We start from the raw sequence: 56942 nt of genomic DNA, 5'->3' as shown, positions 1-56942 counted from the left end.
TGGCGACCGTGACATGCGAGGGCTGTTTCGCCTCAAGCTGATTGACGGTGATCGCTCCACTCATCTTGCGTCCTCCCTGGTTGCGAATGCGCATTTGCAGCATGCGTCATTGTGCAAAGCGAAGAGCAAGCTCCGCGCCAGTTGCGGTCGGTTTGCGCAAAATGGCTGAAAACCCGGCATTTCCTGCGCCTGGTCCGGGAAAAGGGCGCAAGACGCCGTGTCCGGAATCCGAGACTCCGGACAGTCCCGTGTCTCGTAATTCAGACGGAGGAGGGTCCCGAGGCCAGGCCGAACTTGGCGAGCTTCTTGTAGAAGGTCGCGCGCGAGATACGCAGCATCTTGGCGGCTTCCGAGATCTGGCCATTGCTGGCGGCGAGCGCCTGTTCGAGTGTGTGCTTCTCGAACTCGGCCTCGGCTTCGGCATAGGGCACCACGATGCCGGCCGGCCGCGCCGGCGCGGCGTGCCTGGTCTCGATGCCGACGGGGAGAATGCGGACGAAATCGTCGCCGGTCAGTCGTGCGGAATCGCTGAGGATCAGCGCGCGCTCCAGGATGTTGCGGAGCTCGCGGACGTTGCCCGGCCAATCGTAGCGGGCGAGCGCGGCGAGTGCGCTCGGCGTGATCTTGGCGTTGACGTAGTCGCCGGAGGCGCTGATGTCCTCGAGCAGCCGCGCACAGATCTCGGGCAGATCATCGAGGCAGTCGCGCAAGGGAGGCAGGTCGATCGAGAGCACGTTCAGACGGTAGTAGAGGTCGGCCCGGAACGCGCCCTCGCTGACGCGCTTGTGCAGATCGACATTGGTCGCGGCAACCACGCGGACGTCGACCTTCGATACCTTGTCGGAGCCGAGCGGCTCGATCTCGCGCTCCTGCAGCACGCGCAGGAGCTTTGCCTGCAATTGCAGCGGCATTTCGCCGATCTCGTCGAGGAATAGCGTGCCGCCATCGGCGATGCGGAATTTTCCTTCGCGGCCTTTGCGGTCGGCGCCGGTATAGGCGCCGGGCGCGGTGCCGAAGAATTCCGACTCGATCAGCGTGTCCGGGATCGCGGCGACGTTGACGCTGACGAACGGCTTGTCGGCGCGGGACGAGGCATTGTGTATAGCCTGCGCCAGCATTTCCTTGCCCGTTCCGGTTTCGCCGGTGAGAAGCACCGTGACGCTCTGCCGCGCGGCGCGGCCTGCGAGCTCCTTGGCCCGGGCGATGCCCGGCGTCTTGCCGACGAAGTCGGCGAAAGTGAAGCGCGCCGCGCGGGCGTTCGACAATTGCCGGCGGGCCAGCCGCAGATCGCTCTCGAGCTGGCTGACGCGGGCGAGCAGCGGTTTGAGGCTTTCGAGGTGATCATAGAGCACGAAGCCGATCGCGCCGATCACCGTCCCTCTCTCGTCCTCGATCGGCATGCGCGTGACGACGAGCTGCTCGCCGCCGAGCTCCATGATGTCGAGCAGGATCGGCTCGCCGGTCTCGGCCACCTTCCGCATCAGGCTGTTCGGGATGATCTCCTCGATGGGACGGCCGATCGCCTCGGTGGTGCGCTTGAGGCCGAGGGAGGTGAGATACTTCTCGTTGACGTAGACGACCCGGCCGTTGCGATCGATCGCAATTGCGCCCTCGCAGAGCTTTTCCAGCCGTTCGAACAGCGTCTCCATCGCGCGCGCACGGAGATAGACGGGATCGCTGACGGAGGCGGGGACGGACATGGCGTACCTCGGACGAAGTCCACCTGCTTATTACCAAAAGGGTAGCAATTTCAAAGCGGGATTTGGTGGATGAGCCGCTCTCGATCTATCCCCGTCACCCTGAGGTGGCCGCTTCTCCAGCGACCCTCGAAGGGCGACGGCCCGGCTGCATCCCGGCCGTTCATCCTTCGAGGCTCGACCCACGATGCATTCGCATCGTGGGTCTCGCACCTCAGGATGACGGAATGATCAGCTCATCGCATGATCGCGTCGCGCCCCCTACCGCCGGTACCCGCTCGCGCGCGAATAGCCCTGGCGGTTTTGCTGCATCGGGCGGCTTGCGACGCTGACGCGCGCCTCGCTGGAGGCCGGCGTTGCCAGCTTCAGCTCCTCCAGGAAGATCGGCCGGGCGAAGTAATAGCCCTGCGCGTAGCGGATCTTGGTTGCGGCCTGCAGATAGGCCAGCTCCTCGTAGGACTCGAGCCCCTCGGCGACGACGGTCATTCCGAGCGCTTCGCTCAAGGATTCGATCGCGCGCAAGATGCCCTGGCTGCGCGGACGCTTATGGATGTCGGTGATGAAGGAGCGGTCGATCTTGATCTCGTCGGCGGTGATGTCGGCGAGCGCAGACAGCGAGGAATAGCCGGTGCCGAAATCGTCGATGGAGATGCCGACGCCGAGCTTGCGGAACATCGGCAGGATCTCGGCCTGGAAATGATTCTTGGCCACGAACGCGTCTTCCGTCACCTCGATCATGAAGCGCTGGGGAAAGCCGGTCTCCTCCAGCGCCTGCGCGAAGGTGCGCATGAATTCGGGATTGCCGGCCTGCTTGGCGGCAACATTGATGCTGATGGTGGCTTCGGCGCCGAACGTGTCGTTGATCAGGTCGATCGACTTCACGATCTCGGCGAGCACGAGATGGGTCAGCTCGTCGATCAGCCCCAGCTCGCTGGCGAGGTTGATGAACGAGCCGGGTGCCTGGATCACGCCCTCGTCGTCGCGTAGGCGCACCAGCGCCTCGATGCCCTTCACCGCCTGCGTCCTGATGTCGACCTTGGACTGGAAGGCACAGCAGAAGCGCTTCTCCAGGATCGCGAGCCGCAGCGACTGCTCGATCTTCATGCGCGCGAGCGCCTCGCGCTCCATGCTGGAATCGAAGAAGGCCGCCGTGCCCTTGCCGTTGTTCTTGATCCGGTACATCGCGATATCGGCATTCTGTCGCAGCATCTCGAAGCTGCGGCCGTGATCCGGGTACAGGCTGACGCCGACGGAGGTGGAGGCGAAGATCTCGGAATGATCGATGAAGAAGGGTGCGGTCAGCCGCTTCAGCGTCGACTGCATGAACTCGGCGACCTCCTGCTCGCTCTCGATCGGCGAGAGCAAGAGCAGGAATTCGTCGCCGGAGATGCGCGACAGCATGTCGGTTTCGCGCAAGTCCCTGCCGAGCCGCTTCGATAGCTCGACCAGCAGCGCGTCGCCTACGGCGTGGCCGTAATAGTCGTTGATGTGCTTGAAATTGTCGACATCGAGGAAGGCGAGCGCGAAGCGTTCGCCGGACTTCTCGCGTGCGAGAATGCTGTTTGCGCGATGCTCGATCACACGCCGTGACGGCAGCCCGGTCAGCTCGTCGAAATAGGCCGAGCGGAACAGCTGGTCCTCGAAGTTCTTCTGCTCGGTGATGTCCGCGGAGGCCGAGATCAGGAGGTCGCGGCCGGAAAGGCGGACCGGCCGGTGCGTGGTGAGCAGCACCTGGCGCGCGGCGCCGTCCTGCAGCGCTTCCTCGGTGACGATGGCCTGGCCGGCTTTCAGTGCCTGCTGGCAGGCATCCCGGCGCTGCGCGAGATCGTGTGCGGGGCGGCTGCCGTCCATGCCGAGCTGGGCGGCGGCGGCATCGTTAACCAGGAGAAGGTCGCCGCGCGCGTCCTGAACGGTCAGGCCGGCGGGCAGCATTCTAATGATTTCCTTGAGAAATCCGAGTTCGGCTTCACCCGCGCCGGAGTATTTGTTGTCGTTCATAGAATTCATGAATCTTCTTGTTCAGGCGCGCTTTTGCAATGCGCGCGATCATGCGCAGCTCCCTCTTAGGTTTGGTTAAGGGGTCCGCAGAAATACGAGGGTGTTTTGGCGGAAACTTGCGACGTTGCGACGCGCGGCGCCGATCGTCATTAACAGAGCGTCAACAGCGCTTGCGAAACCGCGAGCGAAGCGCGCGATCTGCTTTCGTTTGCGGCGAGGCTATCCCTTTTGCGGGATGCGACACTGCATGATGCAATGCAGCCCGGTCTTCAGATACGAGATCTCGGTCTTGCCGTCGAAGGCGGACAGTGCCGACTTCAGCAATTTGGTGCCGAAGCCGGGTGCGGACACCTTGTCGACCGTCGGGCCCTCGGTTTCATCCCAGGTGATGGTGAGACGATCGTCGTTGACGGTCCATGACACCTGCAGCAGTCCGCGCGGCGAGGAGAAGGCGCCGTATTTGCCCGCATTGGTGGCGAGCTCGTGGAACATCAGTGACAGCGTGACCGCGAGCTTCGCCGGCAGGAACAGCCGATCGCCGTTGAGCGTGAAGCGGACATGGCCGTAGGGACCGAGCTCCGAGATCAGGAGGTCACGGATGTCGCAGCCGGTATTGTCGATCCGCGAGATCAGATCGTCGGTTGCGGCCAGCGACCGCAACCGCGGATCGATCCTGGACCAGACCTGCGGCTGCTCGTGCAGCACCTGGTGCAGCACGGCATGCACCGTCGAGAGCTTGTTCTTCAGCCGGTGCTGGAGCTCGTCGACCAGGAGCTTGCGATAGTCCTCTTCCTCGATCAGGCGTTTGGCGATCCGGCGCTGCTCCACCAGCATCGTGCGGTAGTGCTCGACGCCCCAGATGGTGAGCGCACAGACGGCCCAATAGAGCGCCATCAGTGCAAATCGCGCGTGGTCGGCAACGGTGTCGCCGAAGTTCAGGACCACGCCGAGCACGCCGCCGACGATCGCCGTCAAAATGCCGATCCGGAAACCTCCGAACGCGGTGGCAAAGAACACGGCCGGGAAGTACGGAGTGAAGTAGACGTCAGGGCGGACATGGGCGAGGCCCCAGCGCGCCAGCGTTGCAAGCGCGATGCAGGCCGCCGCGAAGACGAGGCTCAGGCCGAGCGACGGCGGCGCCACGCCCTGCCAGCCTTTCCGGAATTCGTCGACCAGCTTCACCATGCGCGGCCCAATCGCGTCGTGGGTTCGAAATTCGAGCGGCAGGTGAGAATGTTACGCATAACGCGCACGCAAGCATAGCTTGCCTTGCCGGGAGCGGGGCGGGATAGTTGCCATTGCGGCCGCGGCATCGACCGGTGCCCGCCAATTGGCCTCAAATCACTCAAAAAGGGGAACATTCAATGGGCAGGCTGGACGGCAAGGTTGCGGTGATCACCGGTGCGACGAGCGGAATCGGACTGCGTACGGCGGAAGTCTTCGTTGCGGAAGGTGCCAAAATTGTGATCGCAGGTCGCCGTATACCGGAGGGCGAAGTTTTGGCGCGACAACTCGGCGCCGCCTGTATCTTCCGCCAGACGGATGTGACGGTGGAAGAGCAGATGCGCGCGCTGATCGCGCTTGCGGTGGAAAAGTTCGGCCGGATCGATTGCCTCTTCAACAACGCCGGCGGACCGGCACAAACCGGCGGTATCGAAGGCCTCGAGGTCGAGCGCTTCGATGCGGCGATGGCGACACTGGTGCGGAGCGTCATGCTCGGTATGAAGCACGCCGCGCCCTACATGAAGAAGCAGGGGTCTGGCAGCATCATCAACAATGGCAGCATCGCTGGCCGCCTCGCCGGTTTCTCCTCCTCGATGGTCTATGGTGCGGCCAAGGCCGCGGTGATCCACCTCACCAAATGCACGGCAATGGAACTCGGCGAGTCCAACGTGCGGGTCAATTCGATCTCGCCGGGGGCAATCGCGACCGGCATCTTCGGCAAGGCGCTGGGGCTAACGACCGAAGCCGCCGAGAAGACGCCGGCGGTGATGCGCGAGGTCTATAAGAGCGCGCAGCCGATCCCGCGCGCGGGCCTTCCTGACGACATCGCGCACGCCGCGGTGTTCCTGGCCAGCGACGAGTCGAGCTTCATCAACGGCCATGATCTCGTCATCGACGGCGCCATGACCGGTGGCCGCAACTGGAGCCAGCAGCAGCAGGGCTATGTCGCGCTGCGCAAGGCATTCGATCAGGGGGCGGGGTAGGTCTCGTGCCCCGGACGCAGAATCCGTAGGGGGGCAAAGGCGCGTTCTTCGCGCGCCGTGCCCACCAACGGTGCTTGAACCTGGAGGAGATGTGGTGGGCACGCTTCGCTTTGCCCACCCTACGATCTACTGTCCGTGTGGCGAATTCACACCGCCTTGACCACCACCCGCAGCCCGTCCCTCGGCTTCGGGATCGGCCACATCTGCCAGTCAGGCTTGTAGCCGGGCTCCAGCGACACCTCGATGTTCTGCAGGAAATGCCGCGCGAAGCATTTCGCCTGCATGTAGGCGAAGTGCAGGCCGAGGCACATATGCGCGCCGCCGCCGAACGGCACCCAGGCGAAGCGGTGACGATTGCGCTGTGCCTCCTCGGTGAAGCGCAGGGGATCGAAGCGGTCCGGCTCCGGCCAGATGTCCTCCATGTAGTGCGTAAAGAGCGGATTGACGCCGACCGAGGTGCCGGCAGGAATCGCAAAGCCCTTGAAGGTGAAATCGCGCATGGCGCGGCGCGGCATCGACGGCACCGGTGGTCTGATCCGTAGCGTCTCCCTGAACGCCATGTCCGACAGCGGCATTTTTTCCAGATCGTCAACGCCTGTGGACGCGTCGGCTGCCAGCCTGAGCGCAAAAACCTCGCTGCGCAGCCTCTGCTGCCAATCGGGGTACGCCGCGAGCGCGCCGATGAAGGACGTCAGCGACGAGGTCAGCGTATCGTGGGCGGCCATCATCAGGAAGCTCATGTGGTCGATGATGTCCTGTTCGGAGAGCAGCGCACCGTCCTCATGGGTGGCGCGACAAAGCTGCGAGAACAGGTCCTCGCCGCCGTCTTTGGCGCGGCGGAGCGGAATCTGTTCGCGAAAATAGGCGACGACGCGCTTCCGCCCGGCCACGCCGCGCGCCATCTGCGTGCCCGGCAGCGGACGGCGGATCGGGGCGACAGAGGCTGCCACCATGTCGGCAAAAGCGCGGTTGATCTCGTTGACCTCCGGTCCGATATCGGCGCCGAGGAAGGAGGTCGCGGCGAGATCGAGCGTGAGCTGCTTCATCGCCGGATAAAGCTGCATCACGCCAGGCTTCGCCTTCCACTGCGCGATCCGCGCTGCGATGCCCTTGTCGAGGTCGATGAGATAGGACTTCATCGGCCCGGACTTGAAGGCGACCGACAGTGCCTTGCGGTGCAGGCGGTGCTCTTCGAAATCGAGCAGCATCAGGCCGCGCGGGAACAACAGTTCGAGCACGCGGTTCCAGCCATGGGTCGATGAGAACAGCTTTTGCTGGTCGAACAGCACGAACTCGTTGGCCTCGGGTCCGAGCAGCACGACGTTGGTCTGGCCAAAGGTGTGGGTGCGATAGACGAGACCGTATTTCGCAGCGCACGCCTCGACATTGCCCTTCGGGTCGGCCAGCACCTCGAATGTCTTGCCGATGATCGGCCAGCCCTCGTCGCCCGGGATATGCTTCAGCTCGTTGCGCTTGGGCGACACGAAGCCGAGCGCAGGCGAGGCGACGTTCTGCATCGACATGACGAGTGCTCCGGTTGGCGGGCCGAACGGAACAGCGCGACCACGGCATTATTGCGGCCCGCGCAGCATAGCACAGGCCGGTAGATAACATGTGATCGTCATTTAGCGCGTGGCTGCGATCGGGACTTACCGCTTCGCCGCTTCCTTCTGCAAATCCGGCGCGTTCACGGCCGGAATCGCAACGCGGCCCGGGCCGGTTACCTTCAGCGCCTCGGCGGCCTTCTCGTTCTCCATGATCTTGGCCATCACGGCCTGGCCGGCGCGTTCGAAGATCGCGCGATTCTCGATCACGAATTTTTGCGACTTGCGCAGGCCATCGATGTAGCCGTTGATCTCCGGCACCACGTAGCGCGCGACCAGGTCCCAGCTCCGGCGGGTGTTCTCCGGATTGGCCCAGTCGTGCACGAAGCCGATGATGGCCCCGACGCCGCCGGACACCTGCATCACGTTCTTGATGGTTTTGACGAGATCGTCGGGCGTGCCGATGGTGGAGGCCGCGCCCTCGACGAAGGCGGTCTTGTCCACGGCCTCGTCGGGCGAGGAGAATGCCGTGAGTCCCGGCCGTTGCAGCGTGCCGACATTATATTCGTTGTGCCAGCGCATCAGGCCGGCGCCGGCTTCGCGGCGGGCCTGCTCGCGGGTCTCGGCGATGTGCCAGGTCAGGAGCACGCGCCAGTCGGCGCGATTGACCTTGGTGCCGTGCTTCTTCGCGGCATCCTCGGCGAATTGCCATTGCTGCTGGAGCGACATCAGGCCCTGCGTCGTCATCGAGCCCAGCGAGATGATGCCGATGCCGTATTTGCCGGCCAGCGTCATGCCGGACGGCGAGATTTGCGAAGCCACCACGAACGGCATCTCCTCCTGCAGCGGCAGGATCTGGAGCGCGGCGTCGTTCATGGTGAACCAGTCGCTCCTGGCGGTGACGCGCTCGCCGTTGAAGAGACGGCGGATCACACCGATCGCCTCGTCCTGGCGGTCGCGCTGGGTCATCGGATCGATGCCGAGCGTGTGTGCGTCCGAGGCCAGCGCGCCGGGACCGGAGCCGAAGATGGCGCGGCCGCCGGTCATGTGATCGAGCTGCACCATGCGCTGGGCGACGTTGAAGGGATGATGATAGGGCAGCGACACCACGCCGGTGCCGAGCTTGATGCGCTTGGTGCGCTCGCCCGCCGCGGCCAGGAACATTTCGGGAGAGGCAATCATCTCCCAGCCGGAGGAGTGATGCTCGCCGCACCAGAACTCGTCATAGCCGAGGCTATCTAATTGCTCGACGAGATCGAGATCGCGCCGGAACTGGAGCATCGGATGCTCCCCGATCGGGTGATGCGGGGCAAGAAAGGCTCCGAATTTCAGGCGCGCCATGGCGTTCTCTCCGGCTTGTTTTCTGTTTTGTTGCCCGCGCGAGGCTACGTGCTGGCGGATGCGAAGGCAATCGCGGCACATCCCGCGCGACGGAATGCGGGCATGCGGAGAGACGAGAGGAATGGCCTTCTTCTCGGCTAGCACGATCCCTCCTCTCCCTCTCCCCGTTCTTACGGGGAGAGGCGAAGGAAGCGCGGAAATCCTACCTCCGAGGTAATCGCCGGCGCCTCATCCGATCTGAAATCATCGGGCAACGACATTGAAGGTCCTGCGCCGATGCATCAGATCGTCACACAACAAGTCGATTCGACCCGGCGCTGGTGGGTGCTGGCGATCGTCGTGGCCGCGCAGTTCATGTTCGGGGTCGATGCCTTCGTGGTCAACGTCGCCATCCCCACGATTGCGATCGATCTGCAAGCGACGCCCGCGCAGATCGAATCCGTGATTGCGATCTATCTGATCGCCTATGCCACGCTCGTCGTCACCGGCGGCCGGCTCGGCGACATCCACGGTACGAAAAACGTGTTCCTGGCCGGTGTGCTCGGTTTCACCGTGACGTCGCTGTGGTGCGGCCTGGCGCAATCCGGCGCGGAGCTGATCATCGCGCGGCTGGCGCAGGGCGCGACCGCGGCGCTGATGGTGCCGCAGGTGCTGGCGACGCTGCATCTGCTCTTCACCGACGAATCGCGCAGCCGCGCCTTCGGCATCTATGGCATCGTGCTTGGACTTGCCGGCGCCGCAGGCTTCCTGCTCGGCGGTCTCCTGGTCACGATCGATCTTGCCGGAACCGGCTGGCGCTCGGTATTCTTCGTCAACGTGCCGTGCGGACTCGTCATCGCCGCCGCCGCTTGGCGCATCATGCCGTCGGTGCCGCGCCGCGCCACGACCCGGCTCGACATCAAGGGCAGCGTCGTCCTGTTCGCAGGTCTGTTGGGCCTGATCGGGCCGCTGCTGTTCGGCCATGACGTCGGCTGGGCGCCGTGGCTGTGGGCGGTGATGGCGATCGGCGGCGTCATCCTCGCCGCATTCCCCAAGCTCGAACATGCGGTCGCGCGCGCCGGCGGCATGCCGCTGATCGATCTGACGCTGCTGTCGGATGCCGGCTTTCTGCGCGGCCTCGGCGCGGCATTCTTCTTCTTTGTTGCCAATCTGTCATTTTATCTGGTCATGACGCTGTTCATGCAGCGGGGATTGAGGATCCCGCCGCTGTCGGCCGGCATGGCCTTCATTCCCCTTGCGCTCGCCTTCGTGGTGGCGTCGCGCCACAGCGGTGCGCGGGCGCGGCATCGCGGCACCAAGGTGTTGATCGAGGGCTGCGCGCTTCAAATCGCGGGCCTCGCAGCACTGGCATTCGTTGTGGGCCATGTCGATACGACGACGCCGATCTGGCTCGCGCTCACCATGATCATCTTCGGCTACGGTCAGGGATTGGTGATGGCGCCGCTCTCCGGCGCCGTGCTCTCGACGGTGAAGCCCGCTGCTGCAGGCTCTGCATCCGGCATGTACGGCACGACAGCGCAGATCGGAAATGCGGCCGGAGTGGCCGCAATCGGTGCAGTTTTCTTCGCCGTCGAATCATTGCAATCAGCGCGCGCAGGATTCTTCGTCTCGCTCGCCTTGTTCGCGACGTTAATCATGATCTGCGCCGCATTTCTGGCATGGATGCGCCGCGCATCTGCACGAAGTTGAGGCACCGCGGTTAATACCTGCGGATTTCTGCGGGTTTTCCCGCGATTCCGGGCAGATCGACAGCACACGGGCTTTTTATTTTGCACTGCAGCAACTATTTGGTTTGGGTGATCGTTGAAAGTCGCCCACCAGGAAGTTGCCGTGTCGTTAGCAAGAAATGTCGATCTGTTAAGACGTCTGCCAAAGCTGGACGGTCTGCGCCTTGCCGAGTTCGGCCGGAGCGCTGATTCCTCCAGCCCCCTGGAAGAGGTCACGAGCTTCGGTGCCAATCCCGGTAATTTGCGCATGTTCGCGTTCGTGCCGGCGCAGTTGCAGCAGCCGCGCGCGCTCGTCGTCGTGCTGCATGGCTGCGGCCAGACCGCGGCGTCGTACGATCTCGGTGCGGGATGGTCGACGCTCGCGAGCCACTATGGCTTTGCCGTGTTGATGCCGGAGCAGCAGCGCGTCAACAACGGCAACACCTGCTTCAACTGGTTCAGTCCGGAGGATACCGCGCGTGACAGCGGCGAAGCGCACTCGATCCGCGAGATGATCGCGCACATGGTCGCGGCGCATGAGATCGATCCGCGCCGCGTCTTCATCACCGGCCTGTCCGCCGGCGGCGGCATGACGTCGGTGATGCTTGCGACCTATCCGGAAATCTTCGCGGCCGGCGCCGTCATCGCCGGACTTCCCTATGGCATCGCGTCCAACCTGCGCGAGGCGCTGGACGGCATGTTCCATTCACCGGAGCGCTCGGCGGGCGCGCTCGGCGATCTCGTGCGCAACGCTTCGGATCATCGCGGCCCCTGGCCGAAAATCTCGGTGTGGCACGGCAGCGCCGACCGCACCGTCAATCCCAGCAACGCGAACGAGATCGTCAAGCAGTGGCTTGATCTGCACGATCTGCCGGCGGAGCCGATGGCGGAGACCGATGTCGACGGCTATCCGCGCCAGGCCTGGTGGAACAAGAACGGCGAGACGCTCGTGGAGTCCTACACCATCACCGACATGGCGCATGGCACCCCGCTCGGCATTGCCGACAACGATCACCGCTATGGCGTGGAAGGCGCGTTCCTCATCGAGGCCGGCATCTCCTCGTCCTATCACATCGCGAAATTCTTCGGCCTGACCGACTGGATCCGCGATGCCGAGACCAAGCAGCCGACGGCAAGGCCGGCCGTTGCCGCGAAACCGGCGGCGACCTTGTCGCCCGCACCCCACCTTGCGCGGTCGATCCGCTCGGCCATGGCCGAGCAGCCGGCCGAGCCGAAGCGCAAGCGGAGCCGCGGCTTCGATCTCGGCGCGTTCATCACACGGGCGCTGACCGCGGCGGGATTGATGAAGTAGTTTTTGTCGTCGTCCCGGCCTGGTGCGCAATTGTGCACGGGGAGCCGGGACGATACCTGAATTTTGGCAGCGCTGCGGATCAGAGTTCGGTCTGATCGATCACCTCGATCGGCGTGACCGTGACCTCGCCGCCGGCAACCTTCCGCGTCATCTCCGTATAGTGCTTGAAGAAGTCGCGCGATTGCAGCGTCTTCTGCGCGGCGTCGTCGCTGACGCTGGCGATATGGAAATAGTTGTCGTCGTCGCGGTTCTTCATGCAGCGATAGCCGATCCGTCCCTTCAGCTCCGGATCGTCGTTGATCGCCTTGATGAAGCGGCCGATCTCCTGGTGCCAGGCCTCCGTCGTGCCGTTCCTGAACCGATATTTGATCATGAAGTGCTTCATGTGACGCTCCCTGTTCGTCTTGTGCGTCATCATCTGCGGCCCAACGCGCAGTCCTGCAAGTATGGACAAAATTGATAGTATGGACTTTTTTGCCGCCCCTCCTATCCTCATCGCATAGCGTTTTCGAGCGAAGTGGATACCGGTTCGCGTAAGGAAAACGCGTCAAAACAAGAATGGCTGGCGCATGGAGGAGACGACATGGCGAAGGCAAGAGCGGCACCGTTGCGCACCTGTCCGGTCGCGGCCTTTCAGAAGATGATCAGCGGCAAGTACAAGCTTCGCATCGTCTGGGACCTGAAGGACGGCCCGCGCCGCTATGGCGAGATCCGGAGCGGTCTTTTGCGTGGGACCGCCGGCAGCTCCGAGATCACCCCGCGCGTGCTCAGCCGCGAACTGAAGGCGCTGACGGAGAGCGGCCTGATCGACCGCAAGGACTTCGGCGAGGTGCCGCCCAAGGTGGAATATCGCCTGACCCGCAAGGGCAAGAGTTTCGTGCCGGTCGTTGCCGCGATCCGCGAGTGGGGCGAGCGTCACCTCGGCGAGCCGGCGGCGTTGGCGGACGCCGCCGAATAGCGTGGCCTGAACTTACTGCGTCACAAGACCCTCATGGTGAGGAGCGCGGAACGCGCGTCTCCGGACGATGCTTTGCATCGCCGGGCGAACCATTCAGGCCCGGCCCTTACCCGCAGCCATCCTTCGAGACGCCCGCTCGTCGCGGGCTCCTCAGGATGAGGGCGTGTGCTCGTGGCTCAGTAAAGTTACATCGCGCCGGTGATGAACGGGTTGGTCATCCGTTCCTGGCCGATGCTGGAGCCCGCGCCGTGGCCGCAGATGAAGCCGACGTCGTCGCCGAGCGGCAGCAGCTTGGTCTTGATCGAATTGATCAAGGTCGCGTGATTGCCGCCGGGCAGGTCGGTGCGCCCGACCGAGCCTGCGAACAGCACGTCGCCGACATGGGCGAAGCGCAGCTCCTTGTTGAAGAACGCCACGCTGCCGGGCGAGTGGCCGGGGCAGTGCAGGATGTCGAACTGCAGGCCGCCGATCGACACGCTGTCACCCTCGTCGAGCCAGCGGTCGGGGGTGAAATTGCGCATGCCGGTCATGCCGAAGCGCGCGCCGCTCTCCACGACATTGTCGAGCAGGAACTTGTCCGCGACATGCGGGCCCTCGATCGGCACCTTCAGCGCATCGCGCAATTCGGCGGCGCCGCCGACATGGTCGATATGGCCGTGCGTCAGCCAGATCTTCTCGACCGTCACGCCGGTCTGCTTGATCGCCTCGAGGATCTTCGGCACGTCGCCGCCGGGATCGATCACCACGGCCTTCTTGCCGGGCTCGTCCCAGATGACGGTGCAGTTCTGCTCGAACAGCGTCACGGGAACGATGATCGCGCCCGCCTTGGCTTGTCGGGATTCTTGGGTGTCATTTTGCTCGGTCATGGCCGCACAATGCCGATTTTTAACGGGCCGCCAAGCAAAAGATTCGCGCCCGGACCGAGGAACAGCCGTGCCTGGCGTCATATGGCCGTCCCAATTGGCTTGCTGGTTTGAACCGGGACGTTCCTTCCGCGTTCTCTCGCGCAGGGAAGATATCAGGTTGGTGTTTCCGGCATGGCTCAGGGCGGCGAGAATTGGTGGCGCGACGGCATCTTCTATCAGATCTACCCGCGCTCATTTCAGGACAGTGATGGTGACGGCGTCGGCGATCTCGCCGGCATCTTCCAGCGGCTGTCCTATGTGAAATCGCTCGGCGTCGACGCGATCTGGCTGTCGCCGATCTTCGCCTCGCCGATGGTCGATTTCGGCTACGACATTTCCGATTACACCGGCATCGATCCGCTGTTCGGCACCATGGAGGATTTCGATGCGCTGCTCGCCGCCGCGCATGACAGGGGCCTGAAGCTGATCCTCGATCTCGTGCCGAACCACACCTCGGACCAGCATCCCTGGTTCATCGAGAGCCGCGCCTCGCGCGACAACCCCAAGCGCGACTGGTACATCTGGCGCGACCCCGGACCCGATGGTGGCGCACCGAACAACTGGCTGTCCGAGTTCGGCGGCAGCGCGTGGGCCTTCGACGAGACGACGGGTCAATATTACTATCACGCCTTCCTCGCCCAGCAGCCGGACCTCAACTGGCGCAACCCGCAGGTGCGCGCGGCGATCTATGACGTCATGAGGTTCTGGCTCGAGAAAGGCGTCGACGGCTTTCGCGTCGACGTGATCTGGCATCTGATCAAGGATGCCGAATTCCGCGACAACCCGCCGAACCCGCATTATGTCGAGGGCCGGCCGCCGAACGAGACGATCCTCACGCAATATTCCACCGACCAGCCCGAGGTGCATGACGTCATCGCCGAGATGCGGCGCGTCACCGACGCCTATGACGCGCGCGTGCTGATCGGCGAGATCTATCTGCCGCTGCACCGGCTCATGGCCTATTACGGCAACGACCTCGCCGGCGCGCAGATGCCGTTCAACTTCGCGCTGCTCTCGACCTTCTGGAGCGCGCGCTCGATCGAGAAGATCATCGAGGATTACGAGAAGACGCTGCCGAAGGGCGCCTGGCCGAACTGGGTGCTCGGCAATCACGATCGTCCGCGGGTGGCGGGCCGTGTCGGCCCCGAGCAGGCCCGCGTTGCCGCCATGCTGCTGCTGACGCTGCGCGGCACCCCGACGCTCTATTACGGCGACGAGATCGGCATGCATCAGCTTGCGATCGCGCCGGAGGATGTCCGCGATCCCTTCGAAAAGAACGTGCCCGGCATCGGCGTCGGCCGCGACGGCTGTCGCACGCCGATGCAGTGGGATTCATCGCCGGCCGGCGGCTTCTCGGGCACGAGGCCATGGCTGCCGCTGCCGGAGGACCATATCCATGAAAACGTCGTCAATCTCCAAGCTGACGCGCGTTCGATCCTCAATCTCTACAAGCGCCTGATCGCCTTGCGGAAGGCCTGTCCGCCGCTGGTGTCGGGCGATTACGTTCCGATCTCGGCGCAGGGCGACCTGCTGCTCTATCGCCGCAAGACCGAGGACCGCGCGGTGATCGTCGCGCTCAATCTCGGCCCCGAACCGATCGCCGTCACCACCAGCGCGATCCGCTTTGGCAGCGAGATTCTGCTCTCAACGTATCTGGATCGGGAAGGGGAACGGCTCGAAGGCATGCTGAATCTGCGCGGCAACGAAGGGGTGCTGGTCGGGCCGGCCTCTTAGGCGTCGTCCCGGCCTTCGCCGGGACGACAGTTGAGAATGGGCCGCAGCTCCCCTCCATCGAACGATGTGCGCCCACCGCGGAATCGGCTAAGCTGCCCCCATGGACAGTACCGCCCGCAACATCGCCCTCGTGCCGCCGCCGGACCGCCGCCAGTCAGAGACGGCGCTGGCGATCGCGCGCGGCACGGCGCGGCTGTTGCGTTCGCTGGGCTTCACCTGCATCAGCGAATTGCCGCTGCCGTCGGGCCGACGCGCCGATCTCGTGGCGCTGAACGAGCGCGGCGAGATCTGGATCGTCGAGATCAAGTCGTCGGTCGAGGATCTGCGCGCCGACCAGAAATGGCACGAATACCGCGCCCATTGCGATCGGCTGTTCTTCGCCTTCACGCAGGATCTTCCTTGCGAGATATTTCCGCAAGACACCGGCCTGATCATCGCGGACGCCTACGGCGCGCATCTGCATTGCGAGGCGCCCGAGCACAAGCTGCCGGCGCCGACGCGCAAGCAGATGACCGTGCGCTTCGCCATGGCGGCAGCGCTCAGGATCAACCGGCTGGTCGATCCGCAGGGGCACGCAGATTTTTGGGAGTAGCGGTACCGCGAACGCGGATTCCGGTAGGGTGGGCAAAGCGAAGCGTGCCCACCAATTCCAGCCAATCAGGTCGAAGCATAAGTGGTGGGCACGGCGCTGCGCGCCTTTGCCCACCCTACAAGGTCAGAGGTTACCTCGGCGCGCGCTTCGCCAGAATACGCTGCAGCGTGCGGCGGTGCATGTTGAGGCGGCGCGCGGTTTCCGAGACGTTACGGTTGCACATCTCGTAGATGCGCTGGATGTGCTCCCAACGCACGCGGTCGGCCGACATCGGGTTCGCCGGGAGCTCGGACTTTTCCGTGCTGGTCGAGAGCAGCGCCGCGACGACGTCGTCGGCATCGGCGGGCTTCGAGAGATAATCGATCGCGCCCATCTTCACCGCGGTGACGGCGGTGGCGATGTTGCCATAGCCGGTCAGCACGATCGCGCGCGCCTCGGGCCGCTTCTTCTTCAGCGCGGAGACGACGTCAAGACCGTTGCCGTCGCCGAGCCGGAGGTCGACGACGGCGAAAGCCGGCGCGGCTTTGCCGATCTGTGCCAATCCGTCGGACACCGTGTCACACGACGTCACGGAAAATCCGCGCGTCTCCATCGCCCGCGACAGCCGCTCCAGAAACGGCTTGTCGTCCTCGACGATGAGCAGCGAGCGGTCGGTCTGTTCGTTCAGTTCGGCGATGGCGTTCAAGGTTTTGTCCTCTCTCCAGCGCATCTACATATGGCGTCACAATCTGTCGGTGCCAAGGCCGTCGATAGTCGATCAGCCCTTCCGTGCGACGCAAGGTCGCGGTCTATCCTATTGTTTCTTCAAGCGTCTCGATAGCCTCAAAACGCTGCCTGGGCCACGTGATCTGAACCACCGCACCGTGTTCCGGGAAGGTCCGGTTGGTAAACGAGACCTTGGCGCCGGTGCGTTCGAGCAGCGTGCGCGCGATGAACACACCCAACCCGAGGCCGCCGCCCTCGTCCTGGGTGCGGCGCCGCGACAGATAGGGCTCGCCGATCCGGTTGAGGAGATCGGGCGGGATGCCGGGACCGTCGTCCGAGATCACGAGTTCGATCGTGTCGTTGTTCCACCAGGCATTCACCTCGACGGTGGTGTGGGCGAAATCGACGGCGTTCTCGACGATGTTGCCAACGCCGTAGAGGATCGCCGGGTTGCGCGAACCGACCGGCTCGGCCGCGGCGGCCACCGCAATCCGAACCTTGATCGCGACGCCGAAATCGCGATGCGGGGCCACCACCTCCTCGATCAGCTCCGACAGTTTCATGCGATCGAACGGCGCACCGGTGGAGGAGAGCTGGGTGATCTTGCTCAAAATGTCGCGACAGCGCTGCGTCTGCTCGCGCAAGGTTTTCAGGTCGGCGGCAAAGCTCGGGTCCCTCACCGTCTTCTCCAGCTCGCGCGAGATCAGGAAGATCGTGGCGAGCGGCGTGCCGAGCTCATGCGCGGCGGCCGCCGCCAGCCCGTCGAGCTGGGTCAGATGCTGCTCGCGCGTCAGCACCAGTTCGGTTGCGGCAAGCGCGTCCGCAAGCTTCCTCGCCTCTTCGGTGACCTGGAAGGAGTAAAGGCTGGTGACGCCGATCGCGAGCACGATCGAGAGCCAGACGCCGACGAGATAGATCGGCGGCAGCACCAGGGGATCGTCCGAGTCCCAGGGCAGCGGCAGATGAAAGAAGAAAAGGATCGAGGCGCAGGCGACGGCCAATAGACCAAGGCCGAAGGTGAGGCGGGCCGGCAGCGCGGTCGCCGAGATCAGCACGGGGGCGAGGAACAGGAACGAGAACGGGTTCTGCAATCCGCCGGTGAAGAAGAGCAGGCCGGCCAGTTCCACGATGTTCAGTGCAAGCAGTGCGGCGGCGTGGACCGGGGCGAGCCGCTGCATCGGATTGGCGGCGGTCTGGAGCACCAGATTGAGCGCTGCCGACAGGGCGATGATGCTGACGCAGGGAACGATCTCGACGTTGAACTCGAGCCCCTGCGCCACGATGAAGATCGCGGCAAGCTGGCCGAGCACAGCGAGCCAGCGCAGCCGCAGGATCGTGTCCAGGCGGATATGCCGCTGTGAGGGGCGGAATTCGGACGTGGCGATTTCGGTCATATCGGCCAATGGGGCGGCGCCTTCTCGATCACAAACACGGTGGCTCACACAATCCGTCTGGTTACAAGCCTTGCGCTTGCCGCTGCAATAGCAGAAGAACGCCCAGCATGACCGAGAATGACGAGGCTTCAAGTCGGCTCACTGTCGCGGACCGCTCCCCGCCCGCGGCGATCGAGGTCGACCATCTCGTCAAGGTCTACAAGCAGACCCGCGCCGTCGACGGTATCTCATTCACCCTGCCGCCCGGCAGCATCACGGGACTTCTGGGCGGCAACGGCGCCGGCAAGACCACCACCATCGCGATGATCATGGGCCTGGTGCTGCCGACCTCGGGGCGCGTGCGCGTGCTCGGCCACGCCATGCCGGAGGAGAGCGCCGAGGTTCTGGGGCGGATGAATTTCGAGAGCCCTTATGTCGACATGCCGATGCGGCTGACCGTGCGGCAGAACCTCACCATCTTCGGCAAGCTCTATGCGGTGAAGAATCTGTCCGACCGCATCGCAAAGCTGGCCGACGATCTCGATCTCACCGAGTTCATCGACCGCGCCAACGGCAAGCTCTCCGCCGGACAGAAGACCCGCGTTGCGCTCGCCAAGGCGCTGATCAATACGCCCGAGCTGCTCCTGCTGGACGAGCCGACCGCCTCGCTCGATCCTGATACTGCCGATTGGGTGCGGGCGCATCTGGAGCGCTACCGCAAGGACAACAACGCCACCATCCTGCTTGCCTCGCACAACATGCTCGAGGTCGAGCGGCTCTGCGACCGCGTCATTATCATGAAGCGCGGCCGCGTCGAGGACGACGACACGCCCGAGGCCATCATGGCGCGCTACAACCGCTCGACGCTGGAGGACGTGTTCCTGGACGTCGCGCGCGGACGCGTGAACGGCGTCCGCGAAGAGGCGGCGCGATGAGAGAGGCCGCCCTCCATCGCGGCCTGTCCATGCACCGTATCGGCGCGATGATCCTGCGCTACTGGTACCTGCTGATGTCATCCTGGCCGCGGCTCCTGGAGCTTCTGTACTGGCCGGCGCTCCAAGTCATCACGTGGGGCTTCCTTCAGCTCTACATCGCGCAGAATGCCAATTTCTTCGCGCGCGCCGGCGGCACGCTGATCGGCGCTGTCATCCTGTGGGACATCTTGTTCCGGGGGCAGCTCGGCTTCTCCATCTCTTTCCTGGAGGAGATGTGGGCGCGCAACCTCGGCAATCTCATGATGAGCCCGTTGAAGCCGATCGAATTTCTGCTCGCGCTCATGATCATGAGCCTGATCCGGCTCGCGATCGGCGTCATTCCGATGACGCTGCTCGCGCTGTTCCTGTTTCACTTCAACGTTTACAGCCTCGGCCTGCCGCTGATCGCCTTCTTCTGCAACCTGATCTTCACGAGCTGGGCGGTCGGCATCTTCGTCTCCGGCCTCGTCCTGAGGAACGGCCTGGGGGCCGAGAGCATTGTCTGGACGCTGATGTTCGCGGTCATGCCGCTCGCCTGCATCTACTATCCCGTCAGCGTGTTGCCCGGCTGGCTGCAATATGTCGCCTGGTCGCTGCCGCCGACCTATGTGTTCGAGGGGATGCGCGCGCTCCTGATCGAGCACACCTTCCGGACCGACCTGATGCTGGATGCGCTGGCGATCAATGCCGGCCTCCTGGTTGCATCCTTTTGGGCATTCCTTGCCCTTTTGCGCAGCGCCAAGAAGCACGGGTCACTGCTCTCGAGCGGTGAATAGTCGTCACTTTCCCGTGGATTTTCGCTGTTTTATCCATTCGGGCTACGTAAATGTACGGAAGCATACATTGACGCAATATTACGCATTCGGCAGTATGCTGCGATGCGAGAGGAATTGAATATGCCCATTGGTGAGTTTGGCGGCGCACCGCCCCTGGCGGCCGAAGGCAGTCCGGTCCTGACGACGCCGATGTACTGGATGTACGAGATGGCGCACGCCTCTCTCAACCCGGCACGCGCGGTCACCGACGCCACCAAGATCCTGTTTCAGAATCCCATGAATCCCTGGGCGCACACCGAGGTCGGCAAGTCGGTGGCAGCGGCCTGCGAGCTGTTCGAGCGCACCACGCGCCGCTACGGCAAGCCGGAATGGGGCTTGGACGACACCGAGGTCAACGGCATCCGGGTCCCCGTCGAGATCCGCCCGGTCTGGGAAAAGCCGTTCTGCAGGCTGCTCTACTTCGATCGCAAGTTCACCCGCCCGCTGCGCAGCCCGCAGCCGCGCGTGCTGATCGTGGCGCCGATGTCCGGCCACTATGCAACGCTCCTGCGCGGCACGGTGGAAGCCTTCCTGCCGGCGCATGAGGTCTACATCACCGATTGGGCCGACGCCCGCATGGTGCCGCTCAGCGAGGGCCGCTTCGATCTCGACGACTACATCGACTACGTCATCGAGATGCTGCACGTGCTCGGCGGCAACACCCATGTGATGGCGGTGTGCCAGCCTTCCGTTCCGGTCGTCGCTGCTGTCTCGATCATGGAAGCGCGGCGCGACCCGTTCGTGCCGCTGTCGATGACGCTGATGGGCGGGCCGATCGACACCCGTCGCAATCCGACCGCGGTGAACAAGCTCGCCGAAGAGCGCGGCATCGACTGGTTCCGCAACACCGTCATCAGCAAGGTGCCGTTCCCGCATCCGGGCATGATGCGCGACGTCTATCCGGGATTCCTGCAGCTCAACGGCTTCATCAGCATGAATCTCGACCGTCACATGGACGCGCACAAGCAGCTCTTCGCCAATCTGGTGAAGGGTGACGGCGACCTCGTCGACAAGCATCGCGACTTCTACGACGAATATCTCGCGGTGATGGACCTCTCGGCGGAGTATTATCTGCAGACGGTCGACACGGTGTTCGTGAAGCACGCGCTTCCGAAGGGCGAGATGACCCATCGCGGAACACGCGTCGACCCCTCGAAGATCACGCGCGTGGCGTTGATGACGGTCGAAGGCGAGAACGACGACATCTCGGGTCTCGGTCAGACCGAAGCAACGCACGGATTGTGCAGTTCGATTCCTGATCATCGCCGCGTTCACTACGTCCAGAAGGGTGTTGGACATTACGGCGTGTTCAACGGCTCGCGCTTCAAGTCGGAAATCGTGCCGCGGATTCATGATTTCATGGTCTCGGCCGCGAATCCGAAGGCGGCGCAGGCTCTCGCTGCCGAATAGCCGCGTTTTTCGGCTTTCCCGCTGTAAATTCGGCCCCTGTCGCAGGTCTCGACAGGGCTGCGATACCGCCAGATTCGCGGTATTTAGGTAGTCTTATAGGAGTGAGTCTTCCCTCAACCCTTGGGGAGGCCGCATGCGCCGGGCGGGGGCGAAAAATTGGGGTTCCAACCCCAGTCTGTAGGGTCTCCCGGCCCGCCAACCCCTGTATATTGGGCAAATGATTTGTTTTTGCGCCGAGCGCTTTCCCTGGCGGCGGTTATGGCAGAATCCGGGCGAACTCCTGCTCCCCGGACTCACAGACATGGCCACTCGCGCGCTCCTCTATCGGCGGCCCCACGAACCAAAGACCCTCCTGATCACCCACGGATCGCAATATTTTGCCATCCGATTGCGCCGGCACCGCCGCGCGCGTCGCTACACGCTCAGAATTCATCCGAGCGATCGCGAAGCCATCCTTACAATGCCGCCGCGGGGCACACTCGCCGAAGCCAAAGACTTCGCGCAGCGCCACGGCGCGTGGATCGCGGCACGCCTCGGCCGTTTGCCGAAGGCAGCACCCTTCCAGGCGGGCACAGTGATACCGCTGCGTGGCGTGTCCCATCGCATCGTGCATCGCGCCGGCATTCGCGGGACGGTGTGGACGGAAGTGCGCGATAGCGGCGAGCGCATCATCTGCGTCGCCGGCGGTCTCGATCATGTCGATCGCCGCGTCCATGACTTCCTCAAGCGCGAGGCGCGGCGCGATCTGCAGCGTTCGGCCGAAGCCTATGCCGCCGAGCTCGGCGTCAGGGTCAAGCGGCTCTCGATCCGCGACCAATCGAGCCGCTGGGGCTCCTGCACCTCGGCGGGCTCGCTGTCATTCTCCTGGCGCCTGATCCTGGCGCCGCCCTTCGTGCTCGACTATCTCGCCGCCCACGAGGTCGCCCATCTCGTCGAGATGAACCACTCAGCGCGGTTCTGGCGCGTGTGCGGAAAGGTCTGCCCGTCAATGGAGCGCGCCAAGAAGTGGCTCGACACCCACGGCAACGATCTGCACCGGTACGGGATCGAGGATTAGGGCTCGCTGGTGCCCCAACTGACGCTGTCATCGCCCGCCTTGTGCGCAATTGCGCACTGGAGCGGGCGATCCAGTATTCCAGAGGCAGTGACGCATTACGGAGAAGCCGCGGCGTACTGGATTCCCCGCTTTCGCGGGGAATGACAGTTGAAAATGCGGCGACGTCTGCGCCCTTCCAGGCGCCGACAACAATTCATCTCCAGGGTCAGGCGTTGAAATCCGCGCTTGTCCCCGGCGGCGTGGGTGACGCGAGATACGGCGATTGCCGTTGCGCAGTGGCCTTTTGGCCCTCGGCCAGCATCGCCTGGAAGGCCGCGTCGAGTTGATCGCGGCTATAAGCCGCGGAACTGCTTTCACGCGGCGTCCATTGCGATTGCGTGATCGCGGTGGGAGCCTTTTCGACAGTGCCACCAAGCAGCTTGGCGTAGCTGTCGGCCCGCCACTGCGCCAGATCTGGTCCGCTCAGATCCGGAGGGTCCTTGAGGTCGCCGATCCTTGCGGCCGCCTCGTTGGTCATTGCCGACGACCCGCCATTGTACAGAGTGGCAACCACCTTGCCGTTAACCGTCACCCGAGCATAAGTGTTCTCGGGTGCATTGTCCGCGACGGACGATTGAGTTGCAGTCGCGCCGTGGGACATCAGCCAGTTCGTCGCCATCAGGTCGCGCAGAACGGGATTGTCCGCCGCCGATATTGGCTTGGCACCTTGCAGCGGCTTGAGCTGGGAGACGTCGATCCGGGGGCCACCGGTCGCCGCGTCGCTTGCAGCCGACACCTCCGATTGGACGCCCGCTGTCGATGTCGCATTTGAACTGGGCGTTGATGCAGGGCGCAGATAAGTCGACGCCGCACTGGCTAGGCCTGAAATCATGGAACGCTCCTCGGCAATAAACTCAATTCCTCAGCACAACCTAAGGGAGCAAATCCTGGGCCGATGATGGGAGCTTGAAGGGACTGGAGTTTTGGCGTTCAGGGATACCCCGGCCTCGGTAAGTCTTGCCGCCGTAGGCAGGACTTGCCTCTCCGAGCCGCGGATCGCAGGCTTGTGGCATCGCGCGACCGAATGATCCGACGCGTCAATAACTTCGCAAATTCCACCTCGCATCGCGCCGGCAATCACCGGCTACTTTGCATGGGGTTGTTTTCGAGATTTTGGCTTTGACGTCACGAAGACCTCAGGCCGAGGCTACCTGTTGCCGCCAAACAGCCGGTCCATCAGCCAGCCATCGAGCCCCGCCGCCGCTTCCGGCCGCACATTCGCGCGCGTGGGTGGCGGGCGATAGCCGCCGTTGTTCGCCGGGGCCGGCGCGGGCGCTGCCGACGGTGCCGGTGCCGAGACTTGCGACGCCGCCTGCGCGAGGTTCGACAGACCCCAGCTACCTTGCGAGTTCGGCAAGGCTGCCACCGGCACGCCCTCGTGCGCCGTGCGCATGAACCGTGACCAGACCTCCACCGGCAGGCCGCCGCCGGTCGCCTTCTTGGTCGGCGAGTTGTCGTCATTGCCGAGCCAGACGCCGGTGACGAGGTTGGCGGTGTAGCCGACGAACCAGGCATCGCGGTAATCCTGGCTGGTGCCGGTCTTGCCGGCCGCCATCCAGCCCGGGATCTCCGCCTTCTTGGCAGTGCCGGAGATCAGCGTCTCCCGCATCATCGTGTTCATCATCGCGACATAGCGCGGCTCGATCACCTGGTTGCGCTCGTCGGGCTGGCGCATGTAGAGCAGCTTGCCTTCAGCCGTCTTGATCCGCGTCACCACATGCGGCGCCACCGCGAAGCCGCCATTGGCGAAGGGCGCATAGGCGCCGACCAGTTCGACGACCGAGACCTCGGAGGTGCCGAGCGCGATCGAGGCGTTGGGCTCGAGCTTCGAGGAGATGCCGAGCCGGTGCGCGGTGCGCACCACGTTCTTCGGCCCGACTTCGAGGCCGAGGCGAATTGCGACCGTGTTGAGCGACATCGCCAGCGCCTGCGTCAGCGTGACCGCGCCGAAATATTCATGGGTATAGTTCTCGGGCTTCCAGCCCTTGACCTCGATCGGCGCGTCCTGGCGGATCGTGTCCGGCGTCAGCCCCTGCTCGAGCGCGGTCAGGTAGACGAATGGCTTGAACGAGGAACCCGGCTGGCGCTTGGCGGTGACCGCGCGGTTGTACTGGCTCTCGGAATAGTTCCGGCCACCGACCATGGCGCGCACCGCGCCGTCAGGCGTCATCGCCACCAGCGCGCCCTGGCTGACGTTGAACTTCACGCTCTTGGCCGCCAGCTCGTCGATGATGGCGGCTTCCGCCACGCTCTGGAGTTTCGGATCGATCGTGGTCTCGACCGTGATGCTCTGGTCGATCTGGCCGACGAGGTCGTCCAGCACCTCGCCGATCCAGTCGGCGACGTAGTTGACGGTGCCGGCGCCGACCGGCTTCACGTTGTACGAGGGATGGCCGATCGAGGCCTGGGCCTGCGCTTCCGTGATGAACTTGGCGTCCGCCATCGCGGCCAGCACGACCTGCGCGCGCGCTTCCGCGCCTTCGGGGTTGCGGTTCGGCGCAAGGCGCGAGGGCGATTTGACGAGGCCGGCCAGCATCGCGGCTTCGGCAATGGTGACGTTCTTCGCCGACTTGCCGAAATAGCGCTGCGCCGCGGCCTCGACGCCGTAGGCGCCGGAGCCGAAATAGACGCGGTTGAGATAGAGCTCCAGGATCTCGTTCTTGGAATGCTTGCGCTCCAGCCAGATCGCGAGCTCGGCCTCCTGCAGCTTGCGCTGGAAGGTGCGCTCCTGGGTCAGGAACAGATTCTTGGCGAGCTGTTGCGACAGCGTCGAGCCGCCCTGCGACACGCCGCGATGCAGCACGTTGGTGACCGCTGCGCGCAAGATGCCGACCGGGTCGATGCCGAAATGCGAATAGAAGCGGCGGTCCTCGATGGCGATGAAGGCCTTGGGCAGATAGGGCGGCAGGTCCTTCAGCGCGACATTGGCGCCGGCCATCTCGCCGCGCTGTGCAAGCATGCTGCCGTCCATGCCGACGATCTGGATCGTCGGCGGCCGTTTGGGAATCTCCAGCGACTGGATCGGCGGCAGATGGGCGCCGACCCAGATCACGACGCCGATCACGGCGATCGCGCCCCACAGGCCGAGCACCGCGCCCCAATAGACGAGGCGGCCGATGCCAAGACCTCTGCGCGACTTCGACCGGCGCTTGGCGCTGCTGCGGTTCGGCTGCGCCTTGCGCTCGCGCGGCGGCTCGGCGTCGGAATCATCGCTTTTGCGCTTGGCGGATGATTTGGCTGATTTCTTCGGCTTATCGTCCTCGGCGTTCGGGATACGATCCGCCGCGGTCAGGCGCAGATCGGCGAGCGCCGCGGGCAAGCCGAACAGCGGCTCTTTCCGCCCGCCCTTTTTCTTTCCCCACGCCATACGCAAACGCCCAGTCAGCCGCCCTGCCGCACGCTAGCGGTCGCGGTTTAAGACCCGGTTACCCAAAGCTTAATGCGCGATTAGGAGGTGCGGCGGCGCGGAGATTCCGTTCCGCACTCCGCGTGACGAAGCTAGGATCGGCGGCACAAAGATGAGGGAACTCGAGATGGGCCATATCGATCCGACCAAGGAAATCTTCGCGCAATTCCGGGACAATGACCGCCCGGGTCCGACCCACATGCTCAATCTGGTGCGCTTGCGGAAGGAAGCGGCCTACCCCGACGGCCGCAAGGCGACCGGTGCGGAAGCCTATGCGGCCTATGGTCGCGAGAGCGGTCCGGTGTTCGAGCGCCTCGGTGGCCGCATCGTCTGGCAGGGCAAATTCGAGCTGATGCTGATCGGTCCGCAGGAGGAGCGCTGGGACCACTGCTTCATCGCCGAATACCCGAGCGTCGCCGCCTTCGTCGAGATGATCCGCGATCCCGTCTATCGGGAAGCGGTGAAGCATCGGCAGGCCGCGGTCGAGGACTCGCGGCTGATCCGGCACGCGGTGCTGCAGGTGGGGAAGAACTTTGGGGAGATACCTTCGTGATTCGTAGGGTGGGAAAAGCCCCGGAGTGCGCGAATGCGCACCCCGGGGTGTGCCCACCACTTCCATCGCGATCGTGGAGAGGTGGTGGGCACGGCGCTTGCGCGCCTTTGCCCACCCTACAATGTGCGACTAACCCGCCGGGCCCGCATCCTCGAGGATCGGACCGAACAGTTCCCAGCGCTCGCCGTTGAACTTCATCATCTGAAGCTGCTTGTTGACGCGGTAGTCAGTCGCCGTGGTGTTGGCCTTGATGCCGGGCAGCCCGGTGTCGCCGGTCACGTCCTTTAGCGAAGCCGCCTGCTTCATGACGTTTTCCCGGGTGAGGTTGTCGCCGCACTGCTGCAGCACGTGCACCAGGAGCTGGGCGGTGCCATAGCCATAGACGTTGAAGTTCGAATCCTTGTCGCCGTCCGGATAGTACTTGGCCATGAAGTCGAAATACTTCTTCATGCCGGGATCGTCCTTCCAGGTCGGATCGAGCGGATCCTTGCCGTAGTTGACGCTGATCACGCCCTTGGCGGCCTCGAGGCCCGCGGGCTTCATCACCGCGCCGACCGAGGTGGCGTTGATGTCGACGATCTGCACCGGGTGCCAGCCCATTTCGCCGATCTTCTTGATCGCCTGCGCCGCCTGCTTCGGCGTCGTGGCGCTGAAAAACAGGTCGGCGCCGGCGTCCTTGATCTTGAGGATCTGCGAATCGACCGTCGGATCGGAGACCTCGTAGGACGTTTCCGCCACGATCATCTTGGCGGCCTTGTCGCCGAGGCCAGCCTTGAGCCCGTTCAGGTAATCTTTGCCGAGGTCGTCGTTCTGATAGAGGATGCCGATCTTGGCATTCGGATGCTCCTTCAGAATGTACTGGCCGTAGATGCGGCCCTCGACGAAGTAGTTGGGATTGTAACCCATGGTCCAGGGGAAGTTCTTCGGATCGGTGAACTTCGAGGCGCCGGTCGCTGCAAAGAGCTGCGGCACCTTCTTCGCATTGAGGTACTTTTGCACGGCCGCGTTGGATGGCGTGCCGACGATCTGGAAGGTCAGCAGCACCTCGTCGCTCTCGACGAGCTTGCGCACCTGCTCCACCGCTTTCGGCGGCGAATAGGCGTCGTCATACTGGATCAGGTTGATCTTGCGTCCGTTGACGCCGCCCTGGTCGTTGATCATCTTGAAATAGGCGGCCTGGGTCTTGCCGATCGTGGCATAGGCCGACGCGGGCCCTGAGAACGGCACGGTTTGCCCGACCTTGATCTCGGTATCGCTGGCACCCGGATCGTATTTCTTCTGGGCGCTGGCCGCTGAGACCGACAGCGCCATAGCCAGCGCCGTCGCCGTGACCAGGTGCAGAACTCCATTCCTCATTCGCAGTTTCCTCGGATTGTTATTGCCGACGGTCTGTCCAGCGCGCTGTTAAGCACCGGACGCCATCGCTGCGCCGGAGTGTGGCGGAGCCGTTGCTGCGACGCAAGGTCGACGCATGTTAAGAGTTCGTAGGGTGGCTTAGCGGAAGCGTAACCCACCACTTCTGTCGACATGCGGTGAAGAGGTGGGTTACGCCTAGCGGACTGCGCTCCGCGCAGCCGCGGGCTAACCCACCCTACGAAGAGGCTAGCCCGACGGACCGGCGTCCTCGATGACCGGGCCGAACAGCTCCCACCGTTCGCCGTTGAACTTCATCATCTGCATCTGCTTGTTGACGCGATAATCGTCCGGCCCGGTGCTGATCTTGATGCCGGGCAGCGCCAGGCTCGGGGTGAAGCCCTTGATGTTGGCGACTTGCTTCATGACGTTCTCGCGCGTCAGGTCGTCGCCGCATTGCTTCAGCACCTGGACCAGCAGCTCGGCCACGGAATAGGCATAGGTGTTGACCGTGTTGAGCTTGTCGCCTTCCGGGAAATACTTGTCCATGAAGGCGAAGAAGGCCTTCACGCCGGGATCGTCCTTCCACTGCGGATCAACGGGCTCCTTGCCGTACTGTGTCGAGATGATGCCCTTGGAGATGTCGAGGCCCGCAGGTTTCAACGTCGCCGAGATCGGGCTCGCATTGATGTCGAGGATGTGCACCGGCGTCCAGCCGAGATCGGCGAGCTTCTTGATAGCCTGTGCCGCGAATTTCGGGGTCGAGGCGTCGTAGAAGAGGTCGACGCCCATCGACTTCAGCTTGACCACCTGCGAGTCGACCGTGGGGTCGGTGACCTCGTAGGACACCTCGCCGACGATCATGCTGGCGGCCTTGTCGCCGAGGCCGCTCTTGAGCCCCGCGAGATAGTCGCGGCCCATATCGTCGTTCTGGTAGAGCACGCCGATCTTGGCGTTGGGGTGATTGGCGAGGATGTATTTTGCGTAGATGCGTCCCTCGGACACGTAGTTGGGATTATAGGCGATGGTCCACGGATAGTTCTTGGGATCGTTGAAGCGCGCGGCACCGGTGGAGGCCAGGAGCTGCGGCACCTTCTTGCCGTTGAGATATTTCTGCACGGCCGCGTTGGCGGCGGTGCCGATGAGCTGGAACGTGAACAGCACTTCGTCGCCTTCGACGAGCTTGCGCACCTGCTCGACGGTCTTCGGCGGCGAATAGGCGTCGTCATACTGGATCAGGTTGATCTTGCGGCCGTTGATGCCGCCCTGATCGTTGATCATCTTGAAATAGGCGGCCTGCGTCTTGCCGATATTGGCGTAGACCGAATAGGCGCCGGAGAACGGCACGGTCTGGCCGATCTTGATCTCGGTGTCGCTGGCGCCGGTGTCGTATTTCTTCTGTGCGAGTGCCTGGCTGGCGGAGAAGGCGAAAGCGAGCGCCGCCGTGGCAGTTATGAAAACTCTGCGATTGTTCATGTTGGGATGTTCCTCCTGACGGAATTTTCTGCCGACGGTCTTTTTCCGTTGATTGCAACGGTCGCCATCGCTGCCGAAGATTGTGGAGGAAGGCGAGGTACCGCGCAAGGATCGCGGCGCCGCGCCGTAGCGTCTTCAGGCGAGGAACAGCGCAACCAGCGCGACCGCCGCCGGCAGTGCCTGCACGATCAGGATGCGTGTGCTGACGGTCGCTGCACCGTAAGCGCCGGCCACGATGACGCAGACGAGGAAGAATGCCTTGATCTGGAACGCAAAGGCCGGATTGCCGTGGACGAGGCCCCAGATCAGCCCGGCCGCGAGGAAGCCGTTATAGAGCCCCTGATTGGCGGCCAGCACTTTTGTGATCTCGGCCTTTTCCGGCGTATTGCGAAAGACCTTCAAGCCCTGCGGCTTGTCCCAGAGGAACATCTCCAGGATCAGGAAATAGGCGTGCAGTGCGGCGACCAGCGCCACCAGGATATTGGCGATCAAGTTCAAGTTGAGCCCCCACTCAAACGTCAGCTTTCGGGTGGACGCTAGCATGCCTCATGTGTCACGTGCGATATCTGTTCTGACGCAATGGTGTCGCAATGAACGCTCGACCGACACATCGACCTGAGAGCTTCGGTCTTGATCGGCTGAAGACGCCGATCGGGATCGCGCTGCTCGTCACCGATGCCGAAGGCGTGCTGCGGGCGCTGGACTGGGAGGATTACGAGCACCGCATGCGCGAGCTCCTGCGCCTGCATTACGGTGCGGTGGAGCTGCGCAATCAGCCGGCGCCCGCCAGCATGAAGGCCGCGCTGTCAGGCTATTTCGACGGCGATCTTTCCCAGCTTGCGACGGTCGCCTGGCGCGTCGCCGGCACGCCGTTCCAGCGCAAGGTCTGGACGGCGCTCGCGACAATCCCCGTTGGCACCACGCTCAACTATGGCGCGCTCGCCGCGAAGCTCGACATGCCCAAGGCTGTGCGCGCGGTCGGTCACGCCAACGGCTCCAACCCGATCAGCGTGGTGCTGCCCTGTCACCGCCTGATCGGCGCCGATGGTTCGCTGGTGAAATACGGCGGCGGCCTCGAGCGCAAGCGCTGGCTGCTCAGGCATGAGGGCGTGGAGGTTTAGGGCGGCGGCGCGCTCGCCTCTCCTTTCGTCATTCCGGGGCGCGCGAAGCGCGAGCCCGGAATCCATTTATCTGCAGAGCAGGTGGCGAAATGGATTCCGGGTTCGCCGCTGCGCGGCGCCCCGGAATGACGAGGAAGAGAGTAGTGCGCGAAGCCCGTCCTCACGCCGCCGGCTGAACCGCCTTGTCGCCGGTTATCACATGGATCAGCGCGCTCTTGATCGCGGCCTGACGCGTCGGAGCGTTGATCTGTGCGCCGAGCAGATCGGTGACATAGAACACGTCGCGCGCACGCTCGCCGAAGGTCGCGACATGGGCCGAGGCGATGTTGAGGTTGAGCTTCGAGATCGCGGTGGTCAGCTCGTAGAGCAGGCCGGGGCGGTCGAGGCCGGACACCTCGATGACGGTGTAACGATCGGACCACTGGTTGTTGATGATCACTTCCGGCTCGATCACGAAGGGCCGCGCCTTGCTGCGCACGGCGCGGCGCGCCACCACTTCCGGCAGGCGCAGCTTGCCTTCCAGCACGTCCTCGATCATCTCGCCGATCCGCGTGGCGCGCCGGCCCTCGTCCTCGTCGCGGTCGTATTCCCGCGAAATCGAGATGGTGTCCAGCGCGCGGCCGTCGGTCGTGGTGTAGATTTGCGCGTCGACGATGTTGGCGCCGGCGGACGCACAGGCGCCCGCGATGATCGACAGCAGCCAGGGATGGTCTGCGGCGAAGATCGTCAGCTCGGTGACGCCGCGCACCTCGTCGAAGCCGACATTGATCGCGAGCTTGTGGCCGGCCTGTTCGCTCGATCGCACGAAGCGGGCGTGGCGGATTTTTCGCGGCAGCTCGACCTTGAGCCAATAGGCCGGATAGTGCCGGCCGATATAGGCGTCGAGCTCGTCCTTCGGCCATTCGGCGAACGCCATGCGGAATTCGGCGTGTGCGGCCGCGAGGCGCTTGCCGCGGTCGACTTCCGAGAAACCGCCGGTCAGCACCGGCTCGGTCTCATAATAGAGAGAGCGCAGGAGCTGCGCCTTCCAGCCGTTCCACACGCCCGGGCCGACACCGCGGATGTCGGCCGTGGTCAGGATCGTGAGCAGCTTCATCTGCTCGACCGACTGCACCACGGCGGCGAAATTCTCGATCGTCTTGCGGTCGGAGAGGTCGCGCGACTGCGCGACCGTGGACATGGTCAGATGCTCCTCGATCAGCCAGGCCACGAGCTCGGTATCGGCCGGGCTGAAGCCGAGACGTGGGCAGAGCCGGCGGGCCACCTTGGCGCCAGCGATCGAGTGATCCTCCGGCCGGCCCTTGGCAACGTCGTGCAGCAGCGTCGCGATGTAGATCACCGGCCGGTGCTCGGGCCGGGTCTTGCGCATGAGGTCGCTGGCGAGCGCGAACTCCTCGATGCCGCCGCGCTCGATGTCCTGCAGGAAGCCGATGCAGCGGATCAAATGCTCGTCGACGGTGTAGTGATGATACATGTTGAACTGCATCATCGAGACGATCTTGCCGAAGGCGCGGATGAAATGACCGAGCACGCCGGTCTCGTTCATCCGCCGCAGCACGATCTCCGCGTTGTCGGACGTCAGGATCTCCATGAAGAGACGGTTGGCCTCGGGATTTTCGCGCAGGGCCCCGTTGATCAAATTGAGCGAGCGCGTCACGTCGCGCATCGCATCCGGATGGAAGGCGAGGTTGTTCTTCTGCGCCAGGCGGAAGATCCGGATCAAATTGACCGGATCGTGCTTGAAGACGTCGGGCGCGGCGACGTTGATGCGATTGTTGTCGACGATGAAGTCGTCGCTCTCGGGCACGCGCCGCTTCACGGCGCTCGGCCGCAACCGCGCCATCATCCGGCTCAGGACCGGCGCTGGCTTGGCCTGCTGGTCCTCGAGCTTGGCGCAGAGGATGGCGGTGAGATTGCCGACCTCCTTGGCCACCAGGAAGTAGTGCTTCATGAAGCGCTCGACGTCCTGCATGCCGGGATGCGAGGTGTAGCCGAGGCGGACCGCGATCTCGCGCTGCAGGTCGAAGGAGAGGCGCTCCTCGGCGCGGCCGCAGTAGAAGTGCAGATTGCAACGCACCGACCAGAGGAAATCGGCGCAGCGGCGGAACGAGCGGAATTCCTGCGCGTCGAACACGCCGCGCTCCACCAGCTCGTCGGTGTCGCGCACGCGGTAGACGTATTTGGCGATCCAGAACAGCGTGTGCAGGTCGCGCAGGCCGCCCTTGCCGTCCTTGACGTTGGGCTCGACCAGATAGCGCGACTGGCCGCCGCGTCGATGCCGCTCCTCGCGCTCGGCGAGTTTCGCGGTGACGAATTCCGACGCCGTGCCCTGCACCACTTCCTTGTCGAAGCGCGCGACCAGCTCGTCATAGAGCGGCTTGTCTCCGGTGAGGAAGCGCGTCTCCAGGATCGCGGTGCGGATGGTCATGTCGCCGCGCGCCTGGCGGATCGACTCGTCGACCGAGCGCGTGGCGTGGCCGACCTTCAGGCCCATGTCCCAGAGGCAATAAAGGATGGCTTCCGCCACCTGCTCGCCCCAGGCGGTCTGCTTGTAGGGCAGGATGAACAGCAGATCGATGTCGGATTCCGGTGCCATCAGGCCGCGGCCATAGCCGCCGGTCGCGACCACCGACATGCGCTCGGCTCCGCTCGGGATCGGCGAGCGGTAGAGATGCTGGGTTGCGGCCGCGTACAGGATGCGGATGATCTCGTCCTGCACGTGGCACAGCCGCTCGGCGCAGCGCCGGCCGTGGCGGTCCTTCAGCAGAATCTTCTGCGCCTCCGCGCGGGCGGCGATCAGCTCGGCCTTGAGCAGTTGCGCCAGCGCGGAGCGGAACACGTCCTCGCGCCCTTCGTGCTTTTCAGCGAGCGCATCGACCGCGGCGGTGATCCGTGCGGTGTCGAAGCGGTCGTCCACCTCTGCTCTGTGTTGGGTCGCAACGCTATCCATGCTTCACCGGATATAAGAGGTGACAGGCGCTGTCACCCGCCATTCTCAGGCAATAGTCGTTCCATGCTTGAAAAGGCTCGCTTCCGGCAAACTTGTTCTCGGCGGGCAGGCTTTCAAGGGGCGGATTTTCCTGTTGACCTCTAGATATAACTCATTGAAAAACAATGAAGTTTCCGAGGAGCCGGGTATGACTCAACTTTCACGACGCGTTCTGTTGGCAGGAGCCGTGGCTCTTGCATTGACCCCTGCGGCGCGAGCGGCGGAGCCGCTCAAGGAGATCCGCATCGATTGGGCGACCTACAATCCGGTGTCGCTGGTCCTGAAGCAGAAGGGGCTTTTGGAGAAGGAGTTCGCCAAGGACGGCATCAGCATCACTTGGGTGCAGTCGGCCGGCTCCAACAAGGCGCTCGAATTCCTCAATGCGGGCTCGATCGATTTCGGCTCGACCGCGGGCTCGGCGGCGCTGGTGGCCCGGATCAACGGCAACCCGATCAAGTCGATCTATGTCTATTCGCGTCCCGAGTGGACCGCGCTGGTCACGGGCAAGGATTCCAAGATCGCGAGCGTGGCTGATTTGAAGGGCAAGCGCGTCGCGGTGACGCGCGGCACCGATCCGCACATCTTCCTGGTGCGCGCGCTGCTCGCGGCGGGCCTGACCGAAAAGGACATCACGCCGGTGCTGCTCCAGCATGCCGACGGCAAGACCGCAATGATCCGCGGCGATGTCGACGCCTGGGCCGGCCTCGATCCGATGATGGCGCAGGCCGAGGTGGAAGAGGGCGCAAAGCTGTTCTATCGCAAGGCCGACGCCAACACCTGGGGCATCCTCAATGCGCGCGAGCAGTTCCTGAAGGACTATCCGGACGTCGCCCGCCGCGTGCTGGCGGTGTACGAGGAGGCCCGGAAATATTCGCTGGCGAATTACGACGAGCTGAAGAAGACCTTCATCGCCGTGACCAAGCTGCCTGAGGCCGTCGTCGACAAGCAGCTCAAGGAGCGCACCGAGCTCACCCACAGCCGCATCGGCACGCCCCAGCGCGAGTCCATCCTCGCCGCCGGCCTCGCGCTCCAGCAGGCCGGCGTCGTCGACGCCAAGGTCGACGTGAAGGCAACGCTCGATGCCCTGATCGACGACCAGGTCCCGCTGCCGACGAATTGACGCTGCTAACCCTCCCCCTTGTGGGGGCAGGGCTATCGCATATGCCCTTGTAGCGCGAACGCGCTCGGACCTTCATGGTTCGAGACGCGCCGTAAGGCGCTCCTCACCATGAGGGTCTAAGATTTTGCCGCAAAACAAGACCTCATCCTGAGGAGCCCGCCAAAAGCGGGCGTCTCGAAGGATGGGCCGCAAGGAGCCTACCTGCCAAACTCCTCTCTCATATGCGATTGCCCTACCTTGTGAGGGAGGGTGGCTTCGCGGAACGCGAAGCCGGGTGAGAGGTCTCTATCCTCACGAACGGTCTTGCGCGTGGAGAGAACCCCTCATCCGTCGCGGACCTTCTCCTACAAGGGGAGAAGGAAGGGAGCCGCTGAGAATGCCGCACGCCCTTGCATTCCCCGGCGAGACGCGCTTCCTACGGCCATGATCTCCGACGCGCCAGTCCTGCAACAATCCTCGGAACAAGCCGAAAGCACCGCCGCGCCCGCGCCGTCGCGGCTTGCGCGTTATGCGCGGCCGATGCTCGGGATCTTGCTGCCGCTGATCCTTGCGGTCGGCTGGGAACTCGTGGTGTGGCTGGGCTACTCCAATGGCCGGCTGGTGCCACCGCCCTCGCGCATCTTCGCGACCATTTTGGAGCTTGCGCACTCCGGCGAGCTGGCGCGGCACATTGCCGCGACGCTGTGGCGCGTCGGGCTCGGCTTCGCCTTCGGCGTCGTTGCAGGGACGGCGCTTGGCGCGATCTCCGGCTACTGGTCGCTGGCGCGGCGGCTCCTTGATCCCACAGTGCAAGCATTGCGCGCGATCCCGTCGCTCGCTTGGGTGCCGCTGTTCATCCTCTGGCTCGGCATCTTCGAGACGTCGAAGATCGCGCTGATCGCGGTCGGCGTGTTCTTCCCGGTTTATCTCGGCGTCATGGGCGCGATCCTCTCGGTCGATCGCAAGGTTGTCGAGGTCGGCCGCGTCTTCCGCCTCTCGGGACCTGCCATGATCCGCCGCATCCTGCTGCCCGCGGTGCTGCCGGCCTATGTGGTGTCCTTGCGTGTCGGCCTCGGTCTGGGCTGGATGTTCGTGGTGGCAGCCGAGCTGATCGGCGCTTCCGAAGGCCTCGGCTATCTCCTGCTCGACGGCCAGCAGCTCGGCAAGCCCGCGCAGATCCTCGCCGCGATCGTGATCTTCGCGATCCTCGGCAAGCTCACCGACTGGCTGATCGAGGTTGCAGCTTTACCTTTCCTGCGCTGGCAGGACGCCTTCGGGCGCGCGAAGGGAGCTTGACGCGATGCTGGCGCTCGACCGGGTCAGCAAGACCTATCCCAACGGCGTGCAGGCGCTGGCGCGCTTCTCGGCGGAGATCGGGCAAGGCGAGATCATCGCCATCATCGGCGGCTCCGGCTGCGGTAAGTCCACGCTCTTGCGTGCGATCGCCGGCCTCGACCGCGCGAGCGCCGGCACGGTGACGCTCGACAGCGAAGCAATCACCTCGCCGCACGCCAAGATCGGGATCATCTTCCAGGAGCCGCGGCTTTTGCCCTGGCTCAGCGTCGCCGACAATATCGGCTTCGGCCTCGCCGACCTGCCTGCGGCAGAGCGGCGCCAGAAGGTGGCGCGTGCGCTCGAACGCGTTGGACTTGCCGACAAGGCCGAGGCCTGGCCGCGCGAGCTCTCGGGCGGGCAGGCGCAGCGCGTCGCGATCGCGCGCGCGCTGGTGCCGCAGCCCGAGGTGCTGCTGCTCGACGAGCCGTTCTCCGCGCTCGATGCCTTCACCCGGCGCGACCTCCAGGACCATCTGCTCGACCTCTGGGCCGATACGCGGCCGACGCTGATCCTGGTCACGCATGACGTCGACGAAGCCGTGGTGCTGGCCGATCGCGTGCTGGTGATGCGGCCGCGGCCGGGCCGGCTGTTCGACCAGATCGAGATCAATCTGACGCGGCCGCGCGACCGCAATTCGCCGCTGTTCGAGAATTTCAAGCGCAGTGTGCTGACGTCACTCGATCGTTCGCTCGACCGCAACGTCCCCGACCGTGACGCAACCCAGGGTCCCGGTCAGGCCATGTGGTGGTGACAATCTCCCCTCAAGCCGGTACATCGAGGGGCGATTTTGCCGGGAGAGAACAACATGGACGCCGCCGAACTGCGCCAGATGCAGGCTCCGATCAAGGAGCGCTACAAGACCGATCCCAAAGCCGCACTGATCACGCTGAAGGCGAAGGGCTCGACCGACAGTGATGGCATCGCCTGCAAGGTCGAGACCGGCCGCGCGATCGCGATGGCTGGCCTGCATCCGGCCACCGGCGGCTCCGGCCTCGAGCTCTGCTCGGGCGACATGTTGCTGGAGGCGCTGGTCGCCTGCGCCGGCGTCACGCTGAAATCGGTCGCGACCGCGATCGAGGTGCCGCTGAAGACCGGTAACGTCTACGCCGAAGGCGATCTCGATTTCCGCGGCACGCTCGGCGTCGACAAGGAGACGCCGGTCGGCTTCGCCGAGATCCGCCTGCGCTTCGAGGTCGACACCGATGCGCCGCAGGACAAGCTCGATCTGCTGCTCAAGCTCACCGAGCGCTATTGCGTGGTCTATCAGACCATCAAGAACGGGCCGAAGGTTTCGGTCTCGATGCAGCGGGTGTGATTTTCTTACCCTCCCCCTCCAGGGGACGGTAAGAAGCAAAAAAATGCCCCCCGAGCTCCACTTCATCCTCCTCCTCGTATTGCGCATGGCGATCGCCGCGGCGTTTGTCGTGTCGGCGTCGATCATCACCGAGCGTTCGGGGCCGGTGATCGGGGCGCTGGTGGCGACCCTGCCGATCTCGGCCGGTCCCTCCTACGTCTTCCTCGCGCTCGACCATGACGCCGCCTTCATTGCGCAGGGCGCGCTGGCGAGCCTGCCGGTCAATGCGGCGACGATCGTTCTCGGGCTCATTTATGTCGTGCTGGCGCAGCGGCGTAGTCTTCTGGTGAGTTGCGGAAGCGCAGTCGCGGTCTGGATCGTGCTCGCGTCGATCATCCGTCTGTTCGACTGGACGCTGGCGGCCGGGCTCGCCGTCAATCTGATCGCGTTCGGTATCTGCATTCCGCTGCTGGCGCGCTACCGCCATGTGAAGATGCCGCTGGTCACGCGCCGCTGGTACGACATTCCGTTTCGTGCGACCCTGGTTGCGACCCTGGTCGCGATCGTGGTCTCGACGTCGGGCTGGGTCGGCCCGCGGGTCTCCGGCGTCATCGCGCTCTACCCGATCGTCTTCACCAGCATGATGGTGATCCTCCATCCGCGCATCGGCGGTCCGCCGACCGCGGCAGTGCTCGCCAATTCCGCCTGGGGGCTGCTCGGATTCGGCATGGCGATCGCGGTCATGCACGTGGCCGTGGTGTGGTTCGGCTCTGCGATCGGCTTGAGCCTGGCGCTCGCGACCTGCGTCAGCTGGAATCTGACGCTCTGGTGGAACGGCCGGCGTGCGACGCGCAAGGCGCTTCGGGCGTCGTGAGATTGCGGACAGGCGCGACGGGTACTTCCGCCCCTTTTGTTAGAACTTTGTTCGAGCTTTTCCCGTACGAATCAACACTGCGTACCCGCATCCGATTCCGTCAGCACGCATTTTGACGGTTCTTTCGATCGCTCGGATCTCGCGGGATTTGTTTGGAGTCCGGCAGCGCTGCCGCCTGGTCATGACCACCGGTTCCGACACGCTGTTTCCCGTCGGTCTTATTTTGAAACGGAGATTCCTTGATGTTTGGTCGCAAGTCCCGCGGTGACTCAGAAGCGCAGCTTGCCGCCATCGGCCGCTCGCAGGCCGTGATCGAATTCGCCATGGACGGCACGGTCCTCGACGCCAACCAGAATTTCCTCGGCGCCCTCGGCTATTCCCGCGAGGAGATCAACGGCAAGAAGCACGCCATGTTCATGCCGGCCGATCAGCGCGATGGCGCCGAGTACAAGGCGTTCTGGACGCAGCTCAACCGCGGCGAGGCCCAGGCCGGCGAATTCAAGCGGATCGCCAAAGGCGGCCGCGAGGTCTGGATCGAGGCGTCCTACAATCCGGTGCTTGATGGCGCCGGCAAGCCCGTCAAGGTCGTGAAGATCGCGACCGATATCACCGAGAAGAAGATTCGCAGCATGGCGGATGCGTCGAAGATCGCCGCCATCAGCCGCGCGCAGGCCGTTATCGAGTTCAAGCTCGACGGCACCATCGTCACCGCCAACGAGAACTTCCGCAATGCGCTCGGCTATTCGCTGAGCGAGATCCAGGGCAAGCATCACAGCCTGTTCGTGCCGCAGGCTGAACGCGACAGCGCGACCTATCGCGAGTTCTGGGCCGCGCTCAACCGCGGCCAGTACCAGGCGGCCGAATACAAGCGCATCGGCAAGGGTGGCCGCGAAGTCTGGATCCTTGCCTCCTACAATCCGCTGCTCGACGAGGCCGGCAAGCCGTTCGGCGTGGTGAAATTCGCAACCGACGTCACCGCAGAGAAGCTGAAGAACGCTGACCTCGCCGGTCAGATCGCGGCGATCGGGAAGGCGCAGGCGGTGATCGAATTCAACATGGACGGCACGATCATCACCGCCAACCCCAATTTCCTCGGTGCGCTCGGCTACTCGCTCGACGAGATCAAGGGGCGCCACCACAGCATGTTCGTCGAGCCGTCGGACCGCGACGGCGCGGCCTATCGTGAGTTCTGGGCGGCGCTCAACCGCGGCCAGTACCAGGCGGGCGAATACAAGCGTATCGGCAAGGGTGGCAAGGAGGTCTACATCCAGGCCTCCTACAATCCCATCCTCGATCTCAACGGCAAGCCGTTCAAGGTCGTGAAATACGCGGCCGATACCACCAAGCAGGTGCTGGTCCGCATGGGCAATGAACGCGTCCGCGGCATGATGGAGTCGGTTGCCTCCGGCTCGGAGGAGCTGAACGCCTCGGTGCGGGAAATCTCCGAAGCCATGACGAAATCGCGCGAGACAGCGCTGGGCGCGGTGGAGCAGGTCGCGGCCGCCGATGCGCAGGCCCAGCGCCTCACCGAGGCGGCGCAGGCGATGAGCGGTATCGTCGAGATGATCAACAGCATCACCGGGCAGATCAATCTGCTGGCGCTCAACGCCACGATCGAATCCGCCCGTGCAGGCGAGGCCGGCCGCGGCTTTGCGGTGGTCGCTTCCGAAGTGAAGAGCCTCGCCAACCAGGCCAAGCAGGCGACCGACAAGATCGCCCAGGAGATCGGCAGCCTCAATGGCATTTCCGGCGACGTCGTCAGCGCGCTCGGCTCGATCAAGCACGCCATCAACAGTGTCAGTGAATATGTGACGTCGACGGCGGCCGCAGTCGAGGAGCAGAGCACGGTGACGAACGAGATGTCGACCAGCATGCAGCGCGCCGCCGCGGAAGCCGCCGCGATCGCGGCAAGGGCATAGCCGGGCACCCGGATCGTAGGGTGGGTTAGCTCTGCGGCTGCGCGAAGCGCAGTCCGCCAAGCGTAACCCACCTCTTCTCGAGCGGCGACAAAGGTGGTGGGTTACGCCTTCGGCTAATCCACCCTACGGCATTGTCACTGCTTCGGCAGCTTGGCCTTCAAGGCATAGAGCGCATCCAGCGCCTCGCGTGGCGTCATTTCGTCGGGATGCAGCGCTTTCACCGCTTCCATCAACAAGTCGGCCTCGCTCGGCGGTGCGTCCTCGGCGGCGGCGCGCGAGGGCACCGCGAACAGCGGCAGATCGTCGACGAGGGCGCGCGCGGTCTGGCCGCGATCCTGCGCCTCGAGCTTTGCCAAGACGGATTTCGCGCGCGTGATCACCGCCGGCGGCAGGCCCGCGAGCTTTGCGACCTGGATGCCGTAGGATCGGTCGGCCGAGCCCGGCAGCACCTCGTGCAGAAACACGACGTTGCCCTGCCATTCCTTCACCCGCACCGTCGCGTTGAACATCCGCGGCAGCTTGGCCGAGAGCGCGGTGAGCTCGTGATAGTGAGTGGCGAACAGCGTGCGGCAGCGGTTGCTCTCGTGCAGATGCTCGATCGCCGCCCAGGCGATCGACAGGCCGTCGAAGGTCGCGGTGCCGCGGCCGATCTCGTCGAGGATCACGAGCGAGCGTTCGCCGGCCTGGTTGAGGATCGCCGCGGTCTCGACCATCTCCACCATGAAGGTGGAGCGGCCGCGGGCGAGATCGTCGGCGGCGCCGACGCGCGAGAACAAGCGGTCGATGATGCCGATCCGCGCGCGCGAGGCCGGCACGAAGCTGCCAATTTGCGCGAGGAGAGCAATGAGCGCGTTCTGGCGCAGGAAGGTCGACTTACCGGCCATGTTGGGACCGGTGAGCAGCCAGAGCTGGCCGGACTTTTGCCCAGGCGCCGGCGAGAGATCGCAGGCGTTGGCAATGAACGGCTCGCCATTGCGCTTCAAGGCCTGCTCGACCACGGGATGGCGGCCGGCCTCGATCGCAAAGCCGAGCGAGCCGTCGACCTCGGGCCGCACGTAGTTGTCGTCGACCGCGAGTTTGGCCAGCGACGTTGCGACATCGAGCAGCGCGAAGGCGTGCGCGGCGGCGCGCAGATCGTCGCTGATCGCCAGCGCCTTGGCACAGAGCCGCTCGAAGATATCGAGCTCGAGCCCGAGCGCGCGGTCGCCGGCATTGGCGATCTTGGCCTCGATCTCGCCGAGCTCTGAAGTGGTAAAACGCACCTGGCCCGCCAGCGTCTGGCGGTGGATGAAGGTGGCATTCAGCGGCGGCGACATCAGCTTGTCGCCGTGCTGCGCCGTCACCTCGACGAAATAGCCGAGCACGTTGTTGTGGCGGATCTTCAGGCCTTTGACGCCTGTGTCGTCGGCGTAGCGCGCCTGCATCGAGGCCACCACGAGCCGCGAGGCGTCGCGCAGATTGCGGGCCTCGTCGAGCGCGGGCTCGTAGCCCTCGCGGACGAAGCCGCCGTCGCGCTTGATCAGCGGCAATTGCTCGGCGAGCGCGACGGCAAATTCTGCCGCCAGCTCGCGCGACGGCCGCTGCATCGCCGCCATCACGGTCGCGATCTCCTGTGGCGGCTGGTCGAGTTCGGAGAGCCGCGCCAGCACCTGGTCGGCGGCCACGATGCCGTCGCGGATGCCTGCAAGGTCGCGGGGTCCGCCACGGCCGACCGAGAGCCGCGCCAGCGCGCGCGACATGTCGGGAGCACCGCGCAGGATGCTGCGGATGTCCTCGCGCGCGGCTGAATCCGTAGCGAAAGCGCTGACCGCATCGAGCCGACGCGCGATGCCCGCCGCATCCGTCAGCGGTGCCGCGAGCCGCTGCGCAAGCAGGCGCGAACCGGCCGAGGTCACCGTGCAGTCGATGGCATCGAGCAGCGAGCCGCGGCGCTCGCCCGCGAGCGTGCGCGTCAGCTCGAGATTGGCGCGGGTGGCAGGATCGATCGCCATGGTCGCGCCCGACGCTTCGCGCGCCGGCGGCGACAGCGGCGGATGCTTGCCGACCTGGGTACGGTCGACGTAGGTCACGGCAGCGGCCGCGGCTGTTGCCTCCAGACGCGTGAGCTGCGCCAGCCCGTCCATGGTGGCGACTGCAAAGTAGTCGCACAGCCGCTTCTCGGCGGTGGCGCCGTCGAAGACATCGCGGGTCAGCGGCGTCACCGCCGGCAGCTCGCGCAAGGTTTGCCCGAGCTCGCTGTCGCCATAAAGCGCGTCGGTGACGATCGCCTCGTTCGGATTGATGCGCGCCAGCGTCGCGGCGAGCTCGCCGCCGCTGCACTCCGTCACCATGAATTCGGCGGTGGAGATGTCGATCCAGGCGAGCCCGAAGCGGTCGCCGCCGGCGGAGGAGCGGGCGCGCGCAATCGCCAGCAGATAATTGTTGGCGCGTGCATCGAGCAGCGTGTCCTCGGTCAGCGTGCCCGGGGTGACCAGCCGCACCACGCCGCGACGGACCACGCTCTTGTTGCCGCGCGCCTTGGCGGCGGCGGGATCTTCGGTCTGCTCGCACACCGCGACCCGGTGGCCCGCGGTGATCAGGCGATGCAGATAATCCTCGGCGCGCTCAACCGGCACGCCGCACATCGCAATATCGGCGCCCTGATGCTTGCCGCGCTTGGTCAGCACGATGCCGAGCGTCTTGGAGGCGATCTCGGCATCCTCGAAGAACAATTCGTAGAAATCGCCCATCCGGTAGAACAGCAGCAGGCCCGGATGCGCCGCCTTGATCTCCAGGTACTGCTCCATCATCGGCGTCACGCGCGCAGAAGTTTCCGCCTGTGGCGCGGGCGTGGGTTCAGGGGCGGGCGCGGGGATGGGCTGTTGGGTCGTCATCAGAGCGTTTTCGAGTGAAGTGGGCACCGGTTCGCGTGAAGAAAACGCGTCAAAAACAAGAGGCTTGGAGTGCGGTTCTGACCGTGCTCCAAGCGGCGCAACCTACAAAATTTCGCACCACCCTCCTATCGGTTTGGCCGGGGGAGGCGGGTTTTCCACGTTGTCCGTGTTGTGGAACGCGGTCGACACATTCTCGGTCGTCATTCCGGGATGCGCCGACAGGCGCAGGCCCGGAATCCATAGCCCCGATCGGTGGTTATGGATTCCGGGCTCGCCCTTCGGGCGCCCCGGAATGACAGCGGAGTTTCATGGCGCTTGGTCGAATACGCGCCCCGCGAAACCGTCAATTGACCTGCCGCGGGCGCCCTCCTAAAACTCCGCCGTCATTGAAGAATTTTGGCCGAACCGCGGCATTCAGGGAGAACAACGATGCGTGATGTCTTTATCTGCGATGCCGTGCGGACCCCGATCGGCCGTTTCGGCGGCGCGCTCGCCAAGGTGCGCGCCGACGACCTCGCCGCCGCACCGATCAAGGCGCTGATGGCCAAGCACCCCAATCTCGACTGGTCGCAGGTCGACGAAGTCTTCTTCGGCTGCGCCAACCAGGCCGGCGAGGACAACCGCAACGTCGCGCGCATGGCGCTCCTGCTCGCGGGTCTGCCGGATTCGGTTCCCGGCCAGACCCTGAACCGGCTCTGCGCCTCCGGCCTCGATGCGGTCGGCGCCGCAGGCCGTGCGATCCGTTCGGGCGAGATCGAATTCGCCATTGCCGGCGGCGTCGAATCGATGACGCGCGCGCCGTTCGTAATGGGCAAGGCGCAGGAAGCCTTCTCGCGCTCCGCCGAGATTTTCGACACCACGATCGGCTGGCGCTTCATCAATCCGCTGCTGAAGGCGCAGTATGGCGTCGACGCCATGCCCGAGACCGGCGAGAACGTCGCCGAGGAATTCCAGGTCTCGCGCGCCGACCAGGACGCCTTCGCAATCCGCTCGCAGCAGCGTGCCGGTGCCGCGATCGCGGCCGGCTATTTCGCGGAAGAGATCACGCCGATCACGATCCCCGGCGGCAAGGCCGGCCCGATCACGGTCGACAAGGACGAGCATCCGCGTCCCGAGACCACGCTCGAAGGCCTCGCCAAGCTGAAGCCGATCGTGCGCAATCCCGGCACGGTGACGGCCGGCAACGCCTCCGGCGTCAATGACGGCGCCGCTGCGATGATCCTGGCCTCCGAGGCCGTCGTGAAGAAGCACGGTCTGACGCCGCGCGCCCGCATCCTCGGTCTTGCCTCGGCCGGCGTGCCGCCGCGCATCATGGGCATCGGTCCGGTCCCTGCCACTCGCAAGCTGATGGAGCGTCTCGGCAAGAAGATCAGTGACTTTGACCTGATCGAGCTGAACGAGGCTTTCGCCTCGCAGGGCATCGCCTGCCTGCGCCAGCTCGGCGTCAAGGACGATGCCGACTTCGTCAATCCGCATGGCGGTGCGATCGCGCTCGGCCATCCCCTCGGCATGAGCGGCGCGCGCCTCGCGCTCACCGCCGTGCACGGCATGGAGAAGCGCGGCGGCAAGCTCGCGCTCGCCACCATGTGCGTCGGCGTCGGCCAGGGCGTCGCGGTCGCGATCGAGAAGCTGAATTGACGGGACGCGTAGCGGCCCGTCATCCCGGAGCCGCCCGGTAGGGCGGAATCCGGGATCTCGAGATTCCGGGTCTGGTCCTTCGGACCATCCCGGAATGACAGGGAGAAAATGACCCATGATCATCGAGCGTGAGCAGGACGTCACGGCCTCGGCATTGGCCGTGATGGAGCGGACGTCCGATCCGCGGCTGCGCCAGATCATGATCTCCCTGGTCAAGCACCTGCACGGCTTCGTCCGCGATGTCCGCCTGACCGAGGCGGAATTCCGCGACGCCGCGGCGATCCTGGTCGAGCTCGGCAAGCTCACGACCGACACGCATAATGAAGCCGTGCTGATGGCGGGTTCGCTCGGCGTCTCCTCGCTGGTGTGCCTCTTGAACAATGGCGATCAGGGCAACACGGAGACGGATCAGTCACTGCTCGGACCGTTCTGGCGATTGAACTCACCGCGGGTGGAGAATGGCGGGTCGATCGTTCGTTCCGATACGCCGGGTGCGCCGCTGTTCGTCAGCGGCCGTGTGGTGGACAAGGACGGTCGTCCCATCGCGGGCGCCGAGGTCGATATCTGGCACGCTTCGCCGGTCGGTCTCTATGAGAACCAGGATCCCGAGCAGGCCGACATGAACCTGCGCGGCAAGTTCACGACCGACCAGGATGGACGCTTCTCCTTCCGCTCGGTGATGATGGTTGGCTATCCCATTCCGACCGACGGTGTCGTCGGCCGCCTCCTGGAGGCGCAGAGCCGGCACCCCTATCGTCCCGCGCATCTGCATGGCCTGATCTTCAAGCCCGGATTCAAGGTGCTGATCTCGCAGGTCTATGATCCCGCCGATCCTCACATCGACAGCGACGTGCAGTTCGGCGTGACACAAGCGCTGATCGGCAAGTTCCTGCGCCATGATTCGCCGCATCCGACCGAGCCTGACGTCGCGACGCCCTGGTATTCGCTCGACCACACCTACCGGCTCGAGGCCGGCGAGGCCATACTGCCGCGTCCGCCGATCAAATAGGGCGCTGCAGGAGGCCGCTAAACCAGCTTCCCTCGATTAGTTATATATTATAATGATTGGCCGAAGCGTTGACCGGTCGGAGCTAAAATGGCCGGGGAGGAAGTTCGCCAGGAGTTTGGCGCCAGGAGTTTGGCCATGACATTCATCTACCCCGTCGACAGCAACAAGGCGCACCCGCTGCCGCTGTCGCCCGACTACAAGAGCTCGATCAAGCGCGCGCCGAACAAGCCCCTGATCCCGATGCGCCACACGCTGTCGGAGCTCACCGGCCCTGTCTACGGCCACGAGACCGTGCGTGAGGGCGACAATGATCTCACCCGCCAGCACGCGGGCGAGCCGCTCGGCGAGCGCATCATCGTGCACGGCCATGTCCTCGACGAGGACGGCCGCGGCGTCGCGAATTCGCTGGTCGAGATATGGCAGGCCAATGCCTGCGGCCGCTACGTCCATGTCCGCGACCAGCACCCCGCGCCGCTCGATCCGAACTTCACTGGCGCTGGCCGCACCCAGAGCGATGCCTCCGGCTATTATCGCTTCGTCACCATCAAGCCCGGCGCCTATCCCTGGGGCAATCACCACAATGCGTGGCGGCCGGCGCACATCCATCTCTCGGTGTTCGGCCACTCCTTCGTCACGCGACTGGTGACGCAGATGTATTTTCCGGCCGATCCGCTGTTCCCGTTCGATCCGATCTTCAACTCGGTGCCAGACGAGAAGGCGCGCGCGCGAATGGTCTCGTCGTTCGATCTCGAGAACACCCAGCCCGAATGGGCGCTGTGCTACCGCTTCAACATCGTGCTGCGCGGCAAGAACGCCACGCCAATGGAGAACACCTAAAGTGCAGGATTCTGTGAAGCCCAACGGGATCACGCCATCGCAGACGGTCGGTCCGTTCTTCAAATACGGCCTGACGCCGAACGGCGAGTACGCCTGGAACGACGCGTTCACCAACTCGACGCTGACGCCGGACGTCTCCGGCGATCGCATCCGCATCGAGGGCCGCGTGTTCGACGGCGACGGCGTCGTCGTGCCCGACTGCATGCTGGAGATCTGGCAGGCGGACGCGCAAGGGCGGTTCGCCGACCCGCAGGACAAGCGCGCGCTGCCTAACGCCAGCTTCCGCGGCTTTGCCCGCTGTGGCACCGACAAGGATGGCAATTATTCCTTCGAAACGATCAAGCCGGGCGTGGTGCCGGACCCCGACGGCAAGCCGCAGGCGCCGCACATTCTCGTGGCGGTGTTCGCGCGCGGCATGCTGCGGCATCTCTACACCCGCATCTATTTCGGCGACGAGGCCGCCAACGCCACCGATCCCGTGCTGGCGCTGGTCCCCGCCGATCGCCGGGCGACGCTGACTGCGGTGCGCGAGGCCGGCAAGCCGGTCTATCGCCTCGACCTGCGTCTGCAGGGGGCCGACGAGACGGTGTTCTTCGACGTGTAAAACCGGGGACGCCTTCTGAGTGAAGGCGGACCGTTCTGGCGCTTCCGGGTGTGTTCGTGCAGTATGGCACCGCACAGGGGCGTCGTGGTTTTCATGACAAATCCGCAACTGCCGGCGGCGGCTGAGGCCGGCCACCTCACTGCGGCGCTGCGCAAGGCGGGCGCGCTGGACCGCGGCGCCGTCCGTGAGGTGAAGGTGCTGCATCAGCGCGACACCATCGTCTCGCACATCATCCGGCTCCGGCTGCGCTATGTCGGAGAGTCCGACGGCGCGCCACAATCCCTGATCCTCAAGACACCGCATGCCAATTTCGCAAAGACCTTGGCGAATGCGGGCCGGCAGGAAGTGGCCTTCTACACCCAGCTCGCGCCAAAGATACCGGCGCAGGTCGTGCCACGCTGTTTCGACGGGACGTTCGACGAGGAGAGTCTCGCCTGGCATCTCCTGCTCGAGGACCTCACCGACAGCCATGTGATCGCGACCCAATGGCCGCTGCCACCGTCGCGCGGCCAGGCGATGGCGATCGTCACGGCCTTGGGGCGTATGCACGCGGCATGGTGGGATCACGCCAGCCTCGGCGAAACCGTCGGTAGCTGGATGAGCACCGACGACAGCACGAAGCTGGTGGAGACCTTCGCGGGCCACTACGACCGCTTCGCCGATCTGCTCGGCGACCGCCTCAGCGAGGAGCGGCGGATCATCTACCGTCGCTTCATCGAGCAGTCGGGCCGGCTATTTGAGCGCTACCATTCGCGCCGCAACGTCTCGATCGCTCATGGCGACGCCCATATCTGGAATTTCCTGCTGCCGCGCGCCGGCGTCGCGGACGTCGTGCGCATCTTCGATTTCGACCAGTGGCGCATCAACGTACCGACCGGCGACCTCGCCTACATGATGGCGACGCAATGGTATCCGGAGCGCCGGCAGGCGCTCGAACGCCCGCTGCTCAACCGCTATTACGAGACGCTGATCGCGCACGGCGTCACCGGCTACACCCGCGGGGCGCTCGACCAGGATTATCGCCGGTCGGTGCTCTGGCACATCACCAAACCGGTCTGGCAGTGGAGCATCAACATCCCGCCGGTGATCTGGTGGAACAATCTGGAGCGGGTGTTTTCGGCGGTGGATGATCTGGGCTGCGAGGAGTTCTTGTAGCGCTCTCGTGTCCCGGGCGCGGTACAGCGCCGCGATGCGCCGCAGAACCGGGACCCATCTTTCCATAAAGGGCATGGGCCCCGGCTCGGCAGCGCGTCACCGCGTGCTGCGCTGCGCGGGGCACGCCAGAAGTCGAACCTACTCCATCACCGCATGTTCCGGCCCCGCGGCCTGCTTGCGCAGGGCGGCCTTGGTGGAGCCGATCATCAGCGCGAGCGGGATGGTGCAGAGGATGAAGATCATCACGAGCTGGTAGTCGTGCGCGAACGCGATGATCTGCGCCTGCACGCCGACGAGCCTGTCCGCCATGGCGCGGCCGGCGTCGGTGGAGAGGTCGATCATGCGGCTGACGTCCGGCATCTGCAGCGCATGGTTGAACGGGTTGATGTACTCGGACAGGGTCGCATAGGTCTTTCGCGTGCCCTGCGTCAGCTCCGCGATGACGACGGAAATGCCGACGGAGCTCGCGACGTTGCGGAGCAGCGTCAGCATCGCGGTGCCGTCGGTGCGCAAATTGTTCGGCAGCGTCAGGAAAGCCACGGTCGAGAGCGGCACGAAGACGAGGCCGAAGCCAAATCCCTGGATGATGCTGACGGTGACGATCTCCGGCACCTGGGTCTGGTCGGTCCAGCCGGTCATCCAGAACAACGAGCCCGCGGTCAGCGTCAGGCCGGAGATGATCAGGGTGCGCGCTTCGAAATAGCGCATCATGCGGCCGACCAGCATCATGGCGAAGAAGGTGCCGAAGCCGCGGCTCGCCAGCAGCAGGCCGGCGGTGATGATGGGATAGCCGATCACGTTCTGCAGGTAGGGCGAGGCCAGTGCCATGGTCGAGAACAGCACGAGGCCCATCACGATCATGAAGATGCAGCCGGTGACGAAATTGCGATCCTTGAAGAGCGCGAAACGGATGAACGGCGTCGACGTCGTGAAGGAGTGCGCGAGGAAGAAGTAGAAGGCGACGGCCGAGACGATGAATTCGGCGATGATCTCGTTGGATTCGAGCCAGCCGAGCTGCTCGCCACGGTCGAGCGCGAGCTGGAGCGAGCCGATCGCGATCGCCAGCGCAGTGAATCCGAGCCAGTCGAATCTGAGCGTCAGGTCCTTCTTCGTCTCATCCATGAAGACGATCAGCCCGAGCACGGTGATCGCGCCGAACGGCAGATTGACGAAGAACACCCAGTGCCAGGAATAGGTCTCGGTCAGCCAGGCGCCGAGCGAGGGGCCCATGATCGGCCCCATCATCACGCCCATGCCCCAGATCGACATCGCCTTGGCGCGTTCCTGGAGTGTGTAATAGTCGAGCATCACCGACTGCGACAGCGGCACCAACGCGGCGCCGAACACGCCCTGGAGCAGGCGGAACAGCACCATCTGGTTGATGTCCTGTGCGAGTCCGCACAGCACCGAAGCGATCGTGAAGCCGGCCGAGCAGATGATGAAGATGCGCTTGCGGCCGTAGCGATTGGCGATCCACGCCACCGGCGCCGTCATGATCGCGGCGGCGACGATGTAGGAGGTCAGCACCCAGTTGATCTGGTCCTGCGAGGCCGACAGCGTGCCCTGCATGTAGGGCAGGGCGACGTTGGCGATGGTGGTGTCCAGCGCCTGCATGATGGTCGCGGTCATGGCGCAGATCGTCACCATGTTCCGGCGCAGGCCGGGGACCATCAGATTGGCCGCGGGACCGGACATGAGGTTAGTCCTTGTCCTGGTTCGCGGTGGCCGACAATCCGAGCAGGCCGGCGAGCGAGCGCTGGTGGCCGGTGTCGATGGTGGCATAGACGCTCATGCCGGCCTTCAGCTTCTTCACGTATTTGTCGTCCTCGTCGAAATAGATGCGGACCGGCACGCGCTGCACCACCTTGACGAAATTGCCTGTGGCGTTCTGCGGCGGCAGGATCGCGAACTGCGCGCCGGTGCCGGGCGCGAGCGAACCGATCTTGCCCTTGAAGACGTGGTTCGGGAACGCGTCGACCTCGAGCGTGACGGGCTGGCCGACTGCGACATGAGTGAGGTCGCTCTCCTTCGGATTGGCGTCGACCCAGGGATGGGCCACGTCGATGATCGAGAACACCGGCGAGCCGGCGGCAACGAAGCGGCCGAGCTGGATCTGCTCGACCTGCGTCGCCACGCCGCTCATCGGCGCGCGCACCACGGCGTGGTCGAGATTGCGCTCGGCGTTGTCGAGCTTGGCCTTCGCCTGCGCATAGGGCGGGAATTTTTCCAGCGGCAGGTCGGGATCGCCGAGCAGTTGGGTCTTGGCCGTCGAGATCTGCTGCCTGACATATTGCGCGATGGAGCCGGACGTGACCAGCGCGTTCGCCGCGTTGTCGAGGTCGAGCTGCGAGCCGTAGCTGTTCTTGACCAGCGCCTGCTTGCGCTCGACGTCGCGTTGCTTCAGATCGACGCCCTGCTGGGCGAGATTGAGCATGTCGCCGTAGATCTTGATGTTGGCGCGGAGATTGTCATAGGTCGTCTGCGCTTGCGCGAGCTGCGCCTTGTCCTCGTCGACCGCCAGGCGGAACGGCACGGGGTCGATTTCGAACAGCACGTCGCCCTGCTTGACGAGCTGGCCCTCCTTGACGACGACCTTCTCGATCTTGCCGGAGATGTCGGGCGTCACCAGCACCTTCTGGGCGCCGACATAGGCGTCGTCGGTGCCGACATAGCGGCCGCCGTTCAGATAGAAGGTGATGCCGCCGATGGCGGCGACGATCGGCAGCACGACCATGAGCAGGAAGCGGCGGTAGCGCCGCAGGGCGGCCATCAGGCGGCGGCGCGGCTCGGTGCCGGCTTTCTTGGTGGGCTTGCCGCTGTCGATTTTCTGCTCGGGCGGGAACTTGAGAACCTGATCAGCCATAGCGCTGCTCCTTACGCGCTTGTTCCGCTCCGCTATTCTGGGTCGCGTTCCGCACGTTTTCCTTGATTGTTTCCAGTTGGGTGAGGAGACGGTGGGCGTCCGTCGGGTTGATGCCGTCGAGCGCGTTCGCCGTGAGCTCGGACTTGAGGCCGCTCATCCGGCCGAGCAGTTGCCGCCCCGCTTTCTTGAGATACAGGCGCTTGACCCGACGGTCCGAGGCGTCGTTGCGGCGTTCGATCCAGTCGTTGTCGCAGAGCTTGTCGATCAGGCGCGTCAGCGTGATCGGCTGTATCTCGAGCAGGTCGGCGAGCTCCGACTGCTTCATGCCCTCGCTGCGCTCGACCTTGGCCAGCACCGCCCATTGCGCGCGGGTGATGCCGAAGCGCGAGGCCTCCTTGTCGGCATAGACGCGCAGCAGGCGGTAGAGTTCACCGAGCGTGAAAAGGAAGTTCTGGTCCACGGACCCGCGGCTCATAAGCTTTGTCTCCAATAAGCTTGGGATATAATAAGCAAGCTTATGATTATTTCATGGCGGATTGGCGGAATGCTGTCCCGCCGCAAAAGCATGGCTGACCGCCGTTTGCCGGCCCGCGCTTTGGGTTCCCGGACCAAAATGCTAAAATGCTCGGCGCATGACCCTCGCAAAGCCGGCCTTTCCCGCGCCTGACCACGATCACGGCCGCTGCACCGCGGACGCGCTGGCGCATGCCGAGGAGGTCTGCGAGCAGCGCGCGCAGAAATTCACGCCGATCCGGCGGCAGGTGCTGGCGGCGCTGCTCTCCAGCCATCGCCCGCTCGGGGCCTACGAGGTCATCGACGAACTTGCCAAGTCGATGCCGCGGCCGGCGCCGATCACGGTCTATCGCGCTCTCGATTTCCTGATGGCCAACGGCCTCGTGCACCGGATCGAGAGCCGCAACGCCTATCTCGCCTGTGCCGCCCACGACCATGACGCGACCTCGGCGGTGGCGTTCCTGATCTGCGAGCGCTGCGGCCTCGTCGGCGAGATTCCGTCGGCGTCCTTTGCGCAAGACCTCAGTTCTGCGGCGCGTGCCTCGGGCTTTGCACCCAAACTGTCCGTGGTCGAGATCACGGGCACCTGCGCCCATTGTCAGAAGACTTCTTAAAACAACAACGGCGCCAAGTCGGCTTTTCGGGAACCATGTCCTCACCACCAGCCACACCGTCCGCCGAGCGCCCTCTCAGTGCCGGTGCCATCGCCCTGATGCTCATGCTGTGCCTGACCTGGGGGTTCAACCAGATCGCGGTGAAGCTGGTGTTGCCGGACATTCCGCCGATGCTCCAGGCGACGATCCGCTCGATCGGCGCGCTGCCGGTGCTGTTCATCATCGGCACGCTTCGCGGCGTCAAATTCTTCGAGCGCGACGGAACGTGGAAGCCCGGCCTTGTGGCCGGCCTGATGTTCGGCGTCGAGTTCGTGCTGATCTACCAGGGTATCCGCTTCACCTCCGCATCCCGTGCGGTGGTGTTCCTCTACACCGCGCCGTTCTTCGTCGCGCTCGGTTCCTATCAGGTGCTCCGCGAGCGGCTTGGCGGATCGCAATGGCTCGGGCTCGCCGTGAGCTTTGCCGGCGTCGCGCTCGCGATCGGCGTGCCGCAGCCGGATGTCGATACCAAGGTTCTGCTCGGCGACCTCATGATCGTCGGCGGCGCCGCGCTGTGGGCGGCCACCACGCTGGTCGCCAAGGCAACGCGGCTCCGCTTTGCGGCGCCCGAGAGGGTGCTGAGCTATCAGGTCGCGACCTCGATCCCGATTCTGGGTGGGGCGGCCTGGCTGTTTGGCGAATCGATCACCCACACGCCGGCGCCGCTGTCCCTGGCGCTGCTCGCGTTCCAGGCGATCTGGGTGGTCGGAACCACGTTCACGCTTTGGTTCGCGCTGGTGAAGGCCTATTCGGCCAGCAAATTGTCGGCTTTTACCTTCATCACCCCTTTGTTTGGCGTGGTGGGTAGTTATTTCATCATGCATGACAGCCTGAGCCTGGCTTTCGGGGCGGCCGCCCTCCTTGTAATTGCTGGGCTTTTTCTGGTTAACCGTCCCAGCCAACAGGCTGCGGCGCCGCGCGATGCATTGCTGAACGTCACCAAAACCTGATATTTGGACCCCATGAACAAGCTCGAAAACACCATCGATTCCGACATCGCGGGCCCCGCGCCACGGCACCGGACCACCCAGGTCAAGGTCGGCAACGTCGCCGTCGGCGGCGGCGCGCCGATCGTCGTGCAGTCGATGACCAACACCGACACCGCCGATATCGACGGCACCATCGCCCAGGTCGCAGCGCTCGCGCGCGCCGGCTCCGAAATGGTCCGCATCACGGTGGACCGCGAGGAGGCCGCCGCCGCCGTTCCGCATATCCGCGACGGCCTGCTCAAGCGCGGCATCACCACGCCGCTGATCGGCGACTTCCATTATATCGGCCACAAGCTGCTCGCGGCCTATCCGGCCTGCGCCGAAGCGCTCGCCAAGTATCGCATCAATCCCGGCAATGTCGGCTTCAAGGACAAGCGCGATACGCAGTTCGCCGACATCATCGAGATCGCCAACAAGAACAGCAAGCCCGTGCGCATCGGCGCCAATTGGGGTTCGCTCGACCAGGAACTGCTGACCAAGCTGATGGACGAGAACGCGGCCTCCGCCAATCCGCGCGACGTGCGCGCGGTGACGCGCGAGGCCATGGTGCAGTCGGCGCTGCTCTCGGCGGCGCGCGCCGAGGAGCTTGGCATGCCCAAGGATCGCATCATCCTCTCCGCAAAAGTCTCGGCGGTGCAGGATCTGATCGCGGTTTATCAGGATCTCGCCAGCCGTTCCGACTACGCGATTCATCTCGGCCTCACCGAGGCCGGCATGGGCTCGAAGGGCATCGTTGCCTCGTCCGCGGCGCTCGGCATCCTGCTTCAGCAGGGCATCGGCGACACCATCCGCATTTCGCTGACGCCGGAGCCCGGCGGCGACCGCACCCGCGAGGTGCAGGTCGGCCAGGAACTGCTGCAGACCATGGGCTTCCGCACCTTCGTGCCGCTGGTTGCGGCCTGCCCGGGCTGCGGCCGCACCACCTCGACCACGTTCCAGGAACTGGCCCGCTCGATCCAGGATTTCATCCGCGACGAGATGCCGACCTGGAAGACCAAATATCCGGGCGTGGAAGAGCTCAACGTCGCGGTGATGGGCTGCATCGTCAACGGCCCCGGCGAATCCAAGCACGCCAATATCGGCATCTCGCTCCCCGGCACCGGTGAAGCGCCGGCCGCGCCGGTGTTCGTCGACGGCAAGAAGTTCCGCACGCTGCGCGGCCCGACGATCTCCGCCGACTTCAAGGCGCTGGTGATCGACTACATCGACCAGCGCTACGGGCAGGGCGCAAAGGTGCCGGCGCCCGCGGCGGAGTAAAGCGTCGCTCGAACAGTTAGGAGTCGCGGNNNCTTTTTGCGCGTTGGGCCCGTGCGAGACGACCGGCTCTAGCCCGGATGGAGCGCAGCGAAATCCGGCCACCTCGCCTGAGGCGGGACGACTGTTCCGGGATTGCGCTGCGCTCCGCCCGGGCTACGATGTCCCCAATCAAGACGATCGGGAGACACGCCATGAGCTCACTCGCCGGCAAGCAGGGTCCGCGCTATCGCCACACGGCCGACGCCGGCGCACCGTATGAAACGATCGCCGTCGAAAAGCTCACGCCCATCATCGGGGCCGAAATCACCGGTGTCGACATCGGCAAGCTCGTCTCGGACGGTGCGCGCTCCAACCGGCAGATGGACGAGATCCATCGCGCGCTCGCGGAGAACCTCGTCATCTTCTTCCGCGACCAGCAGATCACGCCGCAGCAGCATCTCGCCTTCGGCCGCAAGTTCGGCGAACTGCATTTCCATCCCGCTGCGCCCCACGAGGACGAAGATCCGGCGCTGATGAAGATCTACGCCGACCAGAACTCGCCGCGCGCCAATGGCGAAGGCTGGCACTCCGACGTGTCCTGCGATCTCGAGCCCCCGATGGGTTCGATCCTCTACATCAGGCAATGCCCGCCGCGGGGCGGCGACACGCTGTTCGCCAACATGTACGCGGCCTATGACGCATTGTCGGATCGCATGAAGACCTACCTCGACGGCCTGACCGCACTGCATGACGGCGAGCCGATCTATCGCGGGCTCTATGCCAATTACGGCGTCACCGACCGTCCTTCCTATCCGCACGCGGAGCATCCCGTGGTGCGCACGCATCCCGTCACGGGCAAGAAGGCGCTCTACGTCAATCGCGGCTTCACCCGCCACATCAACGGCATCCCCCGCGACGAGAGCGACGCGATGCTCGCCTATCTCTACCAGCACGCCGAAAACCCGCTGTTCCAGTGCCGCTTCCGCTGGACCGAGAACGCCATCGCCTTCTGGGACAACCGCTGCACCCAGCATCGCGCGATGTGGGATTACTGGCCGCACACGCGCTCGGGCACGCGCGTAACGGTGAAGGGTGAGCGGCCGGCGTGAGCGCAGCCGCTGCCATGCGCTGCCGCGCTGATCTCGGTTGAGATCGGTGCTCGCAGCCTAGCCCGAAAGGGCTAGGTCAGGGGTCGCCCATGCGAGTTATAGAATCCGCGATCCGCTGAGCCCTATGATGCTGCATCAGAATGGGCCATATCACCATGCGACAGGTGATAGTGGACGCGGCGAGACATGAGAGCATCGTCATTCGCAATGATGACGGGAACTCGACTTGTGAAAGTGCCGGCTCGCGCGTCAAATCGGATCACGTGCCACTTCCGCCGAGGACGATGAGGCGTCCGGCGGCTCCCCTATGGTTTGCCGCCGCCCTCGTGGCGATGTGTGTTTCGAACCCGCCGGGGTCAGGCAGCGCGCACGCGCAGTCCAATGGCATCGCAGGCGATTCCCAGCAACCCGGACAGGCAAAGCCGGGCGATGCGGGCGAGGCGCGTCAGGCCGGAGATCAAGAGCAAACGCCGGAGATCCTTGCCAGCGAGCCCGCGACAACGCGGCGAGATCTCGAATCGCTGCAGGACTTGCTGAAGAAGGAGCGCGAGGAGCGGGTTCAGGTCGAGAAGGTCTTGCAGAAGTCGCTGGAACAGGAGCACGCGCGGGCCGCACGGTTGGAGCGCGATCTTGCGGCGGCTCGTCATGATGTGGAAACGCTGGCCGCACTGGCGGTCAAGGCAAACGATGAAGCGGCGAAGCTGAAGCAGGCCCCGCAAAGCGGCGCGGCGGATTTGCAGAAGTCGCTGGAGCAGGAGCGCGAGCGAGCTGCGCGATTGGAGCAGGACCTTGCGGCCTCCCGTCGCGACGTGGAAAAGCAGGCCGCATTGGCGGCCGAGGCAAGCGATGAAGCGGCGAAGCTGAAGCGGGCCCCGCAAGGCGGCGCGGCGGACCTGCAGAAGTCGCTGGAGCAGGAGCAGGCGCGGGCCGCGCGGCTGGAGCAGGACCTTGCGGCCTCCCGTCGCGACGTGGAAGCGCAAGCCGCGCTGGCGACCAAGGCAAGCGATGAAGCCGCGAAGCTGAAGCAGGCTTCGCAGAGCGGCGCGGCGGACTTGAAGAAGTCGCTGGAGCAGGAGCAGGCGCGGGCCGCGCAGTTGGAGCAGGGCCTTGCGACGGCCCGTCGTGACGTGGAAAAGCAGGCCGCATTGGCGGCCGAGGCAAGCGATGAAGCTGCGAAGCTGAAGCAGGCTTCGCAGAGCGGCGCGGCGGATTTGAAGAAGTCGCTGGAGCAGGAGCAGGCGCGGGCCGCGCAGTTGGAGCGGGACCTTGCGACGGCTCGTCGTGACGTGGAAAAGCAGGCCGCGCTGGCGACCGAGGCAAGCGATGAAGCTGCGAAGCTGAAGCAGGCTTCGCAAAGCGGCGCGGCGGACCTGCAGAAGTCGCTGGAGCAGGAGCACGAGCGAGCTGCGCGACTGGAGCAAGATATTGCGGCGTCCCGTCGTGACGTGGAAACGCAGGCCGCGCTGACGGCGAAGACAGGCGACGAACTCGCCAGGCTGAAGCTGACGACGGAAGCCGGCGCCGTGGAACTGCGCCGATCGATGCAGAAGGAGCACGAGAGAGCCGATGCATTGGCACAGGATCTCTCGATGGCGCGCACCAAAATCTACGCGTACGAGGCTCAGGCGGCCAAGGCCAATGACGAAGCAGCCCAGCAGAAAAAGTCGGAGGCAGGCG

The 56942-nt window shown here is 64.5% G+C and carries 49 protein-coding genes (2 of these 49 cut by a window edge); 29 read left to right on the top strand and 20 right to left on the bottom strand.

Annotated features, from left to right (window positions below; genetic code table 11):
* The 4 genes from AXW67_RS22265 to AXW67_RS22250 all read right to left on the bottom strand — a co-directional run.
* A protein-coding gene (locus AXW67_RS22265; RefSeq protein WP_245315663.1) for an MFS transporter crosses the window boundary here: on the bottom strand, positions 1-64 show its 5' end (the start). Its footprint begins 1247 nt before the window's first position; only the first 64 of its 1311 coding nucleotides appear in the window; it begins with the start codon at positions 62-64; its stop codon lies off the left edge, out of view.
* A gap of 196 nt (positions 65-260) precedes the next feature.
* The gene (locus tag AXW67_RS22260; RefSeq protein WP_027549955.1) at positions 261-1700 is read right to left on the bottom strand and encodes a sigma-54 interaction domain-containing protein; all 1440 of its coding nucleotides are present in this window, start codon (positions 1698-1700) and stop codon (positions 261-263) included.
* 258 nt (positions 1701-1958) lie between these two features.
* Positions 1959-3695 carry a putative bifunctional diguanylate cyclase/phosphodiesterase gene (locus tag AXW67_RS22255; protein WP_063679566.1) on the bottom strand — a complete coding sequence of 579 codons (1737 nt, stop codon included), beginning with the start codon at positions 3693-3695 and terminating at the stop codon, positions 1959-1961.
* Between the two features lie 219 nt (positions 3696-3914).
* The gene (locus AXW67_RS22250) at positions 3915-4880 is read right to left on the bottom strand and encodes a sensor histidine kinase (protein ID WP_063679565.1); all 966 of its coding nucleotides are present in this window, start codon (positions 4878-4880) and stop codon (positions 3915-3917) included.
* 179 nt (positions 4881-5059) lie between these two features.
* On the opposite strand from AXW67_RS22250, the gene AXW67_RS22245 reads away from it, so the two are divergent.
* On the top strand, positions 5060-5902 hold the full coding sequence (locus AXW67_RS22245; RefSeq protein ID WP_063679564.1) for an SDR family NAD(P)-dependent oxidoreductase: 843 nt from the start codon (positions 5060-5062) through the stop codon (positions 5900-5902).
* 146 nt (positions 5903-6048) lie between these two features.
* On the opposite strand, the gene AXW67_RS22240 is transcribed toward AXW67_RS22245, so the two are convergent.
* Both AXW67_RS22240 and AXW67_RS22235 read right to left on the bottom strand, forming a co-directional pair.
* On the bottom strand, positions 6049-7425 hold the full coding sequence (locus AXW67_RS22240; protein ID WP_063679563.1) for a cytochrome P450: 1377 nt from the start codon (positions 7423-7425) through the stop codon (positions 6049-6051).
* Between the two features lie 126 nt (positions 7426-7551).
* Positions 7552-8787: an LLM class flavin-dependent oxidoreductase gene (locus tag AXW67_RS22235; RefSeq protein ID WP_027549950.1), complete on the bottom strand. Its 1236-nt coding sequence runs from the start codon at positions 8785-8787 to the stop codon at positions 7552-7554.
* On the opposite strand from AXW67_RS22235, the gene AXW67_RS43260 reads away from it, so the two are divergent.
* The 3 genes from AXW67_RS43260 (at position 8689) to AXW67_RS22225 (ending at position 11805) form a co-directional block, all read left to right on the top strand.
* Positions 8689-8928 (top strand): hypothetical protein, encoded by a 240-nt coding sequence (locus tag AXW67_RS43260; RefSeq protein ID WP_201723702.1) that lies wholly within the window; start codon positions 8689-8691, stop codon positions 8926-8928. The two genes, AXW67_RS22235 and AXW67_RS43260, sit on opposite strands and share 99 nt — an antisense overlap.
* Positions 8929-9063: 135 nt before the next feature.
* Positions 9064-10476 carry an MFS transporter gene (locus AXW67_RS22230; RefSeq protein ID WP_063679562.1) on the top strand — a complete coding sequence of 471 codons (1413 nt, stop codon included), beginning with the start codon at positions 9064-9066 and terminating at the stop codon, positions 10474-10476.
* Positions 10477-10617: 141 nt separating this feature from the next.
* A complete protein-coding gene (locus AXW67_RS22225; RefSeq protein WP_063679591.1) occupies positions 10618-11805 on the top strand; it encodes an extracellular catalytic domain type 1 short-chain-length polyhydroxyalkanoate depolymerase in 1188 nt (395 codons plus the stop codon).
* A gap of 79 nt (positions 11806-11884) precedes the next feature.
* Here the strand turns inward: AXW67_RS22225 and AXW67_RS22220 are convergent, their stop codons facing one another.
* The gene (locus AXW67_RS22220) at positions 11885-12190 is read right to left on the bottom strand and encodes a hypothetical protein (protein WP_245315662.1); all 306 of its coding nucleotides are present in this window, start codon (positions 12188-12190) and stop codon (positions 11885-11887) included.
* Between the two features lie 198 nt (positions 12191-12388).
* Between AXW67_RS22220 and AXW67_RS22215 the strand changes: the two genes are divergently transcribed.
* Positions 12389-12763, top strand: a complete 375-nt coding sequence (locus tag AXW67_RS22215; protein ID WP_063679560.1) for a winged helix-turn-helix transcriptional regulator — start codon at positions 12389-12391, stop codon at positions 12761-12763.
* 185 nt (positions 12764-12948) lie between these two features.
* On the opposite strand, the gene AXW67_RS22210 is transcribed toward AXW67_RS22215, so the two are convergent.
* The gene (locus tag AXW67_RS22210; protein ID WP_063679559.1) at positions 12949-13629 is read right to left on the bottom strand and encodes an MBL fold metallo-hydrolase; all 681 of its coding nucleotides are present in this window, start codon (positions 13627-13629) and stop codon (positions 12949-12951) included.
* Between the two features lie 171 nt (positions 13630-13800).
* Between AXW67_RS22210 and AXW67_RS22205 the strand changes: the two genes are divergently transcribed.
* Positions 13801-15402 carry an alpha-amylase family glycosyl hydrolase gene (locus tag AXW67_RS22205; RefSeq protein ID WP_063679558.1) on the top strand — a complete coding sequence of 534 codons (1602 nt, stop codon included), beginning with the start codon at positions 13801-13803 and terminating at the stop codon, positions 15400-15402.
* Positions 15403-15502: 100 nt separating this feature from the next.
* Positions 15503-15994 (top strand): MmcB family DNA repair protein, encoded by a 492-nt coding sequence (locus AXW67_RS22200; RefSeq protein WP_063679557.1) that lies wholly within the window; start codon positions 15503-15505, stop codon positions 15992-15994.
* A gap of 130 nt (positions 15995-16124) precedes the next feature.
* On the opposite strand, the gene AXW67_RS22195 is transcribed toward AXW67_RS22200, so the two are convergent.
* A complete protein-coding gene (locus AXW67_RS22195; protein ID WP_063679590.1) occupies positions 16125-16679 on the bottom strand; it encodes an ActR/PrrA/RegA family redox response regulator transcription factor in 555 nt (184 codons plus the stop codon).
* Positions 16680-16782: 103 nt separating this feature from the next.
* On the bottom strand, positions 16783-18093 hold the full coding sequence (locus AXW67_RS22190; RefSeq protein WP_063679556.1) for an ActS/PrrB/RegB family redox-sensitive histidine kinase: 1311 nt from the start codon (positions 18091-18093) through the stop codon (positions 16783-16785).
* 107 nt (positions 18094-18200) lie between these two features.
* On the opposite strand from AXW67_RS22190, the gene AXW67_RS22185 reads away from it, so the two are divergent.
* From AXW67_RS22185 to AXW67_RS22170, 4 genes are all read left to right on the top strand, one after another.
* Positions 18201-19007 carry an ABC transporter ATP-binding protein gene (locus tag AXW67_RS22185; protein ID WP_063679555.1) on the top strand — a complete coding sequence of 269 codons (807 nt, stop codon included), beginning with the start codon at positions 18201-18203 and terminating at the stop codon, positions 19005-19007.
* Positions 19004-19822, top strand: coding sequence for an ABC transporter permease (locus AXW67_RS22180; protein WP_063679554.1), 819 nt, complete (start codon positions 19004-19006; stop codon positions 19820-19822). The genes AXW67_RS22185 and AXW67_RS22180 overlap by 4 nt, the downstream gene beginning before the upstream one ends.
* 120 nt (positions 19823-19942) lie before the next feature.
* Positions 19943-21271, top strand: a complete 1329-nt coding sequence (locus AXW67_RS22175) for a polyhydroxyalkanoate depolymerase (protein ID WP_027549937.1) — start codon at positions 19943-19945, stop codon at positions 21269-21271.
* A gap of 217 nt (positions 21272-21488) precedes the next feature.
* Positions 21489-22328 carry a M48 family metallopeptidase gene (locus tag AXW67_RS22170; protein WP_027549936.1) on the top strand — a complete coding sequence of 280 codons (840 nt, stop codon included), beginning with the start codon at positions 21489-21491 and terminating at the stop codon, positions 22326-22328.
* Positions 22329-22533: 205 nt separating this feature from the next.
* Here AXW67_RS22170 and AXW67_RS22165 read toward each other — a convergent pair whose 3' ends face one another.
* On the bottom strand, positions 22534-23199 hold the full coding sequence (locus AXW67_RS22165; protein ID WP_063679553.1) for a hypothetical protein: 666 nt from the start codon (positions 23197-23199) through the stop codon (positions 22534-22536).
* A gap of 315 nt (positions 23200-23514) precedes the next feature.
* Positions 23515-25734, bottom strand: coding sequence for a transglycosylase domain-containing protein (locus AXW67_RS22160; protein WP_063679552.1), 2220 nt, complete (start codon positions 25732-25734; stop codon positions 23515-23517).
* A gap of 166 nt (positions 25735-25900) precedes the next feature.
* Here AXW67_RS22160 and AXW67_RS22155 point away from each other — a divergent pair, with 166 nt between their 5' ends.
* The gene (locus AXW67_RS22155; protein WP_063679551.1) at positions 25901-26326 is read left to right on the top strand and encodes a DUF1330 domain-containing protein; all 426 of its coding nucleotides are present in this window, start codon (positions 25901-25903) and stop codon (positions 26324-26326) included.
* A gap of 129 nt (positions 26327-26455) precedes the next feature.
* Here AXW67_RS22155 and AXW67_RS22150 read toward each other — a convergent pair whose 3' ends face one another.
* The 3 genes from AXW67_RS22150 to AXW67_RS22140 all read right to left on the bottom strand — a co-directional run bounded on the left by AXW67_RS22150 (position 26456) and on the right by AXW67_RS22140 (position 29698).
* The gene (locus tag AXW67_RS22150; RefSeq protein WP_063679550.1) at positions 26456-27682 is read right to left on the bottom strand and encodes an ABC transporter substrate-binding protein; all 1227 of its coding nucleotides are present in this window, start codon (positions 27680-27682) and stop codon (positions 26456-26458) included.
* Between the two features lie 246 nt (positions 27683-27928).
* Positions 27929-29155 carry an ABC transporter substrate-binding protein gene (locus AXW67_RS22145; RefSeq protein WP_063679589.1) on the bottom strand — a complete coding sequence of 409 codons (1227 nt, stop codon included), beginning with the start codon at positions 29153-29155 and terminating at the stop codon, positions 27929-27931.
* 135 nt (positions 29156-29290) lie between these two features.
* The gene (locus tag AXW67_RS22140; RefSeq protein WP_063679549.1) at positions 29291-29698 is read right to left on the bottom strand and encodes a DUF1304 domain-containing protein; all 408 of its coding nucleotides are present in this window, start codon (positions 29696-29698) and stop codon (positions 29291-29293) included.
* A 47-nt stretch (positions 29699-29745) separates the two neighbouring features.
* On the opposite strand from AXW67_RS22140, the gene AXW67_RS22135 reads away from it, so the two are divergent.
* Positions 29746-30276: a methylated-DNA--[protein]-cysteine S-methyltransferase gene (locus AXW67_RS22135; protein ID WP_063679548.1), complete on the top strand. Its 531-nt coding sequence runs from the start codon at positions 29746-29748 to the stop codon at positions 30274-30276.
* A 160-nt stretch (positions 30277-30436) separates the two neighbouring features.
* Here the strand turns inward: AXW67_RS22135 and AXW67_RS22130 are convergent, their stop codons facing one another.
* Positions 30437-33226 carry a [protein-PII] uridylyltransferase gene (locus AXW67_RS22130; RefSeq protein ID WP_063679547.1) on the bottom strand — a complete coding sequence of 930 codons (2790 nt, stop codon included), beginning with the start codon at positions 33224-33226 and terminating at the stop codon, positions 30437-30439.
* Positions 33227-33413: 187 nt separating this feature from the next.
* Here AXW67_RS22130 and AXW67_RS22125 point away from each other — a divergent pair, with 187 nt between their 5' ends.
* The 6 genes from AXW67_RS22125 to AXW67_RS22100 all read left to right on the top strand — a co-directional run bounded on the left by AXW67_RS22125 (position 33414) and on the right by AXW67_RS22100 (position 39786).
* Positions 33414-34385 (top strand): aliphatic sulfonate ABC transporter substrate-binding protein, encoded by a 972-nt coding sequence (locus AXW67_RS22125; protein WP_063679546.1) that lies wholly within the window; start codon positions 33414-33416, stop codon positions 34383-34385.
* 423 nt (positions 34386-34808) lie between these two features.
* Entirely contained in the window at positions 34809-35660 is an 852-nt protein-coding gene (locus AXW67_RS22120) for an ABC transporter permease (protein WP_063679545.1), read from the top strand.
* A gap of 4 nt (positions 35661-35664) precedes the next feature.
* A complete protein-coding gene (locus AXW67_RS22115; RefSeq protein ID WP_063679544.1) occupies positions 35665-36450 on the top strand; it encodes an ABC transporter ATP-binding protein in 786 nt (261 codons plus the stop codon).
* A gap of 54 nt (positions 36451-36504) precedes the next feature.
* Positions 36505-37014: an OsmC family protein gene (locus tag AXW67_RS22110; RefSeq protein ID WP_063679543.1), complete on the top strand. Its 510-nt coding sequence runs from the start codon at positions 36505-36507 to the stop codon at positions 37012-37014.
* A gap of 43 nt (positions 37015-37057) precedes the next feature.
* Entirely contained in the window at positions 37058-37867 is an 810-nt protein-coding gene (locus tag AXW67_RS22105; RefSeq protein WP_063679542.1) for a hypothetical protein, read from the top strand.
* Positions 37868-38109: 242 nt separating this feature from the next.
* Complete coding sequence (locus AXW67_RS22100) at positions 38110-39786, top strand: methyl-accepting chemotaxis protein (protein ID WP_145927775.1); 1677 nt, start codon at positions 38110-38112, stop codon at positions 39784-39786.
* Positions 39787-39920: 134 nt separating this feature from the next.
* Here the strand turns inward: AXW67_RS22100 and mutS are convergent, their stop codons facing one another.
* Entirely contained in the window at positions 39921-42659 is a 2739-nt protein-coding gene (gene mutS, locus AXW67_RS22095) for a DNA mismatch repair protein MutS (RefSeq protein ID WP_063679540.1), read from the bottom strand.
* Positions 42660-43088: 429 nt separating this feature from the next.
* On the opposite strand from mutS, the gene pcaF reads away from it, so the two are divergent.
* The 5 genes from pcaF to AXW67_RS22070 all read left to right on the top strand — a co-directional run bounded on the left by pcaF (position 43089) and on the right by AXW67_RS22070 (position 47902).
* Entirely contained in the window at positions 43089-44297 is a 1209-nt protein-coding gene (gene pcaF, locus AXW67_RS22090) for a 3-oxoadipyl-CoA thiolase (protein WP_063679539.1), read from the top strand.
* 115 nt (positions 44298-44412) lie between these two features.
* Positions 44413-45306 (top strand): dioxygenase family protein, encoded by an 894-nt coding sequence (locus tag AXW67_RS22085; RefSeq protein ID WP_063679538.1) that lies wholly within the window; start codon positions 44413-44415, stop codon positions 45304-45306.
* Positions 45307-45441: 135 nt separating this feature from the next.
* Positions 45442-46143 carry a protocatechuate 3,4-dioxygenase subunit beta gene (pcaH, locus tag AXW67_RS22080; protein WP_063679537.1) on the top strand — a complete coding sequence of 234 codons (702 nt, stop codon included), beginning with the start codon at positions 45442-45444 and terminating at the stop codon, positions 46141-46143.
* 1 nt (position 46144) lies between these two features.
* Positions 46145-46747: a protocatechuate 3,4-dioxygenase subunit alpha gene (gene pcaG, locus AXW67_RS22075; RefSeq protein WP_145927774.1), complete on the top strand. Its 603-nt coding sequence runs from the start codon at positions 46145-46147 to the stop codon at positions 46745-46747.
* A gap of 63 nt (positions 46748-46810) precedes the next feature.
* A complete protein-coding gene (locus AXW67_RS22070) occupies positions 46811-47902 on the top strand; it encodes a phosphotransferase (RefSeq protein ID WP_063679536.1) in 1092 nt (363 codons plus the stop codon).
* Positions 47903-48040: 138 nt separating this feature from the next.
* Here AXW67_RS22070 and AXW67_RS22065 read toward each other — a convergent pair whose 3' ends face one another.
* From AXW67_RS22065 to AXW67_RS22055, 3 genes are read right to left on the bottom strand one after another with little or no spacing between them, the layout of a single operon-like run.
* Complete coding sequence (locus tag AXW67_RS22065) at positions 48041-49597, bottom strand: MDR family MFS transporter (protein ID WP_063679535.1); 1557 nt, start codon at positions 49595-49597, stop codon at positions 48041-48043.
* 4 nt (positions 49598-49601) lie between these two features.
* Positions 49602-50765 (bottom strand): HlyD family secretion protein, encoded by a 1164-nt coding sequence (locus AXW67_RS22060; protein WP_063679534.1) that lies wholly within the window; start codon positions 50763-50765, stop codon positions 49602-49604.
* The gene (locus tag AXW67_RS22055) at positions 50758-51240 is read right to left on the bottom strand and encodes a MarR family winged helix-turn-helix transcriptional regulator (protein WP_063679533.1); all 483 of its coding nucleotides are present in this window, start codon (positions 51238-51240) and stop codon (positions 50758-50760) included. Before AXW67_RS22055 ends, AXW67_RS22060 begins: the two co-directional genes overlap by 8 nt.
* 157 nt (positions 51241-51397) lie before the next feature.
* On the opposite strand from AXW67_RS22055, the gene AXW67_RS22050 reads away from it, so the two are divergent.
* The 5 genes from AXW67_RS22050 to AXW67_RS22030 all read left to right on the top strand — a co-directional run.
* The gene (locus AXW67_RS22050; RefSeq protein WP_027549912.1) at positions 51398-51892 is read left to right on the top strand and encodes a Fur family transcriptional regulator; all 495 of its coding nucleotides are present in this window, start codon (positions 51398-51400) and stop codon (positions 51890-51892) included.
* A gap of 35 nt (positions 51893-51927) precedes the next feature.
* Positions 51928-52881, top strand: a complete 954-nt coding sequence (locus AXW67_RS22045) for a DMT family transporter (protein ID WP_027549911.1) — start codon at positions 51928-51930, stop codon at positions 52879-52881.
* Positions 52882-52893: 12 nt separating this feature from the next.
* Entirely contained in the window at positions 52894-54177 is a 1284-nt protein-coding gene (gene ispG / locus AXW67_RS22040; RefSeq protein ID WP_063679532.1) for a flavodoxin-dependent (E)-4-hydroxy-3-methylbut-2-enyl-diphosphate synthase, read from the top strand.
* A 191-nt stretch (positions 54178-54368) separates the two neighbouring features.
* A complete protein-coding gene (locus tag AXW67_RS22035; protein WP_063679531.1) occupies positions 54369-55265 on the top strand; it encodes a TauD/TfdA dioxygenase family protein in 897 nt (298 codons plus the stop codon).
* Positions 55266-55405: 140 nt separating this feature from the next.
* On the top strand, positions 55406-56942 hold the 5' portion of the coding sequence (locus tag AXW67_RS22030) for a hypothetical protein (protein ID WP_245315660.1). Its footprint extends 677 nt past the window's final position; the window shows 1537 of its 2214 coding nt (coding positions 1-1537); the start codon lies at positions 55406-55408; its stop codon lies off the right edge, out of view.

The sequence above is a fragment of the Bradyrhizobium neotropicale genome, from assembly GCF_001641695.1.
In the GTDB taxonomy this organism is placed as follows: domain Bacteria; phylum Pseudomonadota; class Alphaproteobacteria; order Rhizobiales; family Xanthobacteraceae; genus Bradyrhizobium; species Bradyrhizobium neotropicale.
This window is presented reverse-complemented; position numbering and strand designations above follow the sequence as displayed.

What these genes read in the sequence shown, in the direction of transcription:
- AXW67_RS22100 (WP_145927775.1), top strand. Translation starts at nt 38,110, where the DNA reads ATGTTTGGTCGCAAGTCCCGCGGTGACTCAGAAGCGCAGCTTGCCGCC.
- AXW67_RS22135 (WP_063679548.1), top strand. Translation starts at nt 29,746, where the DNA reads ATGAACGCTCGACCGACACATCGACCTGAGAGCTTCGGTCTTGATCGG.
- AXW67_RS22045 (WP_027549911.1), top strand. Translation starts at nt 51,928, where the DNA reads ATGTCCTCACCACCAGCCACACCGTCCGCCGAGCGCCCTCTCAGTGCC.
- AXW67_RS22175 (WP_027549937.1), top strand. Translation starts at nt 19,943, where the DNA reads ATGCCCATTGGTGAGTTTGGCGGCGCACCGCCCCTGGCGGCCGAAGGC.
- AXW67_RS22055 (WP_063679533.1), bottom strand. Translation starts at nt 51,240, where the DNA reads ATGAGCCGCGGGTCCGTGGACCAGAACTTCCTTTTCACGCTCGGTGAA.
- AXW67_RS22165 (WP_063679553.1), bottom strand. Translation starts at nt 23,199, where the DNA reads ATGATTTCAGGCCTAGCCAGTGCGGCGTCGACTTATCTGCGCCCTGCA.
- AXW67_RS22210 (WP_063679559.1), bottom strand. Translation starts at nt 13,629, where the DNA reads ATGACCGAGCAAAATGACACCCAAGAATCCCGACAAGCCAAGGCGGGC.
- AXW67_RS22050 (WP_027549912.1), top strand. Translation starts at nt 51,398, where the DNA reads ATGACCCTCGCAAAGCCGGCCTTTCCCGCGCCTGACCACGATCACGGC.
- AXW67_RS22150 (WP_063679550.1), bottom strand. Translation starts at nt 27,682, where the DNA reads ATGAGGAATGGAGTTCTGCACCTGGTCACGGCGACGGCGCTGGCTATG.
- ispG (WP_063679532.1), top strand. Translation starts at nt 52,894, where the DNA reads ATGAACAAGCTCGAAAACACCATCGATTCCGACATCGCGGGCCCCGCG.
- AXW67_RS22160 (WP_063679552.1), bottom strand. Translation starts at nt 25,734, where the DNA reads ATGGCGTGGGGAAAGAAAAAGGGCGGGCGGAAAGAGCCGCTGTTCGGC.
- AXW67_RS22260 (WP_027549955.1), bottom strand. Translation starts at nt 1,700, where the DNA reads ATGTCCGTCCCCGCCTCCGTCAGCGATCCCGTCTATCTCCGTGCGCGC.
- AXW67_RS22250 (WP_063679565.1), bottom strand. Translation starts at nt 4,880, where the DNA reads ATGGTGAAGCTGGTCGACGAATTCCGGAAAGGCTGGCAGGGCGTGGCG.
- AXW67_RS22125 (WP_063679546.1), top strand. Translation starts at nt 33,414, where the DNA reads ATGACTCAACTTTCACGACGCGTTCTGTTGGCAGGAGCCGTGGCTCTT.
- AXW67_RS22145 (WP_063679589.1), bottom strand. Translation starts at nt 29,155, where the DNA reads ATGAACAATCGCAGAGTTTTCATAACTGCCACGGCGGCGCTCGCTTTC.
- AXW67_RS22235 (WP_027549950.1), bottom strand. Translation starts at nt 8,787, where the DNA reads ATGGCGCGCCTGAAATTCGGAGCCTTTCTTGCCCCGCATCACCCGATC.
- pcaF (WP_063679539.1), top strand. Translation starts at nt 43,089, where the DNA reads ATGCGTGATGTCTTTATCTGCGATGCCGTGCGGACCCCGATCGGCCGT.
- AXW67_RS22170 (WP_027549936.1), top strand. Translation starts at nt 21,489, where the DNA reads ATGATTTGTTTTTGCGCCGAGCGCTTTCCCTGGCGGCGGTTATGGCAG.
- AXW67_RS22200 (WP_063679557.1), top strand. Translation starts at nt 15,503, where the DNA reads ATGGACAGTACCGCCCGCAACATCGCCCTCGTGCCGCCGCCGGACCGC.
- AXW67_RS22255 (WP_063679566.1), bottom strand. Translation starts at nt 3,695, where the DNA reads ATGAACGACAACAAATACTCCGGCGCGGGTGAAGCCGAACTCGGATTT.
- AXW67_RS22185 (WP_063679555.1), top strand. Translation starts at nt 18,201, where the DNA reads ATGACCGAGAATGACGAGGCTTCAAGTCGGCTCACTGTCGCGGACCGC.
- AXW67_RS22110 (WP_063679543.1), top strand. Translation starts at nt 36,505, where the DNA reads ATGGACGCCGCCGAACTGCGCCAGATGCAGGCTCCGATCAAGGAGCGC.
- AXW67_RS22230 (WP_063679562.1), top strand. Translation starts at nt 9,064, where the DNA reads ATGCATCAGATCGTCACACAACAAGTCGATTCGACCCGGCGCTGGTGG.
- AXW67_RS22140 (WP_063679549.1), bottom strand. Translation starts at nt 29,698, where the DNA reads ATGCTAGCGTCCACCCGAAAGCTGACGTTTGAGTGGGGGCTCAACTTG.
- AXW67_RS22205 (WP_063679558.1), top strand. Translation starts at nt 13,801, where the DNA reads ATGGCTCAGGGCGGCGAGAATTGGTGGCGCGACGGCATCTTCTATCAG.
- AXW67_RS22155 (WP_063679551.1), top strand. Translation starts at nt 25,901, where the DNA reads ATGGGCCATATCGATCCGACCAAGGAAATCTTCGCGCAATTCCGGGAC.
- AXW67_RS22245 (WP_063679564.1), top strand. Translation starts at nt 5,060, where the DNA reads ATGGGCAGGCTGGACGGCAAGGTTGCGGTGATCACCGGTGCGACGAGC.
- AXW67_RS22130 (WP_063679547.1), bottom strand. Translation starts at nt 33,226, where the DNA reads ATGGATAGCGTTGCGACCCAACACAGAGCAGAGGTGGACGACCGCTTC.
- mutS (WP_063679540.1), bottom strand. Translation starts at nt 42,659, where the DNA reads ATGACGACCCAACAGCCCATCCCCGCGCCCGCCCCTGAACCCACGCCC.
- AXW67_RS22120 (WP_063679545.1), top strand. Translation starts at nt 34,809, where the DNA reads ATGATCTCCGACGCGCCAGTCCTGCAACAATCCTCGGAACAAGCCGAA.
- AXW67_RS22215 (WP_063679560.1), top strand. Translation starts at nt 12,389, where the DNA reads ATGGCGAAGGCAAGAGCGGCACCGTTGCGCACCTGTCCGGTCGCGGCC.
- AXW67_RS22105 (WP_063679542.1), top strand. Translation starts at nt 37,058, where the DNA reads ATGCCCCCCGAGCTCCACTTCATCCTCCTCCTCGTATTGCGCATGGCG.
- AXW67_RS22085 (WP_063679538.1), top strand. Translation starts at nt 44,413, where the DNA reads ATGATCATCGAGCGTGAGCAGGACGTCACGGCCTCGGCATTGGCCGTG.
- AXW67_RS22190 (WP_063679556.1), bottom strand. Translation starts at nt 18,093, where the DNA reads ATGACCGAAATCGCCACGTCCGAATTCCGCCCCTCACAGCGGCATATC.
- AXW67_RS22115 (WP_063679544.1), top strand. Translation starts at nt 35,665, where the DNA reads ATGCTGGCGCTCGACCGGGTCAGCAAGACCTATCCCAACGGCGTGCAG.
- AXW67_RS22060 (WP_063679534.1), bottom strand. Translation starts at nt 50,765, where the DNA reads ATGGCTGATCAGGTTCTCAAGTTCCCGCCCGAGCAGAAAATCGACAGC.
- AXW67_RS22240 (WP_063679563.1), bottom strand. Translation starts at nt 7,425, where the DNA reads ATGTCGATGCAGAACGTCGCCTCGCCTGCGCTCGGCTTCGTGTCGCCC.
- AXW67_RS22220 (WP_245315662.1), bottom strand. Translation starts at nt 12,190, where the DNA reads ATGAAGCACTTCATGATCAAATATCGGTTCAGGAACGGCACGACGGAG.
- AXW67_RS22065 (WP_063679535.1), bottom strand. Translation starts at nt 49,597, where the DNA reads ATGTCCGGTCCCGCGGCCAATCTGATGGTCCCCGGCCTGCGCCGGAAC.
- AXW67_RS22070 (WP_063679536.1), top strand. Translation starts at nt 46,811, where the DNA reads ATGGCACCGCACAGGGGCGTCGTGGTTTTCATGACAAATCCGCAACTG.
- AXW67_RS22180 (WP_063679554.1), top strand. Translation starts at nt 19,004, where the DNA reads ATGAGAGAGGCCGCCCTCCATCGCGGCCTGTCCATGCACCGTATCGGC.
- AXW67_RS22035 (WP_063679531.1), top strand. Translation starts at nt 54,369, where the DNA reads ATGAGCTCACTCGCCGGCAAGCAGGGTCCGCGCTATCGCCACACGGCC.
- pcaH (WP_063679537.1), top strand. Translation starts at nt 45,442, where the DNA reads ATGACATTCATCTACCCCGTCGACAGCAACAAGGCGCACCCGCTGCCG.